Genomic DNA, 55,887 nt, shown 5'->3' with positions numbered 1-55,887 from the left:
GAGGGTGCGCCGGGGCATCACGGTGACCTCGGCGGGGCCCGTCGGGTCGACCATGCGGTGGGCCGCGGTCCGGTCGGCGCGTGCGCCGAGGGGCCGGGGGGCGCTGAGCGGGACCAGGCCGAGCAGGGGCTCCCAGCGGCTGTGGGGGGCCCGGCGCGCCGCCGGACGCGCGGCGCTCGCGACCTGCTGGGCGCGAGCGTACCGATCAGCGATCCACAAGACGGACATATCGGTACCAACTCTAGAACACCCCCTGTGCGCCTGCCTGAGGGGAGAGTCCGGGCGGCCCCGCCCGGCCCGGGCGGTCCGGGCCACGGGCGGGCGGGCGCCGGGCCTTGCCCCGGCCTGGCTTTCCCCGGCCGGATAGGCTCACCATCGTGGAGTCGCAGGAGATGAAGAGTCGTCGGCCCTGGGTGGTGGGGGTCTCGGGGGCGTCGGGTACGCCGTACGCCGCCGCCGTGCTGAGGGGGCTGCTCGACGCCGGGGAGAGCGTCGATCTCGTGGTGTCGCGGGCCTCGCGGCTCACGCTGCTCGACGAGACGGGGATCGCCTTCCGGGACGCCCACTGGCGCGAGGACCTGGCGGCCTGGCTGGCGCGCGGCGCCGACGGGAAGCCGGACGCCTTCGACGTCTCGGGCGCGCTCGGTGACGTGCGGTACTGGGCGGCCGGCGACCTGGCCGCGGGGCCGTCCTCGGGTTCGTACCCGGCGAAGGGGATGCTGGTGGTCCCGGCCTCGACCGCCGCGGTGGCGGGTGTGGCGCTCGGGCTCTCGAAGGACCTGCTCCAGCGGGTGGCGAGCGTGACGCTGAAGGAGCGGCGGCCGCTGGTCGTCGCCGTGCGGGAGACCCCGCTGAACGGTCAGACGCTCAAGCACATGGTGGCGCTGGACGAGGCGGGCGCCGTGGTGCTGCCCGCCTCTCCGGCGTTCTACGCGGGGGCGACGCACATCCAGGATCTGGTGGACTTCGTCGCCGGGCGGGTGCTGGACGCGGCAGGGGTGCCGCACCGGCTGTACCGCCGTTGGGAGGGAGAGCTCGGCCGTGGGGGCGCTGCTGCTGCCCGGCGGGACGAGGGGGACTCCCGGTCGTGATCAGCGCTTCTTGGCGCGCTTCTTCGCGGCGCGCTGCGAGGCGGCGGACGGCTGGTGGGCACGCGAGCGGTTGGCCAGGTCCTGAAGCTCGCGCATGCGTGCGTAGGCCATCTCGATCGTGTACACGGTGAACACCACTCCTGAAAGATCGTCTTTGATCTGCTGAAAGATTCACAGGGCGTCTTCCCTGTGTACCTTAGATTCTATACCTAAACTCGCGGTATCGCTGGACAATGGAAGGTTCTTCCCTATGGACGCCGTGGACAGGCAGCTCATCCAGGCCCTGCGTGAGAACGGCCGTGCCTCGTACGCCGAGCTCGGCCGCCTCGTGGGGCTCTCCGGCCCCTCGGTCACCGACCGCATCAACCGCCTCGAAGCGGCGGGTGTCATCACCGGCTATCGCGCCACCGTCGACGCCGCCTCGCTCGGCCTCGGCGTCACGGCGCTGATCGGCATCTCCCTCTCCGACGCCGCCGACCACGAGGACGTGGCCCGCCGGCTCAAGGACCTGGCCGAGATCGAGGACTGCTGGTTCATCGCCGGCGACGACTCGTTCATGCTCAAGGTCCGCGCCAACGACGTCGACGGCCTGGAGAAGACGATCCGCCGGCTCTCCGGCACCAAGGGCGTCTCCCGCACCCGCACCACGATCGTCCTCTCCACGAAGTGGGAGAACCGGGTCGGGGAGCTGCCCGAGGAGGAGTGACGCGGACCGGCGACGGGGGTACCTCCCGCCCCGAAGGCGGGGGAGTACGGTGGTCACGCCTGAATTCGGAGATAAAAGGAGGCGGCCGTACATGGACGCGGGACTCAAGCGCGAACTTGAGCAGAAGGTCCGGGACGGTGAGCGGCTGAGCCGCGAGGACGGCATCGCGCTCTACGCGTCCGACGACCTCGCCTGGCTCGGCGGTCTGGCCCACGAGGTCCGGACCCGCAAGAACGGCGACGTGGTGCACTTCAATGTCAACCGGCATCTGAACATGACCAACGTCTGCACCGCCTCCTGCGCCTACTGCTCCTTCCAGCGCAAGCCGGGCGAGAAGGACGCGTACACCATGCGCATCGAGGAGGCCGTGCGCCTCGCGAAGGCGATGGAGAACGAGAACCTCACCGAGCTCCACATCGTCAACGGGCTCCACCCCAACCTGCCCTGGCGCTACTACCCCCGCTCCCTCTCCGAGCTCAAGAAGGCGCTGCCGAACGTCTCCCTCAAGGCGTTCACGGCCACCGAGATCCACCACTTCGAGACGATCTCCGGGATGTCCGCCTCCGACATCCTCGACGAGCTCATCGAGGCCGGTCTGGAGTCCCTGACCGGCGGCGGCGCCGAGATCTTCGACTGGGAGGTCCGCCAGCACATCGTGGACCACCGCACCCACTGGGAGGACTGGTCCCGGATCCACCGCCTCGCGCACGCGAAGGGGCTCAAGACCCCCTCGACCATGCTGTACGGGCACATCGAGGAGCCGCGCCACCGCGTGGACCACGTGCTGCGGCTGCGCGAGCTCCAGGACGAGACCGGCGGCTTCCAGGTCTTCATCCCGCTGCGCTACCAGCACGACTTCGTCGACATGCAGGACGGCAAGGTCCGCAACAAGCTCCAGGCCCGCACCACGATGGCGACCGGCGCCGAGGCGCTGAAGACCTTCGCGGTCTCCCGGCTGCTCTTCGACAACGTCCCGCACGTCAAGGTCTTCTGGGTCATGCACGGCGTGCAGACGGCGCAGCTCGCGCTCCAGCACGGCGCCGACGACATGGACGGCTCGGTCGTCGAGTACAAGATCACTCACGACGCCGACAACTACGGCACCCCGAACAAGCTCGGCCGCGAGGACCTGCTGGAACTGATCCGCGACGCCGGCTTCCGCCCCGTCGAGCGGAACACCCGCTACGAGATCATCCGCGAGTACCCGGGCCCCGACCCGGAGCGGCGCGAGTCGCCGCAGCTCATGCGGTTCTGAGGCGTACGGCGAAGGGGGGGGGGGGGGAAGAACCCCCCCCCCCCCCCCCCCCCCCCCCCCCCCCTCCCCCGTGTCCGCCCCCGGGACGGTCCTCAGGACTCCCTGCGCTCCACCGGGATCCACAGCTCCGCCCGCGCCGTCGTCCAGTCCGCCGAGGGCCGGACGCCCAGCAGCTCGGGGCCCGGCCGGCTCGCGTACGGGTTGGACGGGAACCACTGGGTGAAGACGTCGCGCCAGAGGTACTGGAGCGACTGCGGGAACGGCCCGTCGTCCTCGAAGACGGCCCAGGTGCCGGCCGGCACCTCCAGCGCGTCGAACTCCGCGGGGACCGGGGCGGTGCTGACGGCCCCGTGCCAGTAGTCCAGCTCGGCCCCCTCCTCCCGGCTCTCCGTGAGGTGGGTGACGGCCGAGATCACACCGGCCGGACTGCCGTCCGAGAGGAGGGCGAGCCGGTCCAGGGCCTCCTGGCCGATGGACCTGATGTGCGCCGCGATCGCCGGGTTCTCCCCCTCGTGGACCAGGGGGACCCTGGCCCCGCGCCCGATGATCCTGAAGGCGCCGTTCTCCACGACCCTGTACCGCATGGTGCTGTTCCCTTCGACGACGAGGCGGAAGGACATCCGCGGCTGGGAGCGCAGCGCCGCGCCGGTACGGCGGGCCTCCCCGGGGCCGACGCCGTGCACCGCGCGGAACGCGCGGGCGAACGACTCCCCGGAGCCGTAGCCGTAGCGGACCGCGATCTCCAGCAGCGTCCGCTCCCCGGCGAGCACCTCGGCGCCCGCGACGGTCAGCCGCCGGCGCCGGACGTACTCCGACAGGGGCATCCCGGCCAGCGCCGAGAACAGCCGCCGGAAGTGGTACTCCGAGGTGGCCGCGATCCGGGCGAGCACGGCCGGGTCGAGTGTGCCGCGGAGGTGCTCCTCGATGTGGTCGAGTGCCTCGTTCAGCCGGTCCAGCACGTGGTCCGTCCTTCCTGTTCCGTGTCCTCACCGTAGGAAGGCCGGGGCGTCGCGGACCCGGCAATCCGTGCCCGGTCCTGTCGGGTCAGCGCAGGGGCAGCAGCATGATGATGTCGTCACGGTCGTCGCCGGGGGCGACGCGGATGGCGTCGGGGACGCGGCCGACCTCCTTGTAGCCGCACTTGGCGTAGAAGGCGTCGACGCCGGTGCCGCCGCGGCAGGTGAGCCGGACGGCCTCGATCCCGGAGAAGCCCTCGGCGGTGCGGGCGGTGTGCTCGACGGCGGCCATCAGGTCGGTGCCGTACCCCTTGCCCTGGTGGGAGGGGTGGACCATGACGGTGTAGAGCCACACCCAGTGCGTCATGAGGGGGTGGCCGTTGAAGGTGAAGAACGCGGTGGCGGCGACCGCGCCCTCCTCGTCGCGGCCGACCAGGAGGCGGGTCTCGCCCCGCTCCATCGCGACGAGGTGCCTGAGCAGCGCGGGGCGGATCTGGTCCGCGGTGACGGGAGGGACGAAGCCGACGGCGCCGTCGGCGTTGGAGACGTCGGCCCACAGGGCGAGCACGCCGTCGCGCAGGGCGGTGTCGACGGCGGGGTCCACCTCGAAGGTAAGGGTCATAAATGCATCGTATCTATTACCCTGCGGGCTCCTCAAGGGTTCCCGGACCCCGGTCGCGCGGACCGCGGGGACGGGTGGCAACCCCGCTCCCGGCGGAGGTTCCCACCCGTGCTTCACTGGAGGGACTCGTCCTGTATGGGATCTTTCGGAACGGAAGAGTGGACTGACATGCTGCGCTACACCCTGCTGCGGCTCGGGATCTTCGCCGGGTGCTTCCTCGCCCTGTGGGGCCTCGTCTACGCCGGCGTGCTGCCGCGCGGCCTCGGCGACTCGAACCTGCTCTGGGTCCTCGTCCTCTCCCTCGTCATCTCCGCCCCGCTGAGCTTCGTCCTCCTGCGCGGCGCGCGCGACCGGGCGAGCGCCGAGGTCGTGGCGAAGGTCGACCGGGCCAAGGACCGGCTCGCCGCGAACCGCTCGCAGGAGGACGCGCTCTGACCGCGCCCGAACCGTGCGGAAGTCGTGTAAAGGCTACGTAAGGTTCATCACAGACCGCACCACCCCGGACACCCCGGCCGGAGCTTCCAAGGCTCCCGCCTGGGGTGTTCTGCGTTTCGGAGGCGGGGAACGGGTCTCGCGCCCCAAAGAATGGCTTTGAGGTTCTCAAAGTTCAAGTGTTAACGTGTTCGGCATGACGACCGCAGTGCGCCCCTCTCCTGCCGCGAGCACCCCGCTCGTGGCGCGCCTGCACGTCGATCTCTGCCGCTGTATGTCCGCGGTCTGTTGCCGCGAGCTCTGACCTCCCCGGCATCATGCAGCGGCCCGCGCCCGAGCGCGTGCGCGCCGCACCCCCGTCCCCGTAGTGCCCCCATACGCACCTGTGGAGTGTGTCTGTGTCCGCGTCCGCGACGCCCGAGGCGAAGTCCCCGGCCTCCTCCCGCATACCGAAGGTCCCCTTCTGGGTCCAGATCATCGCCGGTCTGGTCCTCGGCGCCCTCCTCGGCTGGATCGCCCGCAGCCAGGACGTCTCCTGGCTGAAGGAGACCCTCGGCCAGGTCGGCGACATCTTCGTCCAGCTGCTCAAGCTGGCCGTCGCCCCGCTCGTCTTCTTCGCGATCCTGGTCTCGATCACCAACCTGCGGAAGGTGAACAACGCCGCCCGGCTCGCCACCCGCACCCTGCTCTGGTTCATGATCACCTCCCTGATCGCGGTCGGCATCGGCCTCGCGATCGGCCTGATCACCAACCCGGGCGCCGGCACCGGCCTCACCCCGCAGGACGGCAAGCTGCCGAAGCGCGAGGGCTCCTGGATCGACTTCCTCACCGGCATCATCCCGACGGACGTCATCACGCCCTTCACCGAGCTGAACGTCCTCCAGATCGTTTTCATGGCCGCCGTCGCCGGCATCGCCGCCCTCAAGCTCGGCGACCGCGCCAAGCCGATCCTCACCCTCTCCGAGTCGGTCCTGGAACTCCTCCAGAAGGCCCTGTGGTGGGTCATCCGCCTCGCCCCGCTCGGCACCGTCGGCCTCATCGGCTTCGCCATCGCCGACTACGGCTGGGACCTGATCGGCAAGTACGCGACCTTCACCGCCGACATCTACGTCGGCTGCGCCCTGGTCCTCTTCGGCGTCTACCCGCTGCTGCTCGCCACGGTCGCCAAGGTCAACCCGCTCCACTTCTACAAGGGCGCCTGGCCGGCCATCCAGCTGGCCTTCGTCTCCCGCTCCTCGGTCGGCACCATGCCGGTCACCCAGAAGGTCACCGAGCGCCTCGGCGTCCCGAAGGAGTACGCCTCCTTCGCCGTCCCGTTCGGCGCCACCACCAAGATGGACGGCTGCGCCGCGATCTACCCGGCGCTCGCCGCGATCTTCATCGCGCAGATCTTCGACGTGCAGCTCGGCATCGGCGACTACCTCCTCATCGCCTTCGTCTCGGTGATCGGCTCCGCCGCCACCGCCGGTCTCACCGGCGCGACGGTCATGCTCACCCTGACCCTCTCCACCCTCGGCCTCCCGCTGGAGGGCGTCGGCCTCCTCATGGCGATCGACCCGATCCTCGACATGATGCGGACCGCCACCAACGTGGCGGGCCAAGCCCTGGTCCCGGTGATCGTCTCCGCCCGCGAGAAGATCCTCGACCACACCGCGTACGAGAACGCCTCGGCCTCCCCGATCGACGACCTGGTCGAGATCGGCGAGACCGACCAGAAGGTCGCGGTCACGGCCGCCGCCTGACCGGAACGACGCGTACGGCTCCGTACGCCCGCGTGCCCCCTGCCCCCGTCCGGGCAGGGGGCACGTACGCTTTCGCGGGGCATCCAGAGGATCTTGGAGACGGGTGGGCGCCATGGCCGGTGGGGCGAAGGCGCGGCGGTTGCCGCGGGCCGTGCGGGAGCGGCAGATGATGGACGCGGCGGTGCGCTGCTTCGCGCGGCACGGATACCAGACGGCGTCCATGGACGAGATCGCGGAGCTGGCGGGGGTGTCGAAGCCGCTGGTCTACCTCTATCTGCACTCCAAGGAGGAGCTGTTCACCGCCTGCATCCGGCGGGAGGCCGGGGCGCTGCTCGCGGCCGTCGCCGCGGGTGTGGAGGACCGGAGCGTGTCGGTCGACGAGCGCTTGTGGGCGGGGCTGCTGGCGTTCTTCACGTACGCGGCCCGGAACCCGGACTCGTGGGTGGTGCTGAGCCGGCAGGCGCGGACCCAGGGCGAGCCGTTCGCGACGGAGGCGGCGCGGATGCGGGACGAGATCGCGGACTTCGTGGCGGGGCTGATCGGGGAGGCGGCCCGGGACGCGGAGGGGGGCGCGGAGATCACCGGCCGGGACGTGGCCGCGCTCGCGCAGGCGCTGGTCGGGTCGGCCGAGTCGCTGGCGAGCTGGGCGAACGAGACGCCGGGGGTGACGGCCCGGGAGGCCGCCGCGACGCTGATGAACTTCGCCTGGTCCGGTCTCGGAAACCTCATGAAAAGCGAGCGCTGGTCTCCCCGTTGAGCCTTACCGCGCAGTAAGGTTACCGGCTAGTCAGGGCCTCTCAGGGCGCAACGCACCGACGCACGACCTCAGTTCATCGCGATAACCGAGGAGCCGCACGTGTCCGTCGTCACCGCCGCATCCGGGACCGAACCGGTCGAACCGCGCAAGACACGGGTGGACGGAAGGGTGCGGGAGGTCTCCGCGGTCCCCCTCGTGCCCCCGGTGCGCCGCGGCTCCCTCGCCGACCTGCCGTACGACAACGCCCGCCAGGAGCCGGACACCCCGCTCTTCTCCCGCAAGGGGCCCGACGGCGCGTGGCACGACGTGACCGCCTCCGCGTTCGCCGCCGAGGTCCACTCCGTCGCCAAGGGGCTGATCGCCCACGGCCTGCAGCCCGGCGACCGGCTCGCCCTCATGGCCAGGACCACCTACGAGTGGACCCTGCTGGACTTCGCCGCCTGGGCCGCCGGACTGGTCACGGTCCCCGTCTACCCGACCTCCTCCGCCTTCCAGGCCCGCTGGATCCTCCAGGACTCCGGCGCCGCCGCCTGCGTCGTGGAGGACCCCGGACAGGCCCGGCTCGTCTCCGCGGAACGGCTCCGGCTGCCGGGCCTCGCCCACCTCTGGGTGCTGGACGCGGGCGCCGTCGACCAGCTCCGCCGGGCCGGCGCGCGGGTCGCCGACGAGGCCGTCACCGCCCGGCGGGGCCTGCTCACCCCACAGACCCTGGCCACCCTCATCTACACCTCGGGCACCACCGGCCGGCCCAAGGGGTGTGCCCTCACCCACGCCAACTTCTTCGCCGAGGTCGACAACGCCGTCCGGCTGCTCCACCCCGTCTTCGTCTCGGAGAGCAAGGAGCCCGCCTCCACCCTGCTCTTCCTGCCGCTCTCCCACGTCTTCGGACGGATGGTGTCGGTCGGCTGCGTCCGCGCCCGGGTCCGGGTCGGACACGCCCCCTCGGTCGAGGGCGACGAGCTCCTCGCCGACCTGGCGGGCTTCCGGCCGACGTTCCTCCTGGCCATCCCGTACGTCCTGGAGAAGGTCTTCAACTCCGCCCGCGCCACCGCCGAGCGCGGCGGGAAGGGCGCCGCCTTCGACCGGGCCGCCCGGATCGCCCGCCGGTACGGGCGGACGGCCGCGCCCTCCCTCGGCGTGCGGGCCGCCCGGGCGCTGTACGACCCGCTGGTCTACCGGCGGATACGGAACGCGCTCGGCGGCCGGGTGCGGTACGTGATCTGCGGCGGCTCCCCGCTCGGCGCCCCGCTCGCGGAGTTCTTCGCGGGGGCCGGCGTCGAGGTCTTCGAGGGGTACGGCCTGACGGAGACCACGGCCGCCTCCACGGTCACCCCGCCGCGGCGGCCGCGCACCGGCACCGTCGGCTGGCCGCTGCCCGGCACGTCCGTCCGGATCGCCGACGACGGCGAGGTGTGGCTGAAGGGCGGCCACGTCTTCGCCGGGTACTGGGACGCCCAGCGAGGGGTGGCCCTGCCGTACACCGACGACGGCTGGTTCCCCACCGGCGACCTCGGCTCCCTGGACGACGACGGCTATCTGCGGATCACCGGCCGCAAGAAGGACATCGTCATCACCTCGGCCGGGAAGAACGTGGCCCCGGCCCCGCTGGAGGACTGGCTGCGCGCCCATCCGCTGGTCGCCCAGTGCATCGTCCTCGGCGACAACCGGCCCTTCGTCTCCGCCCTCGTCACGCTGGACCACGAGGGGCTGACGCACTGGCGGCGGATGCGCCGCAAGGAGCACCTGGCGCTCTGGGAGCTGACCCGGGACGAGGAACTGCTCGCCGCGCTCCAGCGGGCGGTCGACGACGCCAACCGGCTGGTGTCGCGCGCCGAGTCGATCCGCGCCTTCCGGGTCCTGACCACCGAGTTCTCCGAGACCTCCGGCCATCTGACCCCCTCGCTGAAGCTCAAACGGCGGGCGGTGCTGCGGGACTTCGCCCGCGAGATCGAGGAGATGTACGCCGCCGGGGACGACTGACCCTCAGGGCCAGAGGAGTTCGCGGGTCCAGCCGCCGGGCGTGCGGCGGTAGCGGAGGCGGAGGTGGCGCCGGCGGGCGTCGCCCTGGAAGAACTCGACCTCGGCGGGGTCGAGGACGTACAGCGTCCAGGTGGGGGCGGCGGCGTCCGGTTCGGTCTCGGCGCGGTGCCAGGCCGCCTCGCTCGCGGCGGCGAGGGTCCCGGGGGAGTCCAGGACCTCGCTCTGGCGGCCGACGAGGGCGGCGGCGAGGGCTCCGGTGGTGCGGGCGTGGAGGTCCGCGTACGCCTCCTCGGGGGTGCCGGCGGTGACGTGGCCGCGGACCCGGACCTGGCGGCCGCGGTCCGGCCAGTAGAAGCCGATCGCGGCCTCGGGGCGGGCGGCGAGCTGGCGGCCCTTGGCGCTGGTGGCGTGTGAGGCGAAGTGCCAGCCGCGCTCGTCGGCGTCGTGCAGCATCACCGTGCGCACGTCGGGCCTGCCGTCCTCGTCCACGGTGGCCAGGGAGAGGGTGTGCGGCTCGTTCTGGCCGGCCGCGACCGCCTCGGTGAACCAGTCGTGGAAGAGGGCGAGGGGGGCGGCCGGGGCGTCCGCCGGGTCGAAGGAGGGCAGCTCGGTGTCCCAGACCCGCAGGGAGCGGAGGGCGGCGTGGAAGTCGGTCATGCGGCCACGGTAGGGCGCGGGGCGGCGGAGCCGGCGGCCGGCGGGGCGTAGTCCTCGATCGGGACGGCGTTCGCGGCCGCCTGGATGCCGTCGCGGATCTTCTTGGCGATGAGGTTCTTCCAGGGGGTCTTCGGCAGGGTCCGCACCATGAACATGCGCAGGGCGATCTTCCAGCGGGTGTCGACGGTCATCTCCTTGACGAAGCCCTCGGCCATCCGCTGGTTCTGCTCGACGCCGGGCCGCATGCGCTCCTCGTAGCGGGCGAAAGCCACGGTGTGGTCGCCCTGCGCCCGGGCCAGTTCGCCGGCGAGGACGTACGCGCCGGTCAGGGCGAGACCGGTGCCCTGGCCGGAGGCGGGGGAGGAGCAGTGGGCGGCGTCGCCGAGGAGGACGACGCGCCCCTTCGACCAGCGGTCCATCTCGACCAGGGACATGGAGTCGAGGTAGAAGTCGTCGGCGTCCGCCGCGTGCCCGAGGAGCCGGGGGATCTCCCAGCCGTCGCCCGTGAACCGCTCGGCGAGGGCGCGCTTCTGTGCGGTGACGTCCCGGGGGTCGTGGGGGAGTTCCCCGGGCGCGGAGAAGACGAAGAGGTTCTTCGCGTCGGCCTCGCCGGCCGAGCTGTAGACGCAGACCAGCTTCCCGGGGAGCGCGTGGTAGGTCTCCCAGCGGTCCAGGCCGAGGTGGTTGGGGGCGGTGAAGATGGAGATGTAGGCGCCGAGGTGGCGCTTGTACCGCTCCTCGGGGCCGAAGGCGAGCCTCCGGGTGTGGGAGTGCAGTCCGTCGGCGCCGACGACCAGGTCGAAGCGGCGGACGGTGCCGCTCTCGAAGGTGACGGTGACGCCGTCCGCGTCCTCCGCGAGGGAGGCGATCGAGTCGCCGAAGACGTACTCGACGTCGTCGCGGGTCCGGTCGTGGAGGATCCGGGCGAGTTCGCCGCGCATGATCTCGTCGTCCTCCTCGACGCGGCCGCCGAAGATGTCCGCGGGCAGTTCGCCGATGGTGCGGCCGGCGTCGTCGACGTACGAACCGCCGCGCATGTCCGTGGACCTGGCGCGGATCTCGTCGAGGACGCCCATCCGGCGGCAGACCTCGATCGCGGTGCCGCGGATGTCCACCTTGTAGCCGCCGGTGCGGAGTTCGGGGGCGCGCTCGACGACGGTGGGCACGAAGCCGTAGCGGTGGAGCCAGAGGGCGAGGGCGGGGCCGGCGATCGAGGCGCCGGAGATCAGGACGGTCTTGGCGGCGGTCGTGGTGGTGTTCACGGCAGGACTCCTTGTCGGGTGTCTGCGGGCCGTTTCCTGCCCGCGGACATGACTATACGGATGTCCTACACGCTTGTCTATGACGGATGTATAGATCCGTGGGGGTGCTCAGTCGCGCCCCAGCACCACCGTCCCCGAGGAGCAGAACCAGCCGCCCGTCCCCGACGCCACCGCCAGCTCCGGCAGCGAGCCGTCCGGCCGTCGCACCTGGAGTCCCGGGGCCTCGCCGCGCAGCTGGCGGACCGCCTCCACGAGCAGGAACAGCCCGCGCATCCCGGGATGGCAGGCCGAGAGGCCGCCGCCGTCCGTGTTCACCGGCAGCCGGTCCTTCTGCGCGAAGAACGCCCCGCCCTCGCCCTTCGCGCAGAACCCCAGGTCCTCCAGGGTCACCAGGGTCATGTAGGTGAAGGCGTCGTAGACCTCCGCGACGTCGATGTCCGCCGGCGTCACCCCGGCCCGCTCGAACGCCAGCCGGCCGCTGACCGCCGCGGGGGAGACCGTGAAGTCCTCCCACTCCGACATCGTGGTGTGCGAGACGTGCTCGCCCGCGCCCAGCACCCAGACCGGGGGCGTCCGGCAGTCCTGGACGTACTCCTCGGCGACCAGCAGCACCGCGCAGCCGCCGTCGCTGCGCAGGCAGCAGTGCAGCTTGGTGAAGGGGTCCGCGATCATCGGGCCGCCGAGCACCTCGTCCACGGTGACCGGGTCCCGGAACATCGCCTCCGGGTTGAGCGCCGCGTTCGCCCGGGCCTGGACGGCGACCTCGGCGAGCTGTTCCAGGGTGGTCCCGTGGTCGTGCATGTGGCGGCGGGCCGCCATCGCGTACTTCGCGATCAGCGTGTGCCCGTACGGGACCTCGAACTGGAGCGGGCCGCGCGCGCCGAACGAGAGGTTCGCGGTGCGGCGCCGGGCCCGGATGTCGGCGCGTGCGGTGGAGCCGTAGACGAGCAGGACCGCGTTGGCCCGGCCCGCGGCGATCGCGTCGACGGCGTGCGCCGCCATCACCTCCCAGGTGGCGCCGCCGACGGCGGTCGAGTCCACCCAGCGGGGGCGCAGCCCCAGGTACTCGGCGACCTCCACCGGGGCGAGGGTGCCGAGCCCCGCGGAGGCCAGGCCGTCGATCAGCGAGCGGTCGAGGCCGCTGTCCGCGAGGGCGCGGCGGGCGGCCTGGGCGTGCAGGGCGTAGGGGGTGGCCTCGTCGACGCGGCCGCAGTCGGAGAGGGAGACCCCGGCGACGGCGACGCGGCGCGGGCCGCGGGGGGTGCGGGAGGCGGTGGACATAAATCTGACGGTACATCAGATAAAGCGAATCCGGACCCGCGTCGCTCTGGGCAACCCGCCCCGTACGCCCCTAGCATGACGCACCGTCAGATACGGAGGGAGTCCCATGGACGCGCCCGGCACCACCCCGTCCGACAGCGGCCCGCCCGCGGCCGGCCCGCCCGCCGGCGGCCCGCTCGCCGCGATGCCCGCCGCCCCGCTCGCGGCCCCGCTCACCGAGGAGCAGCAGGAGATCCGCCGCACCCTGCGCGACCTCCTCGCCGAACGCGCCGGACCGCACGAGAACCGCGCCGCCGCCGCCACCCCCGAGGGATACGACACCGCCCTGTGGGACCGGATGTCCGGCACCCTCGGCCTCGCCGGCCTCGCCCTCCCCGAGGAGTACGGCGGCGTCGGCTGCGGCCCCGCCGAACTCGCCCTCGCCTGCGAGGAGACCGGCCGCGCCCTCGCCCCCTCCCCGCTCCTCGCCACCGCCGTCCTCGCCGCCCCGCTCCTCGCCGCCCTCGGCACCCCCGACCAGCGCGCCGCGCTCCTCCCGTCCCTCGCCGACGGCAGCCTGACCTGCGCACTCGCCGTCCCCGGCGGTTCTCTCGCCCTCGCCCTCGGACTGACCGGCGACAACACCGCGGAGGGCTGGTCGGGCGGCGGCCGGGCCGGGGGCATCCAGGCCCGCCCCGCCGACGACGGCTGGCGGCTGTACGGCGAGGCCGCCCAGGTCGTCGACGGCCACAGCGCCGGGCTCCTCCTCGTCGCCGCCCACACCGGCGGCTTCGCCCGCAGCCGCACCCTGCTCTTCCTCGTCCGGGCCGAGCCCGGCACCCCCGGACTGGTCCGCACCCGGCAGCCCACCCTGGACACCACCCGCACCCAGGCCACCGTCCAGTTCCGGGACACCGCCGCCGAACTCCTCGGCACGGAACCGGCCGACGTCCTCGGCGCCCTCGCCACCGCCGGCCGCGGCGCCGCCGTCATGCTGGCCGCCGAGGCGGTCGGCTCGGCCCGGGAGACCCTGGACCGGACGGTCGCCCACGTCGGCTCCCGCGAGCAGTTCGGCCGGCCCGTCGGCTCCTTCCAGGCGGTCAAGCACCGCCTCGCCGACCTCTACGTCCAGGTCGAGGCGGCCCGCTCGCTGACCCACTGCGCGGCGCGCGAACCGGGGCCCGGGCCGGAGAGCGGACCCCTCGCCCTCGCCCACGCCCTGGAGGCGCTGCGCGCGACCGCGGGGGAGGGCATCCAGCTCCACGGCGGCATCGGCTTCACCTGGGAGCACGAGGCGCACCTGTACTTCAAGCGGGCCGCCTCCGACGAACTGCTCTTCGGGCCGGTCCGGCGCCTGCGCGCCCGGGCCGCGGAACGGACCGGACTCTTCGGAGAGGTGGCGGCGTAGATGCCCGTCGGAGTGAAGCTCGTGCAGAAGGTCTCCTCGACCCGGGCCTTCGCCCGGGTCGCCCCCCACGTCATCCCGGCCATGGACCGGACCGTGCACCGGCTGACCCGGGGAAGGGTGCTGCTCAGCGCGCGGATGCTGCCCGGGGTGATCCTCACCGCCCGGGGCGCGAGGACGGGGCTGCCCCGGGCGACCCCGCTGGCCTGCATGCCCGAGTCGGACGGCGGCTGGCTGCTGATCGGCTCCAACTTCGGCCGTCCCGGCCATCCGGCCTGGACGGCGAACCTCCTCGCCCACCCGGAGGCGCAGGTCAACTGGCACGGCGAGGACGTCCCCGTCCGCGCGGAGCTGCTCGGCGGGGAGGCGCGGGCGGCCGCCTGGCGGTCGGCGCTGGAGTTCTGGCCGCCGTACGCCGCCTACCAGGCGCGGGTGGAGCGCGAGATCCGGCTCTTCCGGCTGACCCGGAGGTGAGGCCCCGGGGGCCCGCCGGTTCCGGACACGGCGACGCCGGCGGCGGTCCGAGGGGGCGGGCCGCCGCCGGCGTCGACGACAGGACGGGTGAAGGGAGGGACGGGGCTATCTGGTCGGCTTCTTGCCGGTGATGCCCAGATGCACCAACAGGGCGAGGTTGGGCTTGAGTTCGGCCTGCTTGACGCCCCAGGTCTGGAAGCCCTTCTGGTGGCCTGCGACCGAGGCCAGCATCGCCACCAGGGAGCCGGCCATCGCGGCGGGGCTGACGTCCTTGTCGACCTTGCCCTTGGCCTGGAGCTCCTTCACCGCGTCCGTGAGGGAGTTGGTGACCGAGTTCAGGATCTTCATGCGGATCTTGTAGAACCGCTTGTCCCCCTCGGCGGCGCCGAGGTCCACGACCCGCAGGATCGCGTCGTGCTTCCGCCAGAAGTCCAGGAAGCCTTCGACGAGTTCCTCGGAGGTCTGCCAGCCGGCCTTGCCGACCCAGGAGCGGCCGGAGACCAGTTCGGTCAACCCGGCGCCCTCCTTGGCCATTTCCTCCGCGATCTCGAGGACCGCTCCCTCGACGTCCGGGAAGTACTGATAGAACGTCGCGGGTGAAGTACCCGCCTTCCGGGCCACATCGATGACCTTGACGTCCCGGTAGGGCGAGGAGCTGAGCATCTCACCGAGGCAGTCGAGCAGCTTCTGCCGCGTCGCCTGACCGCGTCGTCCGGCCACGCGGCCGTCGACGGTGCGTACTTGTCCTGTCATGCCGTCAGCTTACCGAGGGGCGATCCACGCGCGATTCGGCCGAGTGCAAATGGGTCGCGGGCCCGTTCCGGGGGCGTTCTGCGAGGTCGGCGCGGGTCCGTGGGCCGAGGGGGAGGGGCGGGTTCAAGCCAGTTTGTCGGCCTCCGGGTGCGGGCCGGGGCCGGCCCGCACCCGAATAGGCTTATGAACAGCCTGTGGACAACTTCGGTGGACAACCCAGGTATCCCAAGGGTCGTACGGGTGTAAAGGGCGCATAAATCGTCACTTTGTTCGCACCCTGCGGGTGCGCGGACCGTGCGGGGGTGCCCCCGCCGTCCTAGCGTGGAGGAATGGCCGTACGCATTGAGGGCACCCCGTGCTGGGTGGACGCACAGCTCCCCGACCTGGAAGCCGGCAAGCGCTTCTACGGCGAGCTCTTCGGCTGGACCTTCGACGCCGACCGCGACGAGGCCCTCCTCGACGGCCGCCGCGCCGCCGGACTCGTCCCCAAGCGGGACGGCCGCATGCCCACCACCTGGACCCTCTACCTCGCCACCGAGGACGCCGGCACCCTCGCCGCCCGGATCAGGGCGGCCGGCGGGCAGATGGTCATGGACCCCTACCCCGTCGGGCCGTTCGGCGTCCTCGCGCTCGCCGCCGACCCCGGCGGCGCCGTCTTCGGCCTCCGCCAGGCCGGCGACGACGACGGCTTCGCCGTCACCGGCGAGCCGGGGGCCTTCTGCTGGATGGAGGTGTACACGCGCAGGCCGGACGCCGTGGACACCTTCTACGCCACCGTCTTCGGCTACCTCGGCCGCCAGGCCGACGCCGCAGAGGAGGGCAGGGACGCCTCCTTCGACTACCGCGTCTGGTCGCCCCCCGGCTCCCGCCCCGGAGACGACAGCGCCTTCGGCGGCCGCGCCGTGATCACCGACGACTTCCCCGCCGAGATGCCCGGCCACGTCCTCGTGTACTTCGCCGTCCAGGACTGCGACGAGGCGTGCGCCGTCACCGAGCGCCTCGGCGGCCGGGTCGCCACCCCGCCGTTCGACACCCCCCACGGCCGCATCGCCGTCCTCCACGACAACCAGGGCGCCCGTTTCGCGGTGCTCGCCGAGCCGAGGACCCCCGCGGAACCCCCTCGCGGGAGCTGACCGCCCGCTGCCGATATGACCTGTGACACCCCGATCCGCCCCCGGGTTCGCAACCGGGGCCCCGGACAGGAAGAATCAGGGCCACGGGGCCGTACCCTCATGGCCCGTACGGGGAGGTGGCAGGCAAGTGGAACAGCTGACGCAGCACGACCCGAGACGTATCGGGCCCTTCGAGGTGCTGGGCCGGCTCGGCGCGGGCGGAATGGGCCTGGTCTATCTGGCGCGGTCGGCCTCGGGCCGGCGCGTGGCGATCAAGACCGTGCGCACGGAGCTCGCTGAGGACCAGCTGTTCCGGGTCCGCTTCACCCGCGAGGTGGAGGCCGCCCGGGCGGTCTCCGGCTTCTACACGGCGGCCGTCGTCGACGCCGACCCGCGTGCGGCGGTGCCCTGGCTGGCCACCGCGTACGTGCCGGCGCCCTCCCTCGAAGAGATAGTGAACGAGTGCGGGCCGCTGCCGGCCCAGGCGGTGCGCTGGCTCGCGGCCGGCGTGGCCGAGGCCCTCCAGTCCATCCACGGCGCGGGCCTGGTCCACCGCGACCTGAAGCCCTCCAACGTCCTGGTCGTCGAGGACGGCCCCCGGGTGATCGACTTCGGCATCGCGTCGGGCGTCTCCAACACGCGCCTGACCATGACCAACGTCGCCGTCGGCACCCCGGCCTACATGTCGCCCGAGCAGGCCAGGGACTCGCGGAGCGTCACCGGCGCCAGCGACGTCTTCTCGCTCGGCTCGATGCTGGTCTTCGCCGCCACCGGCCACGCGCCGTACCACGGCGCCAACCCGGTCGAGACCGTGTTCATGCTGCTCCGCGAGGGCCCGGACCTGGAAGGACTGCCCGAGGAGCTGCGGCCCCTCATCGAGTCCTGCATGCAGATGGACGTCACCCGACGGCCCACCCCGGCGGACCTCCAGGCGCAGCTGGCCCCGCACCTCTTCGGGCCCGGCAGCGACGACAGCGGTACGGCGTCGGCGTGGCTCCCGCACAGTGCCACGGCGATGATCGAGCGGCGCCGCGGCGGCGGCCGCACCCCGGTCCCGCCGGTACCGGCCGACCCGCCGGACGCGTTCGCCGACCCGCGGTTCCGCGACCGGTCCCCGGGCGGCTCCCGCCCGCCGGCCCCGGTCGGCGGAAGCGGCCGGCCCGAGCCCGTCGGCGGCCGGCACGCGGGTCCCGCCGCGTCCGCGGGCGGCCCCGTGCGGCTCGGCGGGGCGACGGTGCCGATCGGTCCCGGCCCCCGGGTCGCCGACACCCGGGCCGCGCTCGCCGTCGGCCGGGGCGCCGACGCGGGCCCGGCGACCGGCTGGATCCGTCCGCCCGGCGGCGGCCCGCACGGCGCCGAGCCCGGCCCGCCGCCCGGCTCCCGTCCGCTGAACGTGCCCGCGCAGGGCACCGACCAGGGCACCGTCCCGCACCCGCCGGAGCCCGGACCCTGGCGGCCGTGGCGCTTCCGCATGTCGAACGACGTGTGGGGGACGCCGGTGGTCGACGGCGACCTGCTGTACGTGACCTCCTTCGAGGTCCACGCCCTGGACACGGGCAGCGGCCGGCGCCAGTTCAAGACGCGGGACGTGGCCTGGTCGATGGCGGTCGCCGGCGGCCGCATCCACGCCTCCGACGGCCCCACGCTGTACGCGCTGGACGCCACCGACGGCGGCGAGCGGTGGCGGCTGCACACGGACGCCTGGGTGTACTCGCTCCAGGTCGACCGGGGCACGGTCGTCACCGGCACGCGCGGCGGCGGGGTCCAGGGCTGGGAGGCGTCCAACGGCGCCAAGCTGTGGGAGGTCACCGGGGCGCAGACGGACTTCGAGACCCCGGAGGCGGGGCCCGCCGTGCACGGCGACACCGTGTACGTGTGGCGGGAGGCCCGGCTCCAGGCGCTCGACGCCCGGACGGGCGTGGAGCGCTGGTCGTACCCGATCGGCGACGCGGCCTCCTGCGCCAACGTGCCGGTCCGGGTCGCCCCGGCCGAGGACGGCTGCGTGTACGTCTCCGCCGGCACCCGGGTCCTGTCGATCGACATCGCCGCCGGGCACGTGCGCTGGCACTTCGAGGCGCCCGCGGTCTTCCTCTCGCCCCCGGCGTTCGCGCCGGGACCGGCGGTCACGGGCGGCGGGGTGTACCTCTCCGACCACCTCGGGACGGTGTACGCGCTGGACGCCACCACCGGCCAGGACCGCTGGCGGATCGCGACCGAGCCCCGCCAGTCGGCGGAGCCGGTGCTCGTCGCGGACGGCAACGTCCACGTCGGCAGCGGCAGCGCGCTCTACACGCTCGACGCGGTCACCGGCACCCCGCGGTGGCGGTTCGCGGCGGGCGGGGAGCTCGTCGGCTCGCCGGTCGTCGCCGACGGGCGGGTCCACTTCGGGTCGGCCGACCACGTGCTCTACACGCTGGACGCGAACGGCGGCCAGCTCCGCTGGAAGCTCGCCACCGGCGGCGAGATCACCGGCTCACCGGTGGCGAAGGGCGGCGTCGTGTACGCCTGCAGCAAGGACCGCTGCGTGTACGCCCTCGACGCGGTGAAGGGCACGGCGACCGGCCGGGGCTCCGGACGGTAGCGGCGGAGCGGAGGACAGCGGCGAACCCGTCGCCGACGGCCTAGGCCCTCGGCGGCGGGTTCTCGCGTTCCGGGTCCGGGGCCGGCACGTCGAAGGTCCGCGTCGCCGCGTACGGGGCGGAGGGGAGCGTCGGGCCCGCCTGCGCGTCCGGGGCCACGGGGGGCGCGTCCGGGTCGTCGGGGGTGGGCCGGGCCGGCCGGTGCGCGGGGTCGATCCGGTGCCGGCCGTGGCCCCTGCCCGACATGACGAGCGCGCCGACGAGCAGCAGGACGCCGCCGCCCAGGGCGTTCGCGACGCCGTCGCCGAGCCCCCGGCCGTCGCCGGAGATCACGAGGCTGCCCTCGGCCTGACCGACCCGGACCATCCACAGGACGGTGAAGCCGAGCACGAGGACGCCGGCGAGGGCGACGAGCAGCCGGGAGCGGAGCACCACGCCGACGAGGGCGAGGAGGGCCGCGAAGGCGAACGGCAGCAGGATCGAGCCGAGCACGTGGGACGTGGTGCCGGTGATCCCGGTGAACAGCTCGTCGAGGGCGTAGTCGCGCCCGTGACGGCCGTCGTACCAGGCACGGAAGGGGCTCCAGACGGCGGCCGTCGCTCCGGCGAGAGCGAGGACGGAGCCGACGACGTTGCGGATCATCGCTGCGGCCTCCCGTCGCTCCGGCTCTCGCTCCCGACGCTACGCCGGGTGCGGGGGGCCCGCCACGCGGCGCCGGGCCATCCCCTAGGGTGGCGCGGACACGACAGAAGGACGGTGGGGCGGCGATGGTACGGACGCGTCTGAAGCTCGCGGCGACCCTGACGGTGGTGGTGCTCGCGCTGACCGGTTTCCACTCCGGCAAGGGCGGCCACGGCAGCAGCGGCGGCAGCGGCAAGAGCAAGAGCGGCAAGAGCCGGAGCCACTCGGGGTCCGACGACGACTCGGGCGGCGGCTGCTCCAGCGACGAGAAGAGCAACGACGACTACAGCGGCTCGGGCGGCGGCTCCACGCCCACGGCGAGCCCCTCGCCGTCCCGGGCCGAGGCGAAGGTCGAGGTCCTCGACTGCGTGGAGCCGGGCCGCAAGAAGCGCAAGGGCAAGCCGGCCCGCGCGGCGGACACCACCGCGACCCTGCGCATCACGTCGAGGGCCTACGACACGGTGTCGTTCCGGGTCACCCTGGAGTTCAAGGGCGCCTCGGGCTCGGCGGTGGACTCCGCCGAGACCGTCGTCACCGTCGGCGGCGGGGAGACGAAGACCTTCGAGATCGCGATGAAGAACCCGAAGGCCGTCGACCGGGTGAAGAACTGCTGGGTCTACGACGTGCGCCAGGACGCCGCCGCGACCCCTGCCCCTACCGCGTCCGGTGCCCCTTCGCCCTCGTCGTGAACAGGCCGGCCTGCCGGTCCGCCGGCAGGTTCCCGAGACTGACCAGGTGCGGTGCCTGCGCGAGCGCCTGGGCGCGGGTCGCCTCACGGGTGGACCACAGCGCCCGGACCGTCCCCTGCACGGCCTCCGTCGGCTGGGAGGCGATGACGGCGGCCGCGCCGCGCGCCGCGGCCAGGGCCGCGCCGTCCGGGGTGACCTCGCTGACCAGCCCCGTCTCGTAGGCCCGCCGGGCCGAGATCCGCTCCGCGCCGCCCATCAGGACCATCCGGGCGACCTCCCCGAACGGCATCCGCTGCGCCATGTGGACGGTCTCGAAGGCGCTGACCATCCCGTAGGTGGTGTGCGGGTCGAAGAACTCCGCGCTCTCCCCGGCGACCAGGAACTCGGCCTCGCCGAGCAGGTAGAAGGCCCCGCCGCAGGCCATGCCCTCGACGGCGGCGACCACCGGTTTCCACAGGTCGTTCGCCTTGGGGCCGATCGTGAGGAGCGGGTCGTCGATCGTGTAGGGCGACGAGGGCTGCGGCACGTTCCCGGCGTCCGCCCGGTCGATGCCGGTGCAGAAGGCCCGACCGCCGGCGCCGGTGACGACGATCGCGCGGACGTCGTCGTCGTAGCGGAACCCGCGCCAGACGGCGGCGAGCTCGCGGGCCATCCCCAGGGTGAGGGCGTTGTGCCGGGCGGGCCGGTCGAGGGTGACCACCGCGACCCCGGACCCCTCGTCGCGCTCGACCCGGACGCTCATCCGCGCTCCAGGAGCCAGCGCGGGACGGCGACGCCGTCGATCTCGGTGAAGGCCACCCGCACCGCGGCGCCGATCCGCAGCCTGGCCGGGTCGACCGAGTCCAGCGGGGCGTCCGGGGCGGCGACGACGTTGCCGACGAGACGGATGTGCGGGGCCTCGTCGAGCTCCACGAGCACCGCGTTGTACGGGGCCTGGTCGGCGTAGTCGGGCAGCAGCGGCGGGTGCGGGAGCACGTACGACCAGATCCGGCCCCGGCCGGACATCGGCCGCCACTCGCTGTCGAAGGAGCGGCAGTGCGGGCAGCAGGGGCGGGGCGGGAAGCGGAGGGCGCCGCAGTCGGGGGCCGCGCAGGCCTGGACGCGGAGCTCGCCGCGGGCGGTGTACTCCCAGAAGGGAGCGCCGTCCTCGTCGGTGACCGGTGTCAGCATCTGGATCAGCTCCTCAGCAGGATGGCCGATGTGGGGACGCCCTCGCCCGCCGTGACCAGGCAGGTGGCGGCGTCGGGGACCTGGGCGGTGGAGGTGCCGCGGAGCTGCTTCACGCCCTCGTTGATGAGGTTGAAGCCGTGGACGTACGCCTCCGAGAGGCCGCCGCCGCCGGTGTTGAGGGGGAGCCGCCCGCCGATCTCCAGCGCCCCGCCCTCGGTGAAGGCGGCGCCCTCGCCGCGCCCGCAGAAGCCGTAGCCCTCCAAGGAGAGCGGCACCAGGGGGGTGAAGGCGTCGTAGATCTGGGCGACGTCGACGTCCTGGGGGCCGAAGTCGGCCTGCTTCCACAGGTGGCGGGCGGCGGTCCAGGCGGGCCCGGAGAGCGGGTCGTCGTTCCAGTAGTTGACCATGCCGTGGTGCTGGGCGGGCAGGCCCTGGGCGGCGGAGTGGACGTAGACGGGCTTCTGCCGGCAGTCGCGGGCCCGTTCGGCGGAGACGATGACGCAGGCCAGGGCCCCATCGGTCTCCAGGCAGTTGTCGAAGAGGCAGAGGGGCTCGCTGATCCAGCGGGCGGTCATGTACATCTCGCGGGTCAGCGGGCGCTCGTACATGATCGCGGCGGGGTTCTGGTTGGCCCGGTTGCGGCAGGCGAGGGCGACGTTGAAGAGGTGGTCGCGGGTGGCGCCGTACTCGTGCATGTAGCGGCGGGCGAGCATGCCGATCTCGTCGGCGGGCCGCAGCAGCCCGTAGGGGCGGGTCCACTGGCCGGGGGTGGGCAGCTGGACGGCGGTGTTCTTCCAGGGGCGGGGGCCCGAGCCCCGCTTCCGGGACCGCCAGGCGACGCCGACGCTCGCCTGTCCGGTGGCGACGGCGGCGGCGAGGTGGCCGACGGTGGCGCAGGAGCCGCCGCCGCCGTAGCCGACCTTGGAGAAGAACGTGACGTCGCCGGCGCCGATGGACTTGGCGACCTCGACCTCGTCGGTCTCCTCCATCGTGTAGGAGGCGAAGCCGTCGACCTCGCCGGGGTCGATCCCGGCGTCGTCGAGCGCGGCGAGGATGGCCCGGCAGGCGAGGGCCTTCTCGGTCTCGGGCAGGTGTTTGGCGAAGGCGGTCTGTCCTATTCCGACGATCGCTGTGGCGTCCTTGAGCACGTCGACCTCCGCGTACGACAGCAACGACAGGCAGGGGCGGTACTACTGACAGCGCGTCAGGCTACCTCTAATCTGACGGATAGTCAGCTAAAGGGAGGGTGGGTATGCGCGGCGACCTGGAGTGGGGCACGATCCCCGGTCTCGTACGAGCGGCGGCCGAGCGCTACGGAGCTCGGGAGGCCGTCGTCGACGGCCGCGTCCGCGTCACCTACGCCGAACTCGGGGAGCGCGTCGAACGCGCCGCGGCGGCCTGTCTCGCCACCGGCCTGCGCACCGGCGACCGGGTCGCGATCTGGGCCCCCAACACCCTCGACTGGATCGTCGCCGCCCTCGGCGCCGTCACCGCCGGAGCCGTCCTCGTCCCCCTCAACACCCGCTTCAAGGGCACCGAGGCGGCCTACGTCCTCCAGCGCTCCCGGGCCCGCCTGCTCTTCGTCACCGGCACCTTCCTCGGCACCTCCTACGTGGCCTCCCTGCGCCGCTCCGGCGTCGGCCTGCCCCACCTGGAGAAGGCCGTCGTCCTCGGCGACACCGCCCCCGACGCCCCGGAGTGGACCACCTGGAAGGCGTTCCTCGCCGAAGGCGACCGCGTCCCGGCCGCCCGGGTCCGCGCCCGCGCCGACGCCCTCGACCCCGACGCCCCCTCCGACATCGTCTATACCTCGGGCACCACCGGCCGCCCCAAGGGCGCCGTCATCAGCCACGCCCAGAGCCTGCGCTGCTACGAGGTCTGGTCCGACCTCGCCGGCCTCCGCGAGGGCGACCGCTACCTCGTCGTCAACCCGTTCTTCCACACCTTCGGCTACAAGGCCGGCATCCTCGCCTGCCTCATGCGCGGCGCCGTGATCGTCCCCCAGTCCGTCTTCACCGTCGACACCGTCCTCGCCCACATCGCCGCCGAACGCATCACCGTCCTGCCCGGACCGCCCACCCTCCACCAGTCGCTCCTCGACCACCCCGCCCGCACCGCCCACGACCTCACCTCGCTCCGGCTCGTCGTCACCGGTGCGGCCGTCGTCCCCCTCCGGCTCGTCGAACGCCTGCGCACCGACCTCGGCGTCGGCACCGTCCTCACCGCGTACGGCCTCTCCGAGGCCAGCGGCATCGTCTCCATGTGCCGCCGCGACGACCCGGACGCCACCGTCGCCACCACCTCCGGCCGCCCCATCCCCGACACCGAGGTCCGGCTCTCCCCGAGCGGCGAGATCCTCGTCCGCGGCCACCACGTGACGCGCGGCTACTTCGAGGACGACGAGGCGACCGCCGCCGCGGTCGACGCCGACGGCTGGCTCCACACCGGCGACGTCGGCGTCCTCGACGAGGCCGGCAACCTGCGCATCACCGACCGCCTCAAGGACATGTTCATCGTCGGCGGCTTCAACGCCTACCCGGCCGAGATAGAACAGCTCCTCGGCCTCCACCCCGACATCGCCGACGTCGCCGTCATCGGCGTCCCCGACCCGCGCCTCGGCGAGGTCGGCAAGGCCTTCGCCGTCCGCCGCCCCGGCTCCAGGGTCACCGCCGACGACCTCATCGCCTGGTCGCGGCGCGAGATGGCCAACTACAAGGTGCCCCGCGAGGTCGAGTTCGTCGCCGAACTCCCCAGGAACGCCGGCGGCAAGGTCGTCAAGGGCGAACTGCGGGCCCGCGCCACCCGCTGAACCCCGGGCACACGGGAGGAGGGGCCGGGCAGATGCCCGGCCCCTCCTCGTGCGGTGGTCCGACCGCGTCGCGCACGGGCCCTGCCCGGACGGATCCCCCCTGGTTCCGCCGGACGTCCCCCGAGCCCGTGTGCTTCCCCCGTCGGCCGGACCTCCCCGGTCGGCCCCGGCGGCTCCCCCGATGGCGCCGCCGCGGCCTCTCCCCGTCGGGAATGGCTTAGCTGGCCGGCTCGGACGTGGCGTGCAGGTCGTCCGTGGTGGCCACCGGCGGCTTCTGCTCGCGGGTGAGGATCTTGTCCGCGATCGCGTTCGCGGGCTCGGACGTGGCGTGCAGGTCCTTGGTGACGATCTGCTCGCCGCCGCCCGTGGCGTGCAGGTCCTGCGGCTTGATGATCGGGTCCTTGGCGTCGAAGTCGCCCATGGCGGTCCCCTCCTGAATCGTGGCTTCGCGTGCTGGTGGGTGGAGCCCGCCCGGCTGTTCCCCCGAGGACGGTCGGGCGGGCTCCGCTGGGCCGCTCACCCTAGTGCCCCTGGGTGATGACCTCACCGGCGACCCGCCTGCCCCCCGACGCGACGGATCGATGAGGAGAACTCTGCCGGGGCGCGATAAACGAATGATGAACGACCCCCGGAGGGAACCGGGTTCAGGCCGCCGCCCGCGCCGCCAGCAGCGCCCTGACCTCGGACGCCTCCGGAACGGCCAGCTCCTCGTAGATGTCCAGCGCCTCCTGCCAGCACACCTGGGCGCGGCCCGACTGCCCGATGCCCGCGAGCGCCCGGCCGAGCACCGTGAGCACCTGGCCCCGCCGCCAGTCGCCGCCGATGCCCCGCAGCACCGTCAGCGCCTTCTCGGCGCACGCCGCCGCGGCCCCGTAGCGCCGGGCCGCGATGTCGACCTCGGCGATCCGGAAGAGGCTCATGCCCTCCCACAGCCGCTGGCGGCAGTCCATGAAGACGGCGAGCGCCTCGCGCAGCCGCTCGCCCGCCGCCGCGAGCTGCCCGCTCTGGGTGAGCGCGAGCCCCAGGGCGTACCGCCCGTTCGCACCCCGCAGGGCGTGGCCCATCTCGTCGTACATGTCGACGCCCTGCTGCGCCATCCGCGCGGCGTCCTCCTGCCGGCCCGTGGCCAGCCGGATGCGGGAGAGGTTGCAGAGGGCCGCGGCCTCGCCCGCGCGGTCGCCGGCCCGGCGGAACTCCTCTATGGCCAGGGTGAGGTGCCGGTCCCCGTCCTCGTAGCGGGTCTGGTAGAGCGCGATGGCGCCCCGGGCGTTCGAGGCCCAGCACGTGGGCAGCGGGTCGTCGACGGACCGGGCCATCCGGACGACCTCCTCGGCCTCCCGCTCGGCCTGGTCGAAGCGGCCCTGGTGGTGGTGGACGTAGGCCAGGGTCAGCGCCGCGCGGCCCTCCGCGCGGACGTCGCCGGCCGTGCCCGCCGCCGCCCGCAGCGCCCGCGCGACCGCCTCGTACTCCCGGGAGTTGGCGCCCGACTCCGCCAGGTCGAGGGAGGCCCACAGCAGGTCCACGCCGCGGCGCAGGGTGGCCGGGGACGAGGCGGACTGGCGGACGGCGGCCAGGAGGCAGTTCGCCTCGGCGTACAGCCAGTCCTCGGCCGTGTGGCGGTCGGTGAAGGCGAGCCCCTGGTAGGCGGTGGGGGCGAGGTGGTCGACGAGACGGTCGCCGGGGCGCTCGATGGCGTACACCCGGGCGGCCGTCGAGAGGTAGAAGTCGAGGAGCCGGGAGAGCGCGGCCTCCTTCTCCGAGGGCGGCTGCTCGTCGCGGTCCGCGCACGCACGCGCGTAGAGGCGGACGAGGTCGTGGTAGCGGTAGCGGCCGGGGGCGGCGGACTCCACGAGGGAGGTGTCGACGAGGGCCTCCAGGAGGTCCTCGGTGTCCCGGAGGGGCAGGTCGAGGACGGCGGCCGCGGCGGCGAGGGAGATGTCGGGGCCGTCGGCCAGGCCCAGCAGGCGGAAGGCGCGCGCCTGCGCCGGTTCGAGCTGCCCGTAGCCGAGCTCGAAGGTGGCCTTGACGGCGAGGTCGCCCGCCTGGAGTTCGTCGAGGCGCCGGCGCTCGTCGGCGAGCTTGGCGGCCAGGACGGAGACCGTCCAGGTGCGGCGGGCCGCCAGGCGGGAGGCGGCGATGCGGATGGCGAGGGGGAGGAAGCCGCAGGCGGCGACCACGTCGAGCGCCGCCTCCCGCTCGGAGTGGACCCGCTCCTCGCCAACGATCCGGGTGAAGAGCTGGAGCGCCTCCTCCGGGGACATGACGTCCAGGTCGACCAGGTGGGCGCCCGCCAGGTCGACCATCCGGATGCGGCTGGTGACCAGGGCGGCGCAGCCCGCCGTGCCGGGGAGCAGGGGCCGGATCTGGGCGGCGTCGCGCGCGTTGTCCAGCAGGACGAGGACGCGGCGTCCGTCGAGGGTGGAGCGGTAGAGCGCGGCCCGCTCGTCCAGGGAGGCGGGGATGGCCCCGTCCGGGGTGCCGAGGGCGCGGAGGAAGGAGCCGAGGACCGTCTCGGGCGCGGCGGCGCGGTTGCCGGCGCCCTGGAGGTCGACGTAGAGCTGGCCGTCGGGGAAGTGCGGCCGGGCCTCGTGGGCGACGTGCACGGCGAGCGTGGTCTTGCCGACGCCGCCGATGCCGGCGAGGGCGGAGACCGCCATGACGTGCCCCTCGGCGGTGGCGAGCCGGCTGCCGAGCTCGCGGACGAAGGAGGCGCGACCGGTGAAGTCCGGCACGGTCGCGGGCAGTTGGGCGGGGCGGGCGACGGGCGCGGCGGCCGGAGCGGTCTCCTCGACCGGGCGGGCGAGTTCGGCGTCCGCCTGGAGGATGCGCTGCTGGAGGCGGGAGAGTTCGGGGGTGGGGTCGACGCCGAGCTCGTCGGCGAGGAGCCGGCGCGTGTCGGCGTAGACCGCGAGCGCCTCGGCCTGCCGTCCGCTGCGGTAGAGGGCGAGCATGAGCAGCTCGCGGAGCCGCTCGCGCAGCGGGTGCGCGGCGGTGAGCGCGGTCAGTTCGGCGACGGCCTCGGCGTGGGCGCCGACCTCCAGGTCGATGTCCAGGCGGGTCTCCAGGAGGGTGAGCCGCCACTCCTCCAGGCGGGTGCGCTGGGTGTCGGCGTACGGGCCGGGCACGGAGGCCAGCACCTCGCCGTCCCACAGGTCCAGGGCTTCGGCGAGCCTGGTCCGGGCGCCGGCCCGGTCGCCGCCGGCCCGCAGCTTCTCGGCCTCGGCGGCGAGTTCCTGGGCGGTGGTGACGTCGAGGGCCGCGGCGGGGGTGCGCAGGGCGTAGCCGCCGGACTCGCTGACCAGGACGTCGGGGTCGAGGGCCTTGCGCAGGCGCGAGGCGTAGGTGCGGACGGCCGCGAGCGCCTGGGAGGGGGATTCCTCGCCCCAGAGCGCGTCGATCAGTTCGTGGGCGGTGGCGGTCCGGCCGCCGCGCAGGAGGAGGGCGGCGAGCAGGGCGCGCTGCTGGGGGGATCCGGTGGGCACGGGTTCGCCGTCCCGCCAGGCCCGCACGGGCCCGAGCACGGCGAACCGGAGCCGGCCGGGGGCCGGTTCCGCGGCCGTCGTGGTGTCCGCGGCCGCTGCCTCGCCGGCCGCCGTGGTCGCGCCCCGGGACGCGTCCGCGTCCGCGGTCGCCGCGTCCGTGGCCGCCGGGCCCGTCTTCGGAGCCCGCTGCACCGGAACTCGCGGCCCGTTCTCACGGTCCATCGCTCCCCCTGCCCGTACCGCTGGTTTCGCCCAGGACAGTCTGCCTTGTCCGGAGGGGCTCCGTCAGCATCGGGTCGGCCGCAGTGCGGCCGCCGGGCGAGCCGGGGCCGCCCCAATAGCTGACGGACCGTCAGATCACCGCTACCGTGAAGGGCATGGAGACCTTCCCGAAGATCATCTCGGTGGACGACCACACCGTGGAGCCCCCGCACGTCTGGCGGGACCGGCTCCCGTCCCGGTACCGCGACACCGGCCCCCGGATCGTCCGCGCCCCGCTGAAGGAGATGACGTTCCTGGGCGGCCGGTTCGCCCCCGTCATGGGGGCGAAGGGCGACGACGGGCCCGTCGGCGACTGGTGGGTGTACGAGGACCTGCACCGGCCCCTCACCCGGCTCGACACCGCCGTCGGATACGACCGCGACGAGATACGGCTCGAAGTCATCACCTACGAGCAGATGCGGCCCGGCTCCCACTCCGTGCCGGACCGGCTCGCCGACATGGACGTCAACCACGTCCAGTCCGCGCTCTGCTTCCCGACCTTCCCCCGCTTCTGCGGGCAGACCTTCACCGAGGCGTCCGACCGCGAGCTCGGCCTGCTGTGCGTCCGCGCCTACAACGACTGGATGGTCGACGAGTGGTGCGGCCCCGAGGCGGACGGCCGGCTGATCCCGCTCACCCTCATCCCGCTCTGGGACCCCGAGCTCGCCGCCGCCGAGGTGCGGCGCAACGCCGCGCGCGGCGTCCGGGCCGTCGCCTTCTCGGAGATCCCGCCCCACCTCGGCCTGCCCTCGGTCCACACCGACCACTGGGACCCGTTCCTCCGGGCGTGCGACGAGACCGGGACGGTCATCGCCATGCACATCGGCTCCTCCAGCCGCATGCCGTCCACCTCGGCGGACGCCCCGCCGGCGGTCGGCTCCACCATCACCTTCGCGAACTGCTGCTTCTCGATGGTCGACTGGCTGATGAGCGGCAAGTTCGAGCGCTTCCCGAACCTCCGGATCATGTACGCGGAGGGCCAGATCGGCTGGATCCCGTACATCCTGGAGCGCGCCGACGTCGTCTGGGAGGAGAACCGGGGCTGGGGCGGGGTCGCCGAGAAGGTCCTGCGCCCACCGTCCGAGCTGTTCGCCGGCCACGTCTTCGGCTGCTTCTTCGACGACGCCTTCGGCCTGCGCAACCTCGACGCCATCGGCGCCGCCAACGTCCTCTACGAGACCGACTACCCCCACTCCGACTCCACCTGGCCCAAGTCCCGCGAGGTCGGCGAGGCCCAGATGGGCCACCTCGCCCCGGACGTCGTCGAGCGGATCGTCCGCGGCAACGCCATCGACCTGCTGGGCCTGACACCCGAAGGGCTGTGGCGTCCCTAGGGCGACTTCCGGGCGGTCCCGCCCGGTCCGCGACCACGGCCGGGCTCCCCCCTGCGGCGGGGGAGCCCGGCCGTTCCGTCGCCCGGATGGCCCAGTGCGAGGCTCCCCTGATGGCGGAGGGTGATCCAGTGCGCGCAAATGGTAATCAAGTGTGCGCTTCTTGCACATCACGAGACAGCCAGTGGGCGTCCTCCGGGGCGGCCACGAACGGAGCCTGTGACATGACCCCCCACCCCCTCCCGCACCTTCACTCCGCGGACGACGACATGGAACCCGACGGCATAGAACCGACCGCAGAGCCCCGAACGGCTCCGACCCGCGAGCCGGTTGTCTCCCCGCCCCCGACGCGCGACGCACCTCCCCTCCCCGACCGGCCGACGGCGTTCCCGCCGGAACCGAAGTCCCTCGCGGGGAAGGCGTTCCCGACGGAGCCGAAGCCCCCGGCCGGCACAGTCTCCGCGGCCGCACCGGCGTCCCCGGCCGGCACGGCCTCCGCGGCCGCACCGACGTCCCCGGCCGCCGTGGCGGCGGCGGTCCGGCCCGTGACCGGGTCGCCGTCCGCCCCGGCAGCACACCTCGCCGGAAGCGCGCCCACTGCCTCCGGGGTCACCACCCCGGCGGCCCCGAAGGCGGCGGAAGCCCCCATGGCGACGGCGGCGCCCAAGGCGACGGAGGCCCCGGAGACGACGCAGGCCCCCAAGGCGACGCAGGCCCCGCAGGCGGCAGAGGCGTCGGACGCCGGGCCGTCCCTTCCCGGTGACGAGGAGTCCGGCGACGAGGCGGTCCACACGCTCCTGCGGACCGCGGCGACCGAGCGGCCGGTGGAGGAGGTCGCCGCCCTGGTGGCCCGCCTCCAGGAGAGCGGCGAGCTCGCCAGCCCCGCCGACGTGGCGCTCCGCGCGGCGGCCGTCAGCCGTCCGCTGGACGAGGTGCGCCAGCTGCTCGCGCTGCTGAACGCGTCCGGATACGACCTCCACGAGGCCGAGACCACGCTGCGCGCCGCGGCGGTGGGCCGGCCGATCGAGGACGTGGTCCGGCTGGTCGGCATCCTCGGTGCCGACGGCGGTGACCAGAGGCCCGCCGGGGGCGGGGGTGCCGGGGCACGGCGGAACGCCGCCCCCGGGACACCGGGGCACGCGGGCGTCGGAGGGGCGGCCGCCCCGGCCGCGACCGCCGCGACCACCACGAAGAAGGCGGGCCGGGAGGCCGCCAAGGGGAGGAGGTCCGCCCTGGACGGCGCCCTGGCGGCGAGCCCCAGCCATGTCGCCTCTCCCGCGCTGGGGTCGGTGCTGCGCTGGCCCGCCGCGCTGGCGCTGTTCGCCTGCGGCCTGATCCATCTGCCGACCGATCTCGCGGGCCTGCGCTCGGGCGGCGACGCCCAGGCGCTCTCCGTGGTCGTCACGGTGCTCTGCATGGCGTGCGCGGTCTGGCTCGCGGCCCGGGACACCCTGATCGCCTGGGCCGCCGCGGCGGGGACCGCCGTCTTCGTCATCGCGGTCCACGGAGTCGCGGGCGCGCGCACCGTCGAGCTGCTGAGCGACAGCCTCGGCACCACGTTCGCCTGGGCGAAGGCGCTGGCGCTCCTGAGCGCCGTGGGCGTCGTCTGCCTGGCCGCCTCGGCGCTGGTGCGCCACGCGAGGGCGTCCGGCGCGGCCGACGGCGCCTGACGGCGCTCCCGGCGCCCCGGGAATCCAGGACGGACATCCGCCCCCGCCCGGGCAGCTCCCGCTGCCCGGGCGGGGGCGCCGTCGTGTCCCCGGGGCCTCCCACCCCTTGCCTGATGGGGCGTCAGGTACGAGCATGGCCCTGCGCGCTTAATTGACGGTGCGTCAGATCAGGGTCGTGTGCCCGGGTTCGAGGGGGTTCTCCGTGGTGGTCTACGGGATGCAGCTGCCGGTCCAGTCGCAGAGCGTGATCTACGCCGAGCCCTGGGAGGCGGGCGCCGGGCCCGCCGATCTCCTCGCCGTCGCCCGCGCCGCCGAGGACCACGGATTCGACTACCTCGCGAGCTGTGACCACGTCGCCATCCCGAGGCGGCTCGCCGGGGCCATGAGCACCGTCTGGTACGACCCGGTCGCCACGCTCTCCTACCTCGCCGCCGCCACCGAACGGGTCCGGCTGCTCTCGCACGTCGCGGTCGTCGGGCTGCGCCACCCGCTGGTCACGGCCAAGGCGTACGCCACGCTCGACCACCTCTCCGGCGGCCGGCTGGTCCTCGGGGTCGGCGCCGGGCACGTCCAGGAGGAGTTCGAGGCGCTCGGCGTCGACTTCGCCCGCCGGGGCGCCGTGCTCGACGAGACCGTCGACGCGCTGCGGGCGGCGCTCGGACCGGAGGAGTACCCCGAGCACCTGGGGGAGCGGTTCGCCTTCAAGGACCTGGGGCAGCTGCCCCGGCCCGCGCAGGAGCGCGTCCCGCTCTGGGTGGGCGGCTCCTCGCCGGCCGCCGTGCGCCGGGCCGCGCTCAGGGGCGACGGCTGGCTGCCGCAGGGCGACCCGCGCGACCGGCTCGCCGAGCAGATCCGAAAGCTGCTGCGGCTGCGGGCCGAGGCCGGGGTCGGCGCGCCCTTCACCGTCGGCGCGATCGCCGAGCCGCTCTACGTCGGCACGCCCGGCTGGTCCGTCGGGCGGCGCACCCTGACCGGCCCGCCGGAGGAGCTCGCCGCCTCCCTGCGGGCGTACGGGGAGATGGGCGTGCACCAGATCCAGGTCCGGTTCCGGTCCCGGAGCCGCAGCGAGCTGATCGACCAGATGGCGGCCTTCGGCACGGAGGTCGCCCCCCATCTGAACTGAGGAGCGTGGCAGGCATGGGCAAGCTCGACGGGCGGGTCGTCCTCGTCACCGGCGCGGCGCGCGGACAGGGCGAGCAGGAGGCCCGGCTCTTCGCCGCGGAGGGGGCGCGGGTCGTCCTCGGCGACGTCCTCGACGACGCCGGCGAGGCGCTCGCCAAGGAGCTGGGCGAGGACCGGGCGGCCTACGTCCATCTGGACGTGACCCGGGAGGAGGAGTGGACGGCTGCGGTCGCCGTCGCCACGGGACGGTTCGGGAAGATCGACGGACTGGTGAACAACGCCGGCATCCTCCGCTTCAACGAACTGCTCTCCACCCCGCTGGAGGAGTTCCAGGCGATCGTGTCGGTCAACCAGACCGGCTGCTTCCTCGGCATCCGCACCGTCGCGCCGGAGATCGCGGCGGCCGGCGGCGGGACCATCGTCAACACCGCCTCGTACACCGGGCTGACCGGCATGGCCGGCGTCGGGGCGTACGCGGCCTCCAAGCACGCCGTCCTCGGCCTCACCCGGGTCGCCGCCCTGGAGCTGGCCGCACGGAACATCCGGGTGAACGCGGTCTGCCCGGGGGCGATCGACACCGCGATGAGCAACCCGGAGGGCGTGGACCCGGCGGCCACGGCCGCGCTCTACCGCACGCTCGTGCCGCTCGGACGGATCGGGCGCCCGGAGGAGGTCGCGGCCCTGGCGCTCTTCCTCACGGGTGAGGAGTCGGCGTACATCACCGGGCAGCCGTTCGTGATCGACGGCGGCTGGCTCGCGGGCGTGAGCCTGTTCTGACCACAGCTAGCTGACGAGTCGTCAGGTATTGACGCGTCCACCCCGCGGTGCGACAGTCGGGCACATCACAGATCTGACGGATCGTCAGAAACAATGAGGACGGTGAACCCCCTTGGAATTCGGGATCTTCGTACAGGGATACGTCGGCAAGCGCGCCGAGACCGATCCCGAAGCCGAGCACAAGGCGCTCATGGAGGAGACCGAGTACGTCATCCAGGCGGACAAGTCCGGGTTCAAGTACGCCTGGGCCTCCGAGCACCACTTCCTGGAGGAGTACTCCCACCTCTCCGCCAACGACGTCTACCTCGGCTACCTCGCCCACGCCACCGAGCGCATCCACCTCGGCTCCGGCATCTTCAACCCCCTCGCCCCGGTCAACCACCCGGTCAAGGTCGCCGAGAAGGTCGCCATGCTCGACCACCTCTCCGGCGGCCGCTTCGAGTTCGGCTCCGGCCGCGGCGCGGGCTCCCACGAGATCCTCGGGTTCATGCCGGGCATCACCGACATGAACCACACCAAGGAGCTGTGGGAGGAGACCATCGCCGAGTTCCCCAAGATGTGGCTCCAGGACGAGTACGTCGGCTTCCAGGGCAAGCACTGGTCGCTCCCGCCCCGCAAGGTGCTCCCCAAGCCGTACGGCAAGTCCCACCCCGCCATGTGGTACGCCGCCGGCTCCCCGCCCTCCTACGCCATGGCCGGCAAGAAGGGCCTCGGCGTCCTCGGCTTCAGCGTGCAGAAGGTCTCCGACATGGAGTGGGTCCTCGACTCGTACAAGACGGCCATCAAGGAGGCCAAGGCCGTCGGCGACTTCGTCAACGACAACGTCATGGTCACCTCCACCGCCATCTGTGCCGAGACCCACGACAAGGCCGTCGAGATCGCCGTCGGCGGCGGCCTCAACTACCTCCAGTCCCTGCTCTTCCGCTACCACGACACCTTCCCCCGGCCCGAAGGCGTCCCCGAGTGGCCCGAGCTCCTCCCCGAGTACTCCGCCGAGATCATCGAACTCCTCATCCAGGAGGAGCTCATGATCTGCGGCGACCCCTCCGAGGTCCTCGCCCAGTGCAAGCGCTGGGAACAGGCCGGTGCCGACCAGCTCTCCTTCGGCCTCCCCATCGGCGTCTCCTACGAGGACACGATGACCTCCATCCGCCTCATCGGCGAACACGTCATCCCCAAGATCGACACCGACCCCGTCCACCGCACCACCCGCTTCCGCCAGTCCGCCGGCGACTGACCCGGGCCCCGGCCCGGACCGGCCGTTCCGCCCAGGACGAGCCGGCACCGCGGGTTCGCAGGAGATGAGCGCGGGGGGTGTCTTCCCGGACCACCGCCCCGTAGGCCCCGGCCGGAGGCCGTTCCGCGGCGGCCCCGGTCCGGGGCACACCCGCGTCCAGGGACGGCCGGACGGCCGGGCAGCCGGGCAGGCGGACGGCCGGGCGGACGGACAGCCGGGCAGCCGGACAGTACGGACAGAGAGGGACCGTGATGCTCGACCATCTGATCAAGGGCGCCACCGTCGTGGACGGCACCGGCGCCCCCGCCTTCACGGCCGACGTGGGGATCCGGGACGGACGGATCGCCGTCGTCGCGGAGCCGGGCGCGGTGGGGGAGGAGGCGCGGACGTCCGAGGACGCGACGGGTCTCGTCCTGGCCCCCGGTTTCGTGGATCCGCACACGCACTACGACGCCCAGCTGTTCTGGGACCCGTACGCGACGCCGTCGATGAACCACGGCGTGACCACGGTCGCCGGCGGCAACTGCGGCTTCACGCTCGCGCCGCTGCATCCGGACCGGCCGGAGGACGCCGACTACACCCGCCGCATGATGTCGAAGGTGGAGGGCATGGCGCTGGCGGCCCTGGAGGAGGGCGTCGACTGGAGCTGGTCGTCCTTCGCGGAGTACCTGGACGCGCTGGAGGGCCGGATCGCGGTCAACGCGGGTTTCATGGTCGGTCACTGCGCCCTGCGCCGGTACGTGATGGGGGCGGACGCGGTGGGCGGGCAGCCGTCGCCGGAGCAGCTGGACCGGATGGTCGCACTCCTGAAGGAGGCGATGGAGGCGGGGGCCTGGGGGCTGTCCACCACGCAGTCCTCGACGCACTCGGACGGCGACGGCGCTCCGGTGGCGTCCCGGCACGCGGGGCCCGAGGAGCTGATCGCGCTGTCGCGGGCGGTCGGCGAGCACGAGGGCACCCAGCTGGAGGCCATCCTGGCGGGCTGCCTCGACCAGTTCTCCGACGCCGAGATCGACCTCTTCGTGGAGATGACCGCCGCCGCGGGCCGGCCCCTCAACTGGAACGTCCTCACCATCGACGCGGCCGTCCCCGAGCGGGTCCCGCGCCAGCTGACCGCCTCCGAACGGGCCCGGAAGTCGGGCGGGCGGATCGTGGCCCTCACGATGCCGATCCTCACCCCGATGAACATGTCCCTCGGCACCTTCTGCGCGCTCAACCTCATCCCCGGCTGGGGCGAGGTGCTGGCCCTGCCGGTCCCGGAGCGGATCGCGAGGCTCCGTGACCCCGAGGTGCGGGCGGAGATGCTGCGGCGCGCCGGGTCGAAGGAGGCGGGGGTGTTCCGGCGGCTGGCGGACTTCGGCCGGTACGTCGTCGGCGACACGTACAGCCGGGAGAACCGGGGCCTGACCGGCCGGGTGGTGCGGGACATCGCCGCCGAGCGCGGCCAGGACGCCTTCCAGTGCCTCGTGGAGATCTGCGCCAACGACGACCTGAGGACCGTGCTGTGGCCGATGCCCCGTGACAACGACCCGGCCTCCTGGGCGCTGCGCCGGGAGACGTGGGACCACGAGGACGTCCTGCTGGGCGGTTCGGACGCGGGCGCGCACCTGGACCGGATGTGCGGCGCCCCTTACACGACCCGTTTCCTGGGCGACTGCCTGCGCGGCCGGAAGCTGGTCCCGCTGGAGCGCGCGGTGCGGATGCTCAGTGACGATCCGGCGCGTCTCTTCGGGCTGCGCGAGCGCGGCCGGATCGAGGAGGGCTTCCACGCGGACCTGGTCCTGTTCGACCCGGAGCGGATCGACGCGGGCCCGGCGACCCTCGTGCACGACCTGCCGGGGGACAGTCCGCGGCTGGACTCGCGCGCGGTGGGGATCGTGTCGGTGCGGGTCAACGGCGTGGAGACGGTGCGGGACGACGAGGTGACCGGCGCGGTCCCGGGGAAGGTGCTGCGCTCCGGCCGTGACACGAGGACGGTGGCGACGCGATGACGCGCACGGAGAGGCTCTTCGTCGGCGGCGAGTGGGTGGAGCCGGCCGGTGGGTACTACGAGGTGATCGACCCGGCCACGGAGGAGGTCGTCGGCCTCGCGCCGGAGGCGTCCCGGGCCCAGGTGCACGAGGCGGCGGCCGCGGCCCGGGAGGCGTTCGGGTCCTGGTCGCGCACCCGGCCGGAGGAGCGGGCGGCGATCCTGGACCGGGCGGCGGACCTGATGGCCCGCGACGCCGAGGCGCACACGCTGCTGGCCCGTGCCGAGACCGGCGCCACCACGGGCACGGCCCGCGGGATGCAGGTCGCGGTCGGCGCCTCCCGCTTCCGGCGGTACGCGCGGGGGGCGATGGAGCCGGTCGAGCAGGCGCTGCCGCCGCAGATCAACGAGGCCGGGCCGATGGGACGGGCCGGGGTGTTCGGGGCGGTGGCCGTCCGGCGCCCGGTCGGCGTGGTCACCTGCATCACCTCGTACAACAACCCGTGGGCCAACCCGGCGGGCAAGATCGCCCCGGCGCTGGCGATGGGGAACACGGTCCTGGTGAAGCCGGCCCCGCAGGACCCGCTCTCGGTGTACGCGATGACGCGGGCGCTGGAGGAGGCGGGGGTCCCGGCGGGGGTGGTGAACGTCGTCACGGGCTCGGCGCGGGAGGTCGGCGAGGCGGCGGTGGACTCCCCGGACGTCGACATGGTCTCGTTCACCGGCTCCACGGCCGTGGGGCAGGCGATCGGTGAGGTGTGCGGCCGTGCGCTGAAGCGGCAGCTGATGGAGCTGGGCGGGAAGGGTGCCGCGCTGGTCTTCGACGACGCGGACCTGGACGCGGCGGTGACGGGGATCGGGACGACCTTCGCCTTCTACAGCGGGCAGATCTGCACCGCCCCGACCCGGGTGCTGGCCCAGCGCGGGGTCTACGAGCGGCTGATCGAGAAGCTGACCGGCTATCTGGCCTTCATGAAGGTGGGGGACCCGAGGGAGAAGGGGACGGTGGTCGGCCCGGTGATCTCGGCGGCCCACCGCGACCGGGTGGAGGCGTACGTCGAGCTGGGGCGGAAGGAGGGGGCCCGGGTGGTCGCGGGCGGTGAGCGTCCGGACTTCGCGAAGGGTTTCTACGTGGCCCCGACGCTCCTCGCCGACTGCACCAACGAGATGCGGGTGGTGCGGGAGGAGATCTTCGGCCCGGTCGTCGTGGTGGTCCCCTTCGACGACGAGGAGGAGGGCGTCGCGCTGGCCAACGACAGCGACTACGGCCTGATCGACTACGTCTGGTCGGGGGACGTGGCCCGTGCCTTCCGGGTGGCGGCCCGGCTGCGGGCCGGCGGGGTGGGCGTGAACACCATCGGCCGGAACATGGAGGCGCCGTTCGGCGGCTTCAAGAAGAGCGGTGTGGGGCGGGACGTGGGCTCGTACGCGCTGCACGCCTACAGCGAGCTGCAGGCGGTGGTCTGGCCCGGGTGACGGCCGCGGACCGCGCCGGGGCGCGGACGTCCGGAAAGTTTCTCGGGAAATTTTCGAATCGGACAATTGGGGCGCGGCTGCGGTTCCCGCATATCGGACACTCGCCACCGGACCTGTCGGTTGATCGGTCGTTCCGGTTGGTCGATCTTTCAATCATTGGTGAGCCTCCGGTTCCACCCCCGTAATGCAAGGCGGTGATCGATCAAGTGAGCGGAGTCCGATCCTCCGGATGTGGAAACCGCAGCATTTAACGTCGAGTTCATGACTCAGGTGGACGTGCGGCCGCAGGCCGGAGACACGGTGAGGGGACCGGGCGCCCCCGACGGCGCCCCCGGTGTACGCACCAAGGGCCTCGGGGGGAACTCCGTCGGCCTCCTCGGCAGCGCCGTCATCGGCATCTCGACCGTCGCGCCCGTCTACTGCCTGACGTCCACGCTCGGCTCCACCGCCGGCGAGGTCGGCCTGCAGATGCCGGCCGTCTTCCTGGCGGGCTTCCTCCCGATGCTGCTGGTCGCCTTCGCGTACCGGGAGCTCAACAAGGTCATGCCGGACTGCGGTACCTCCTTCACCTGGACCGTGAAGGCCTTCGGGCCGAGGATCGGCTGGATGTGCGGCTGGGGCCTGGTGATCGCGACGATCATCGTGCTGTCCAACCTGGCGGGCGTCGCCACCTCGTACTTCTGGCTCCTCGCGGGCGAGGTCAGCGGGTCGCCGTCCGTCGCGGCCCTGGACGACCACAAGGCCGTCCACATCCTCACCTGTCTGGCGCTCATCGCCGTCGCCACCGCGATCAGCTACCGCGGCATGACCGCCACCAAGGGCCTCCAGTACACCCTCGTCGGCCTCCAGCTCGTCGTCCTCGCCGTCTTCGTCGGGATGGCCCTGTCGAAGGCCGGCTCCTTCGAGACCTCGGTCGACTTCTCCTGGTCCTGGATGAACCCCTTCGCGGTGCAGTCCTTCGCGGCCTTCACCGCCGGACTCTCGCTCTCGATCTTCATGTACTGGGGCTGGGACGCCTGCATGGCGACCAACGAGGAGACCACCGGCAGCGCGAAGACCCCCGGCCGGGCCGCGCTCATCGCGATGGTCGTCCTGGTCGGCTCCTACCTCGCCACCGGCGTCGCCGCCCAGATGGTCGTCGGCTCCGGCGACCAGGGCCTCGGCCTGGCGAACCCGGAGACCTCCGACAACGTCTTCGCCGCCCTCGCCGGCCCCGTCATGGGCCCCGGCCTCGGCATCCTGCTCTTCGTCGCCGTCCTCGCCTCGGCGGCCGCGAGCCTCCAGACGACCTTCATCCCGGTCGCCCGCACGGTCCTCGCGATGTCCACGTACGAGGCGCTGCCGAAGTCCTTCACCACGGTCCACCCGGTCTTCAAGACCCCCGGCAAGGCCACGGTCGTCGCGGGCGTCGCCACCGGCGCCTTCTACACCGTGATGACCCTGGTCAGCGAGCACGTCCTGGTCGACACCATCTACGCGCTCGGCCTGATGATCTGCTTCTACTACGCCCTGACGGCCTTCGCCTGCGTCTGGTACTTCCGCGGCGAGCTGTTCCGCTCCGCCCGCGACCTCGCCTTCAAGGGCGTCCTGCCGGCCCTCGGCGGCCTCATGCTGACCGCCGTCTTCGGCAAGACGCTCTACGACATGTGGGACCCGGCCTACGGCTCCGGCTCCGCCGTCCTCGGCGTCGGCTCGGTCTTCGTGATCGGCGTCGGCCTGCTGCTCCTCGGCGTGGTGGTCATGCTGGTCATGCAGCGCAGGAGCCCGGCGTTCTTCCGGGGCGAGGTCCTGACGAAGGAGACCCCGTCGCTGGTCGTCGCCGACTGACGACGCGGACGCGGACGCGTCCCCCGAAACGCGAAGGTGGCGGGCCCGTGGGGGGTCCCGCCACCTTCGTGTTCCCGCGGTGCCGCTCAGTGGTGGCCGGGCAGCAGCCGCTCCACCGCCGCGTTGGCCGGCGGCAGGTCGGGGGCGCCGGCCGGCTTCGCCTTGGGGGTCAGGACGCCGCTCAGCGGCACGACGGACGGCAGGTTCATGCCTCCGGTGTCGGCCGTGGCGGTGCCGGCGGCGCCGATGCCGCCGGCCGCGGCGAGACAGGTCAGGGCTGCTGCGGTGAGGATCCTCTTCATGCCCGCACCAACGCGGACGCCCCCGGTCCGGTTACTGCCTCCGCCCACCGCCTCCGCCCACCGCCTCCGCCGGCTACCAGGACTGGCCGGCCGGCTGGCGGGTCGTCGCGTTGAGCCGGTTGAAGAGGTTCGTGACCCCGAGCCACGCCACGATCTGGGCGAGCTGCTGCTCGTTGTAGTGGCGCGCGGCCTCCTCCCACACCGCGTCCGGCACGGCGTCCGGACGGTCCGCCAGCCGCGTCGCGTGCTCGGCGAGGTCCAGCGCCGCCCGCTCCGCGTCGGTGAAGTAGGGGGCCTCCCGCCAGGCCGCCACGGCGTGCAGCCGCTCGGCGGTCTCGCCGTCCTTCTGCGCCTTCTGCGCCCCGCCGACCACGCAGAACCCGCAGTTGTTGATCTGGCTGGCCCGCAGGTGGATCAGGTCCAGCGTGCTGGAGGGCACGTCGCTGCCGGACTGGACGGCCTTGATCAGCTGGAAGATCGCGGGGCCGACATCGGACAGGACGACGGCGGGGTTCGGGATGCGAGCGGTCATGGGGAGCTCCTTAGGATGCGTGCATGTACGGGGAAACGAACTGGTCGCTCCGCCCGGTCCGGACGGCGGACGTGGAGGTCATCGCCGAACTGCGGGCGGAGGTGATGCGGGAGGATCTGGAGCGGCTCGGCCGCTACGACGAGCACCGGGTGCGGCAGCGGTTCCGGGACGGCTTCTCGCCCGAGCACACCTCGGTCGTCGAGGTGGACGGCGCCTTCGCCGGGTGCGTGACCGTGCGCCCGTACGAGAGCGGCGAGGGGCTGTACCTGGAGCACTTCTACCTGGCCCCCGGGGCCCAGGGACGCGGCCTCGGGACGGCGGTGCTGCGCACCCTGCTCGACCGGGCGGACGGGACGGAGGAGCCCGTCAGCCTCGTGGTCCTGCAGGGCAGCGCCGCCCGCCGGTTCTACGAACGGGAGGGCTTCGCCCTCGCGTCCGAGGACCCGGTCGACGTGCTGATGGTGCGGCCGGCGCGCGGGGGCGCGCCGGCTACACCGCCACGCCCGCGGGCTGCCGGACGGTGACGTTCAGACGGTTGAAGAGGTTGGTGATGCCGACCATCAGGACGATCGAGGCGAGCTGCTTCTCGTCGTAGTGGTCGGCGGCCGCGTCCCAGACGTCGTCCGGCACCGCGTCCGTGGCGTCCGCGAGCCGGGTCGCGGCCTCGGCCAGCGCGAGGGCCGCGCGCTCCTCGTCGGAGAAGAACGGCGCCTCGCGCCAGGCGGCGACGGCGAACAGCTTCTCGTCGCTCACGCCCGCCTTCCTGGCGCTCTTCGCGCCGAAGTCGACGCAGAAGCCGCAGTTGTTGATCTGGCTGGCCCGCAGGTGCACGAGCTCCAGCGTCGACTCCTCCACGCCTCCCTGGCGGGCGGCCTTCACCAGGTTCATGATCGCCGGCGCGGCGTCGGGAAGGACGTAGGCGGGGTTCGTCATGCGGGCCTTGGGCTCGTGCAGCGCCATGGTGATCGCTCCTCAGCGTCTCGCGTTCTTCGCTTTCACTGCACTGACGGAGCGGACGGGGACGATGTGACAGCTCGCGCGAACTTTTTCCGAGGAATTTTTCGGACCGCGCCTGACCTGCGGTTACGCCTCCTCAGGCTCGGCGATGAGGGCCGTCGCGACCGTCCGGAAGCCCAGCCGGCCGTACAGCCGGGCCACGTCCGCGTCCGAGGCCGACAGGAACACCAGCTCCACCCCCCGGGCCCGGGCGTCCGCGGCCAGGGCCGCCGTCACCGCCAGACCGAGGCCCCTCCGCCGGGCCGCGGGCACGGTACCGACGCCCACGACCTCCGACACCGCCCCGACCGGCTGGTGCTGGCCGGCCGAGAGGGCCCGGTCGCCGTCGAGGGCCGCGGCGAGCCGGGTCAGTCCCGCGTCGATCCGCTCCGCGACCCGCTCCGCCGTACCCGGCGGCGGGTCCATGCCGAAGGCGGCGAACGGGGCGGCGACGGCCGTCTCCAGCGCGGGGTCGTCCGCGCCCACCATCCGCACGGTCACGCCGTCCGGCTCCGGCACCGCGAGCCCGCCGCCCTCCAGGACCATCAGCGGATGCTCGTGGACGGTGAGCCCGCTCGCCTCCACGGCCGCCCGCAGCCCCGGCGTCGTCTCCGCCACCCACTCGAACGCCTCGGGCGCCCCCAGCTCCCGCTGGCGCGCCCGTACGGCCTCCACCGCCTCCACGTCCACCGCGCCCTCGTGTCCGAGGGCCGGGCGCGCGTAGTACGGCCAGCCCCGGCCCTCCTGGACGAAGAGGGTCAGCGGCCCGAACTCCTCGGCGCGCGCGGAGGAACGGGGGACGGCGTCGTAGTACGTCTCGATTCGCTTCAGCACCCGGCCACGGTAGGGGGAGGCCGGGGGCGGCGCAGGCGGTTTTCGGGACCCCGGCACCACGCACGGCGGAGCCCGCGTCACACGCCGCCGCCACCGCGCCGGGTCCGGGGCGCACCGCCGGCCGGGCGGCCCGGCGGTGCGGCGGCCGGGCGGCGTGTCCCGGGCCCGGCGCGCTCCTGACGGTCCGTCCGTCCCGCCTCTCGGAAATCGCGCCCCCACGCCCTACCGTGCCCCTATGCGGATCTCGACCACGATCTTCCTGACCGACGAGACCATCACCCCGGTACGGCTGGCGCGCGAGCTCGAAGAGCGCGGGTTCGCCGGGCTCTACCTTCCCGAGCACACCCACATCCCCGTCGAGCGGACCACGCCCTGGCCGGCCGGCGGGGAACTGCCCCGGGAGTACGGCCGCACCCTCGACCCCTTCGTCGCCCTCGGCCAGGCCGCCGCCGTCACCGAACGGCTCGGACTCGGCACCGGCGTCACCCTGCTCGCCCAGCACGACCCCATCGCGCTCGCCAAGCAGATCGCCACCCTCGACCACCTCTCCGGCGGCCGTCTCACCCTCGGCGTCGGCTACGGCTGGAACCGGGAGGAGGCCGCCGACCACGGCGTCGAGTGGTCCACCCGCCGCGCCCTCAGCAGCGACCGGCTGGAGCTGATGCGCGCCCTGTGGGCCCCCGAACCCACGGCGTACACGGGCGGGACCGGCGACTCGGTGCGGGCCTCGCACGCCTGGCCCAAGCCCGCGGGCGGCGCCCCCCGGATCCTCCTCGGCGGCGCCGCCGGCCCCCGGCTCTTCGACCGGATCGCCGCGCAGACCGACGGCTGGATGCCGATCGGCGGCCACGGCCTCGGCGAGTCCCTGCCCGTCCTGCGCGAGGTCTGGGAGCGGGCCGGCCGCGACCCCAAGTCCCTCCAGCTCGTCCCGTACGCCGTCCTCCCCAGCCCCGGCAAGCTCGCGCACTACGCGGAGCTCGGCTGCGAGGAGGTCGTTCTCCAGCTCCCGCCGGGCGACGAGACCGAGGTCCTGGGCGTCCTGGACGCCTACGCGCGCTACCTGTGAGCGCGGGCGGGGAGACCTTCCTGCGGAGACTCGAACACTCCCCGCCCCACCCGCTCGTATGCTCGGTTCATGACTGATCACCAGGGGGCCCGGCCCACCGAGAACGCCATGCGACGCGCCCTCCGGCGGGCCAGGGACGGGGTCGCGCTCGACGTCGCCGAGGCGGCGGTGCTGCTGCGGGCGCGCGGCGAGGACCTGACGGATCTGGTGGCGTCCGCGGGCCGGGTCCGCGACGCGGGCCTGGAGGCCGCGGGCCGGCCGGGGGTCATCACGTACTCGAAGAGCGTGTTCATACCGCTCACCCGGCTCTGCCGGGACAAGTGCCACTACTGCACCTTCGTGACCGTCCCCGGCAAGCTCCGCCGGGACGGGCACGGGATGTTCATGTCCCCGGACGAGGTCCTCGACATCGCGCGCCGCGGTGCCGCGCTCGGCTGCAAGGAAGCCCTGATCACCCTCGGCGACAAGCCCGAGGACCGCTGGCCCGAGGCCCGCGAGTGGCTCGACGCGCACGGGTACGACGACACCATCGCGTACGTCCGGGCGATGGCGATCCGCATCCTGGAGGAGACGGGGCTGCTGCCCCACCTCAACCCCGGGGTGCTCTCCTGGACCGACTTCCAGCGCCTCAAGCCGGTCGCGCCGTCCATGGGGATGATGCTGGAGACCACCGCGACCCGCCTGTGGTCGGAGCCCGGCGGCCCCCACTACGGCTCCCCCGACAAGGAGCCGGCGGTGCGGCTGCGGGTCCTGGAGGACGCCGGCCGTTCCTCCGTCCCCTTCACCTCGGGGCTGCTCCTCGGCATCGGCGAGACCCTGGAGGAGCGGGCCGAGTCCCTGTTCGCGCTGCGGCGGGTGGCGCGGGCCTACCACTCGGTGCAGGAGTTGATCATCCAGAACTTCCGCGCCAAGCCCGACACGGCGATGCGCGGGATGCCCGACGCCGAGCTGGACGACCTCGTCGCCACCGTCGCCGTCGCCCGCCTCATCATGGGGCCCTCCGCCTGCCTCCAGGCGCCGCCCAACCTGGTCGACTCCGAGTACGAGCGGCTGATCGCCGCCGGCATCGACGACTGGGGCGGCGTCTCGCCCCTCACCATCGACCACGTCAACCCCGAGCGGCCCTGGCCCCGGATCGAGGAGCTGGCCTCCCGGTCCGCCGCCGCCGGCTTCGAGCTGCGCGAACGCCTCTGCGTCTACCCCGAGTTCGTCACCCGCGGCGAGCCCTGGCTCGACCCCCGGCTCCTGCCGCACGTGCGGGCCCTCGCCGACCCCGAGACCGGCCTCGCCGACCCCGACGCGCCCGTGCGCGGCCTGCCCTGGCAGGAGCCCGACGAGGCGTTCACCGCCGCCGGCCGCACCGATCTCCACCGCACCATCGACACCACGGGCCGCACGCACGACCGCCGCGACGACTTCGACGAGGTCTACGGCGACTGGGAGTCGCTGCGCGAGGCCGCCGCGCCCGGCATGGTCCCGGAGCGGGTCGACGCCGACGTCCGCGAGGCGCTCTCCGTCGCCGCCGACGACCCGACGCGGCTCACCGACGCGCAGGCGCTCGCCCTGCTGCACGCGGACGGGCCCGCGCTCGACGCGCTCACCCGGATCGCGGACGACGTCCGCCGCTCCGCCGTCGGCGACGAGGTGACGTACATCGTCACGCGGAACATCAACTTCACCAACGTCTGCTACACCGGCTGCCGCTTCTGCGCCTTCGCGCAGCGTCGCACCGACGCCGACGCGTACACCCTCTCCCTCGACCAGGTCGCCGACCGCGCCGAGCAGGCGTGGGACGTCGGCGCGGTCGAGGTCTGCATGCAGGGCGGCATCCACCCCGACCTGCCGGGCACCGCCTACTTCGACATCGCGCGGGCGGTGAAGAAGCGCGTCCCCGACCTGCACGTGCACGCCTTCTCGCCGATGGAGGTCGTCAACGGCGCCACCCGCACCGGCCTGTCCATCCGCGAGTGGCTCACCGCCGCCAAGGAGGCCGGACTCGACTCCATCCCGGGCACGGCCGCCGAGATCCTCGACGACGAGGTCCGCTGGGTCCTCACCAAGGGCAAGCTGCCCACCGCCACCTGGATCGAGGTCGTCACCACCGCCCATGAGCTGGGCATCCGGTCCTCCTCGACCATGATGTACGGGCACGTGGACCAGCCCCGGCACTGGCTCGGCCACTTCCGCACCCTCTCGCGCATCCAGCAGGAGACGGGCGGCTTCACCGAGTTCGTGACGCTCCCCTTCATCCACACGAACGCGCCGGTCTACCTCGCCGGCATCGCCCGCCCGGGCCCGACCGCCCGCGACAACCGCGCGGTCATCGCGATGGCCCGCCTCCTCCTCCACCCGCACATCCCGAACATCCAGACCAGCTGGGTGAAGCTCGGCACCGAGGGCGCCGCCGAGATGCTCCGCTCGGGCGCCAACGACCTCGGCGGCACCCTCATGGAGGAGACGATCTCCCGGATGGCCGGGTCGAGTTACGGCTCCTACCGCTCGATCCGCGACCTGGAGGCGATCGCGGAGGCGGCCGGCCGGCCGGCCCGGCCCCGTACGACGCTCTACGGCGAGGTCCCCGAGGAGCGGCGCCGCACGGCGATCGCCTCCGACGGCCACCTGCCCGAACTCCTGCCGCTGGTGCAGGAGTAGGGGAGAGCCGGCACGAGACGGGGCGGGGATCGGCCGGCGAGGCAGTCGGCCATGACCGTCTGCCCGGGGACGCCGAGGGCGGTCGGCAGCGCCGCGTTCGACCAGCCGGTGCGGTCCTTGCCTGTGTCACGGGGTGCATGCGGCCGGTCGTTCGAGGCGCGCTCGAACCCTGGGTGAACTGCGGTCAAAACCGGTCTGAAGGGAGTCGGATCACATAACGTTCCGCCCCCTGGCCGGGCGTACCCGGTCGATTACAGTGCGGCGAGGGAACCGTCAGCGAACCGCCGACCGGGGGAGGGCACGTCGTGGCCACGACAGCCGCAGCCGTGTGGGGCCGTGCCGAGCAGCAGGACTTCCGGTCGCGGGTGCGGGGCTGTCTGCTGGGCGGGGCGCTCGGCGACGCGCTGGGCGCCGGGGCGGACGGACGGTCGCTCGCGGAGCTGCGCGAGGCCCACGGACCTGACGGACTCGGCGATCCGGTGCCCGCGTTCGGCCGCCGGGGCGCCGTCACCGCCGCCACCCAGATGACCCTCTTCACCGTGGACGGCCTCGTCCGCGCCCAGGTCCGCCGCGACACCGGCGCCTGGCACCCGCCCACCGACGTCCACCGGGCCCATCTGCGATGGGCCGCCACCCAGCGCGACTGGGGCCCCGACGAGCGACGCAAGGACAACGGCTGGCTCGCGTGCGAGGAGTGGCTCTACACCCGCCGCAACCCGCCCCGGTCCTGCCTCACCGGCTTCGGCGACGAGCGGCTCGGCACCCTCGGCAGCCCCAAGAACCCCGGGGCGGCCGACTCCGGCGCCCTCGTCCGCTCGGCCCCCTTCGGCCTGCTCGTCGGCTGGGAGCCGCAGCTCGTCTGCCAGCTCGCCGTCGAGTGCGCCGCCCAGACGCACGGCGCCCCCGCGGCCACCCTCGCGGCGGGCGCCTTCGCCGTCGTCGTCCACGGCCTCGCCCGCGGCGGCACCGTCGAGGCGGCCGTCGCCCGCGCCCGGGAGCAGCTCGCCGCCCGTTCCGGCCACGAGCCCGTCACCGAGGCCCTGGGGCGCGCCCTCGCGGCCGTGCGGGAGGGCGCCCCGGACGCGGACCGGGTCGCCGCCCTCGGGGCCGCCGAGGACCGGGCCGAGGGGCAGCTGGCGGCGGCCGTCTACTGCGCCCTGGTCGGCGAGGACGTACGGCACGGGCTGCGGCTGGCGGTGAACCACGACGGGCCCTCCGCGGCGACCGGGGCGCTCACCGGCGCGCTGCTCGGGGCCCTGCACGGCGAGACGGCCCTCCCGCCGGCCTGGCTGGCCGAACTGGAGGGCCGTGCGACGGTGCTGGAACTGGCCGACGACTTCTCGATGGAGATGACGCAGGGCGCCGCCCTCCACTCCGCCGCCGAGTCCTCCCCGGGCTGGCTGGCCCGCTACCCCAGGGGCTGATCGGTCCGCTCGCCGGCCTGCGCGGGGACGGCGGCGCTCCCGTCCCCGTCCGACCCGATCCGGTCCAGCAGGGCGTCCCGCTCGGGGGTGTCCTCCGGCTTCACCAGACCGATCAGGACGTACAGCACCAGCGAGGTCGCCAGCGGGGAGACGATCTGGATCTGGAGCTCGACGCCGTCCAGGCCGTAGTTGGTGAGCCAGAAGGCGAAGAGGCCGGCCGCCCAGGAGACGAGGGCCGCCGTGGGGCCCGACTTCCGGAAGGTCCGCAGCAGGCCGAGCATGAAGGGGATGGCGATCGGCCCCATCAGACCGGCCACCCACTTGATGACGACGGTGATGATGTCCTTGAAGGTGGGGGAGTTGACCTGGGTGGCCACCGCCATCGACAGCCCGAGGAAGGCGATCGTCGACCAGCGCGCGGCCAGCAGCCCGGCCCGCTGCCCCCAGCCGCGCGCCGCCTTGCTGAGGACGGGGGCGATGTCCCGGGTGAAGACGGCCGCGATGGCGTTGGCGTCGGAGGAGCACATGGCCATGGTGTGCGAGAAGAAGCCGACGACGACCAGCCCGAGGAGGCCGTGCGGCAGCAGCTGCTCGGTCATCAGGGCGTAGGCGTCGGAGCCGTCGGGCTTCTGCGGGTCGACGAGCAGCGGCGCGCACCACATGGGGAAGAAGAGGACGAGCGGCCAGACGAACCAGAGCACCGCGGAGAGCCGGCCGGAGCGGGTGGCCTCGCGGGCGGACGGGGTGGCCATGTAGCGCTGGGCCTGGTTCCACATGCCGCCGCTGTACTCGAAGGTCTTGATGAAGAGGTACGCGAGGAGGAACGTCAGCGTGTACGGACCGGCCGTGGGCGCGGTGTGACCCTGGAGCTCCGGCCGGTCCCACACCGTCCACAGCGCGCTGAACCCGCCCAGCTCGCCGAGGACGGCCACGAGCATCGCGACACCGGCGAGGAGCTGGATGACGAACTGGCCGAGTTCGGTCAGGGCGTCGGCCCACAGCCCGCCGACCGTGCAGTACACGCCGGTGACGACGCCGGTGATGAGGATGCCCTGGTTGAGGGAGATGCCGGTGAAGACGGAGAGCAGGGTGGCGATGGCGGCCCACTTGGCGCCGACGTCGACGATCTTCAGCAGGACGCCCGACCAGGCCAGGGCCTGCTGGGTCGGCAGGTCGTAGCGGTCCTTGAGGTACTCCAGCGGGGAGGCGACCGCCAGCCGGGAGCGCAGCCGGTTGAGGCGGGGCGCGAAGAGGTGGGCGCCGACGGCGATGCCGATCGCGATGGGGAAGGACCAGGTGACGTAGGAGGTGACGCCGTAGGTGTAGGCGATCCCCGCGTACCCGGTGAACATCACCGCGCTGTAGCCCGACATGTGGTGGGAGATGCCGGAGAGCCACCAGGGCATCCGGCCGCCGGCGGTGAAGAAGTCGGCGACCGTGTCCACGCGCCGGTGCGACCAGACGCCGATCGCGACCATCACGCCGAAGTAGCCGATGAGCACGGCCCAGTCGAGACTGTTCACTGCGCCCCCTCCATGAGATCCGGTCCGTCATGTGAACGCGGTTCATCGTGTGGGGAGTTGGGAGGCAGGGACAATGTGAGGGAAGGTCAAGGGAAGGTAAAATCGTTCTCCTAGCTGACCCTCGTTCAGGGATGTGAATGACGTGTGGCGGCCGGCCGACGGTCAGCGCATCAGCTCCCCCGCGTTGACCAGCAGCGACTGTCCCGTGATCGCGCGCGCCCGGTCCGAGGCGAGGAAGGCCGCCGCCTCCGCCACGTCCCCGTCCGTCGCCAGCTCCGGCAGCGCCATCCGCTCGGTGAGCCGGCCGAGGACCTCCTCCTCCGGCACCCCCTCGGTGTGCGCCGCGAACTGTACGTACGCCTGCACCGGCGGCCCCCACATCCACCCCGGCAGCACGGTGTTGACCCTGATCCGGTGCGGACCCAGCTCGTGCGCGAGCGAGTACATCGCCGAGGTCAGCGCCCCCTTGGAGGCCGCGTACGCCGCCTGCCGGACCTGTGTGGGCGCCGCCACCGCCGACTGCGTCCCGATCAGGACCACCGAACCGCCGCCCGCCTTCAGGGCCGGCAGGCACGCCCGGGTCATCCGCAGCGTGCCGAGCAGGTTGACGTCGAGCACCCCCTGCCAGGTCGCGAAGTCCGCGTCCTCCAGGCCGCCGAAGTAGGAGTCCCAGGCGGCGACGTGGACGACCGCGTCGATCCCGCCGAACCGCTCGACGGCCAGCGCCGCCAGCGCCGCGCACTGCTCCTCGTCGGTGATGTCCGTGACCCGGTACGCCGTGCGGCCCCCGTCCGGGTCGATGCCGGCGGCCGACGTGGCCAGATTGGCCTCGGTGCGCGCGCCCAGCACCGCGTTGCCGCCGTCCCGCACCACCGTCTCGGCGATCCGGTGGCCGAGTCCGGCGCCGACCCCCGACACCACGACCGTCTTCCCCTGGAGCAGCATCCGGACCCTCCTCGACCCTGGCCAAGCATCTGACGGTCCGTCAGAGTAGGTGTCCGTCACCGACTTGGGAAGGGGCACGAGAGTGAGCGAGGAGACCCGCAGCGAGACGTACGCGGAACTGGCGTCCGTCGGACCGTACGGCGTCCGGCCCGGCCACGCACTGATCACCATGGTCGAACCGCACCCGGGCCAGGAGTACGCCTACAACCGCTGGTACGAGGACGACCACTACTACGCCGGCGCCATGGCCATGCCCTGGATGTACGCCGGCCGCCGCTGGGTCGCCACCCGCGACCTCCAGGAACTGCGCGTCCCCGAGAAGTCCGCCGTCGCCCAGCCCGTCACCGCCGGCTGCTACCTCTCCACCTACTGGATCACCGACGGCCGCTACGACGACCACATGAAGTGGACCGTCGGCATCAATAAGCGGCTCAACCACGACGGGCGAGTCCACCAGGCCCGCACCCACGTCTTCACGTCGTTCCAGGACCACGCGGCGACGGTCTACCGCGACGGCGCCGCCGGCCCCCGCGACTTCCACGCCCTCGACCACCCCTACGCGGGGCTGATCCTCCAGGTCCTCGACACCGACGGCCCCGAGGCCCGTGCCGCCCTCCTCGACCGCCTCCGCACCCGCGAGCTCCCGCGCCGGCTCGCCGGTTCGCCCGCGGCCATGGTCACCCTCTTCCGGCCGACCCCGCTGCCCGGCGACCGCATGACCTACGTCAAGCAGGTCGAGGGCGTCGACACCCGCCTCACCCTGCTCTGGTTCCTCGAAGAGGACCCCCGCACCTGCTGGCCGGACCACTTCGCCGACCTCGCCGCCCTCGGCGGCGACACCGCCCGCGTCGAACTCGTCGCCCCCTTCATCCCCACGGTCCCCGGCACCGACCGCTACGTCGACGCACTCCGCTGAGCCCGGAGGTGCCGGAAAAACGGCCGAGCCCCCTCGGCCAGGACGGCGGACCGGACGAGAGGGCTCTTCGTGTACTGCCGAGGACTGCTCACGCGCATCGGGGGCTCAGAGCGCCCCGGCGCTCACCTCGCCGACGAACGCGTTCCACGAACCCGGTCCGAAGTTGATGGACGGGCCCTCGGGGGCCTTGGAGTCCCGCACCGCGATCGCCGCGACGACCGGGGACTTCACTTCGACGCAGGCGCCGTTCCCGCCCGAGTAGGAGGACTTGGTCCACGCGTCCGTCGCACCCTGGATGATCGCCATGCTCAACTCCGGTTTCTGCCAGTGAGTGTCGCGCCGACGTTCTCGCCGACGTGATCGACGCTACTCGCCGGTCCCGTCGGACGGGACCGGCGTTCACACGACCGGGTGGCATATTCCAACTGGACTTCCGTGGGAGCGATCACGGGGTGTACGGTGCACGCCCCGCTCGCTCCGGTGTCAGCCCTGTGCGTGCTTCTTGGCCATCTTCGCGATGAACTCGCGGGTCTGGTCCACGTTCAGCGCCTGCGCCCTGAGGTGCTCGTACATGACGCTGTACTTGCTCACGTCGGGCGCCTTCTCCAGGTACAGGTCGCTCGTCACGCCCTCGATGTAGACGACGCTGGAGTCCGAGGTGTCGGGGAACTCCAGGATCGAGTACTGTCCGCTGATCCCCGGGTGCGCGCCCATCTCGAACGGGATCACCTGCACCGTCACGTGCGGGAGGTGCGACTGCTCGATCAGGTGCTCCAGCTGCTGCACCATCAGCTGCCTGCTGCCGACGATCCGGTGCAGCGCGCCCTCGTCGATCACCGCCCACAGCCGCAGCGGGCGCTCCTCGTCCCGGATCCGCTCCTGGCGGCGGGTGCGGACCGTGACCCGCTTCTCGATGTCCGCCGGGGCCGACTCGGGCAGCGCGCCGGAGATCACCGCCTCCGCGTACGCGTGCGTCTGCAGGAGTCCGGGGATGATCTGCGGCTCGTACATCCGCAGGCTCTCCGCGTCCGTCTCCAGGCCGATGTAGACGCTGTACGGGATGTCGCCGAAGGCGTGCCACCAGCCCTGCTGGCGGGAGTCCTTGGCCATCTGCATGAGCGAGTCGACCATGCGCTCGTCCTCGACCTCGTACACCCCGCACAGATCGCGCACGTCGCGCTGGCTGATGGAGCGGCGGCCGTTCTCCAGCCGGCTGATCTTGGACTGGGAGACGAGGAGGCGCTCGGCGACCTGTTCGGCCGTCATGTTCTTCGCCTCGCGGAGCTTGCGCAGCTCCTGGCCCAATCGGCGTCGCCTGACGGTGGGGTTGACGTTGGACGCCACGGAAACTGCACCTCCGGCTGGGGTCTGCTGCGTAGCTGTGCGTATCTGACGCTTGGCAGACTGCCACCTGGGCGCGGTGTGCGCCGGTAAAACCCGACAACGCACATGTGCGGGGCGGCCGTCCAGACCGCCCCGCACAGCTGTGCGGCTCCCGGTGGGGTTCCTGGTGCTCCTCGTGCGGTGGTGTCAGTGCACCGCCGCGCGGGCCATGCTGCCCCGCGGCTGCGCCGGCACACCCGCGGCCGGAGCGCGGCGCGGTTGCGCCGCGGCACCGTTCTGGACGTCCATCACGGCGTGTGCCACGAGGCCGCCCATCGGGTCGTGCCGGATCAGGTCGCGCAGCCGGGACCGCGACGACCTGCCTTCGTTGCCGGGGTAGAGGTGCTTGCCGAGACCGACCGCGTGGGCCAGTGCGGCGAGCGCCGCGGTCCGCGGGTCCGGCGGTACGCCGGTGCGGATCGCACTGTCCAGCCGGGAACGGATCTCCCGACTGATCGCCGTGTCCGTCGCCTGGTAGCGAGTCGTCGGCAACACCCCGCACATCTGGGTCTCCACGGCATGCACCATGCCGCATCGCTCCAGATGCGAGAGATACGTCTGACGGAGCCCCAGTCGGGGTCCGCCGATCCAGTGGACGGCCCGAACCGGGCTGCCGCGCCTGCGCAACAGCTCCAGCGCGGAGTCCAGTGTCGGATCTCCGGTCGGCCGTGGCATCACCACGGCGATACGATCCCCGTCAGGGGCTATCCGGCCTGCCAGCGCCAGCTCCACTAGCTGTGCTCCGGCCAGACCGAGGTCGAGCGACTGCGGCTGCGCTGTGGTACCCGTGGTCGGGTCCAGAGCGAGCAGCAGAAGCTCTTCCGGAATGGTTCTGCGGCTCCTGCCCATCCATGCCTCCCCGCGTGGATGAATGACAGGGTGACCCCTCTCACATTCATCTGTCGAGAGTGCCTGGGTGGTTCATCCGGGAACCAGTAGGTATGTCGTTCTCGTCTAGCACGGGAGCCAAGGGGTTCACACAGGACACTGGTAGACGGTTCGGACGTACGTATGACGCATGGAGGAGGCACGGTGGCGGGCGAGTCCCCCGACAAGGCGGAGCAGCAGGGGTCGTCGCAGGAGACGGTGGCCCCGGGCGGTGGCCGGGATCCGCGGCTTTCCGTCCTCCGCGAGTCAGAGCCCCCGTCATCGTCGGCGCCCGCCCCGCGGGTCGAGGTCGATCAGCCGACCGCCGTCTTCAAGAACCTCGCCCCCCGCACGCCGGAGGACGACGCCCCGAAGCCGGCGGCGGACGACGCGGCGGACGCGGACGCCGGGGGCGCGGCGGAGACGGCCGCCGACCCCGAGCCGGAGAGCGCGCGCCTGAAGGCCGCCGTGGCGGCCTGGGTCGCGACCGCGGACGAGCCGCGCGGCGGCGGGTCCGCCGCGGGCGACGGGACGGGGGAGACCCAGGGGACCCAGGGGACCCAGGAGACCCGGGAGATCCGGGAGACTCAGAAGGCCGACGAGGCCGACGAGGCCGACGAGGCCGACGGGACCGACGCGACCGACGAGGCCCCTGAGGCGGCCGGGGCCGACGAGGACGCCCCCGAGGCCGTCGCGGAGGCGCCCGGGACGCCCCAGGACGCCCCTGAGACCGCCGTGGCCGCGTCCGGAGCCGCGGACGCCTCCCCCGACGCGCCCGGGGCCTCCACGGCCGCGCCCGCCTCCGTGGACGCGCCCGAGGACGACGAGCCGGACGACGCGCCCGAGGACGACGAGGCCGAGGCGGAGCCCGAGGACGACGACGAATCCGGTGACGCGGACGAGCCCGCCGACGACGAGGGCGAGCCCGAGACCGGCGACGAGGGCGACGAGGAGCCCGTCGAGGACCGGGCCGCCGCGGACGCCGCTCCCGCCGGGGCCCCCGCCGGGGACAAGGTCACGTCCTGGTTCGCCGCGCGCAAGCCGTCCGCCGACGCCGAGCCGGCCGGGAAGCCCGCCGCCGGCCCGGGATCGGACGAGCCGTCCGCCGACGCCGAGCCCACCGACGACGCCGAGCCGGCCGCCGAGCCCGCCGCGGACGAGGCCGACGAGAGCCCCGTCGACCAGCCGACGGCCATGTTCAAGATGGTCCGGCCGCCCGTCGTGGACCAGCCGACCACCGCGCTGAAGCTGCCGTCCTCGCTGACCGGGAACCCCGACAGCGAGCGCACCAGCACGTTCCTGCCGCTGCGCCCCGACATCCCCGCCGAGCGCAAGGCGGCGGAGGCCGCCGCGGCGCCCGCGCCCACCGCGCCGAAGACCCCCGCGACGCCGTCGGCGCCCGCCGGGCCCGAGCGGAAGGCGGCCCCCGTGCCGCCGGCCGCCGTCGCCGAGCCGGAGCGGACCCGGCAGCAGCCGCTGCCCCCGCTGCCCCCGCTGGACCTGCTCGCCGAGCTGACCAACACGCCGCCCCCGCCGCCGAACGCCCTGCGGACGACCGTGCGACGGCTGCGGATCTGGACCCCGCTGGTCCTGCTGGTCCTGATCGTCTTTGCGATCGTGCAGATGGTCCGCCCGCTGCCGGCGCCCGCCCTGACCCTCTCCGCCGCGCCCACCTACTCCTTCGCGGGCGGCCCGCTGGCCATGCCGTGGCCGAACGAGGGCCAGGGCGCCGTCGAGGTCGAGGGCGTCGGCTCCATGGGCCTGTACGGACCTCAGAAGCCGGCCCCGATCGCGAGCGTCACCAAGACGATGACGGCGTACGTCATCCTCCGCGACCACCCGATCAAGGGGAAGGCGGGCGGTCCCGAGATCACGGTCGACAAGAAGGCCGCCGACCAGGCGAAGGCCGCGCACGAGTCGACCGCGCACGTCCAGGAGGGCCAGACCTACACGGAGAGGGAGCTCCTGGAGCTCCTCATGATCCCCTCCGCGAACAACGTGGCCCGGCTGCTCGCCCGCTGGGACGCCGGCTCGGAGGCCGCGTTCGTCGCCAAGATGAACGCCGCCGCCAAGGAGCTGGGCATGACCCAGTCCACGTACACCGACCCGTCCGGTCTCCTCGACAGCACCGTCTCGACCCCGCAGGACCAGCTGAGGCTGGCGAAGGCGGTCATGCAGTTCGACGTGTTCCGCGAGATCGTGAACATGCCGAACGTGACGGTCGACGGCATCGCCGGCCGGATCGAGAACAACAACAACATCCTCCTCGAGCCGGGCGTCAGCGGCATCAAGACCGGCTCGTCCACCCCCGCCGGCGGCAACCTGCTCTGGTCGGCGAACACCGTCGTGGACGGCCAGAACCGCCGCATCCTCGGCATCGTCATGGGGGCGAAGGACGCCAAGCAGCTCAGCGACAAGCTGCAGCTCGCCATCGACAACAGCCTCAAGCTGATCCAGCAGGCCCAGAAGGACGTCACCTCCGCCGCCGTCGTCAAGAAGGGGCAGGTCCTCGGCTACGTCGACGACGGCCTCGGCGGCCGGACCCCGGTCGTGGCGACCAAGGAGCTCAAGGCGATCGGCTGGCCGGGCCTCAAGGTGAAGCTGGAGCTCGGCGACGGCGGCAAGGCCGTCCCGCACTCCGGCAAGGCGGGCGACATCGTCGGCCAGGTGTCCATCGGCACCGGCGCCGGCAAGGTCAGCTCCCCGGTCGCGCTCCAGGCCGACCTCGTGGAGCCCGGCTTCGACAAGAAGCTCACCCGGGTGGGCTGACCGGTCCCGGGGGGGGGGGGGGGGGGGGGGGGGGGGGGGGGGGGGGGGGGGGGGGGGGGGGGGGGGGGGGGGGGGGGGGAGGGGGGGGGGGGGTTGGGGGGGGGGGGGGGGGGGGGGGGGGGGGGGGGGGGTTC

General features: G+C 73.3%; 51 protein-coding genes (1 of these 51 only partly in view). 27 read left to right on the top strand and 24 right to left on the bottom strand.

Annotated features, from left to right (window positions below; translation table 11 throughout):
* On the bottom strand, positions 1-228 hold the 5' end (the start) of the coding sequence (locus ACZ60W_RS25615; RefSeq protein WP_469757708.1) for a phosphotransferase family protein. It extends 912 nt beyond the left edge of the window; only the first 228 of its 1,140 coding nucleotides appear in the window; the start codon lies at positions 226-228; its stop codon lies beyond the left edge, outside the window.
* A 164-nt stretch (positions 229-392) separates the two neighbouring features.
* Here ACZ60W_RS25615 and ACZ60W_RS25610 point away from each other — a divergent pair, with 164 nt between their 5' ends.
* Positions 393-1,091, top strand: a complete 699-nt coding sequence (locus tag ACZ60W_RS25610; RefSeq protein ID WP_469757726.1) for a UbiX family flavin prenyltransferase — start codon at positions 393-395, stop codon at positions 1,089-1,091.
* Here the strand turns inward: ACZ60W_RS25610 and ACZ60W_RS25605 are convergent, their stop codons facing one another.
* Positions 1,092-1,229, bottom strand: coding sequence for a hypothetical protein (locus ACZ60W_RS25605; RefSeq protein ID WP_469757707.1), 138 nt, complete (start codon positions 1,227-1,229; stop codon positions 1,092-1,094).
* A gap of 112 nt (positions 1,230-1,341) precedes the next feature.
* On the opposite strand from ACZ60W_RS25605, the gene ACZ60W_RS25600 reads away from it, so the two are divergent.
* Together ACZ60W_RS25600 and mqnE are read left to right on the top strand one after the other, a co-directional pair.
* On the top strand, positions 1,342-1,797 hold the full coding sequence (locus ACZ60W_RS25600; RefSeq protein ID WP_386403834.1) for an Lrp/AsnC family transcriptional regulator: 456 nt from the start codon (positions 1,342-1,344) through the stop codon (positions 1,795-1,797).
* A 91-nt stretch (positions 1,798-1,888) separates the two neighbouring features.
* Positions 1,889-3,052, top strand: coding sequence for an aminofutalosine synthase MqnE (gene mqnE, locus ACZ60W_RS25595; RefSeq protein WP_469757706.1), 1,164 nt, complete (start codon positions 1,889-1,891; stop codon positions 3,050-3,052).
* 92 nt (positions 3,053-3,144) lie between these two features.
* On the opposite strand, the gene ACZ60W_RS25590 is transcribed toward mqnE, so the two are convergent.
* Positions 3,145-4,011, bottom strand: coding sequence for an AraC family transcriptional regulator (locus ACZ60W_RS25590; protein WP_469757705.1), 867 nt, complete (start codon positions 4,009-4,011; stop codon positions 3,145-3,147).
* Between the two features lie 85 nt (positions 4,012-4,096).
* On the bottom strand, positions 4,097-4,630 hold the full coding sequence (locus ACZ60W_RS25585; RefSeq protein ID WP_469757704.1) for a GNAT family N-acetyltransferase: 534 nt from the start codon (positions 4,628-4,630) through the stop codon (positions 4,097-4,099).
* A 168-nt stretch (positions 4,631-4,798) separates the two neighbouring features.
* Here ACZ60W_RS25585 and ACZ60W_RS25580 point away from each other — a divergent pair, with 168 nt between their 5' ends.
* From ACZ60W_RS25580 to ACZ60W_RS25565, 4 genes are all read left to right on the top strand, one after another.
* Positions 4,799-5,065 (top strand): DUF4229 domain-containing protein, encoded by a 267-nt coding sequence (locus tag ACZ60W_RS25580; RefSeq protein ID WP_469757703.1) that lies wholly within the window; start codon positions 4,799-4,801, stop codon positions 5,063-5,065.
* A gap of 395 nt (positions 5,066-5,460) precedes the next feature.
* Positions 5,461-6,804: a dicarboxylate/amino acid:cation symporter gene (locus ACZ60W_RS25575; RefSeq protein ID WP_469757702.1), complete on the top strand. Its 1,344-nt coding sequence runs from the start codon at positions 5,461-5,463 to the stop codon at positions 6,802-6,804.
* A gap of 112 nt (positions 6,805-6,916) precedes the next feature.
* Positions 6,917-7,561: a TetR/AcrR family transcriptional regulator gene (locus tag ACZ60W_RS25570; RefSeq protein WP_469757701.1), complete on the top strand. Its 645-nt coding sequence runs from the start codon at positions 6,917-6,919 to the stop codon at positions 7,559-7,561.
* A gap of 99 nt (positions 7,562-7,660) precedes the next feature.
* Complete coding sequence (locus ACZ60W_RS25565; RefSeq protein WP_469757700.1) at positions 7,661-9,541, top strand: AMP-dependent synthetase/ligase; 1,881 nt, start codon at positions 7,661-7,663, stop codon at positions 9,539-9,541.
* A 3-nt stretch (positions 9,542-9,544) separates the two neighbouring features.
* Here ACZ60W_RS25565 and ACZ60W_RS25560 read toward each other — a convergent pair whose 3' ends face one another.
* From ACZ60W_RS25560 to ACZ60W_RS25550, 3 genes are all read right to left on the bottom strand, one after another.
* A complete protein-coding gene (locus ACZ60W_RS25560) occupies positions 9,545-10,198 on the bottom strand; it encodes a pyridoxine/pyridoxamine 5'-phosphate oxidase (RefSeq protein ID WP_469757699.1) in 654 nt (217 codons plus the stop codon).
* Positions 10,195-11,460, bottom strand: coding sequence for an FAD-dependent monooxygenase (locus ACZ60W_RS25555; RefSeq protein WP_469757698.1), 1,266 nt, complete (start codon positions 11,458-11,460; stop codon positions 10,195-10,197). Before ACZ60W_RS25555 ends, ACZ60W_RS25560 begins: the two co-directional genes overlap by 4 nt.
* Before the next feature lie 108 nt (positions 11,461-11,568).
* Complete coding sequence (locus ACZ60W_RS25550) at positions 11,569-12,741, bottom strand: thiolase C-terminal domain-containing protein (protein WP_469757697.1); 1,173 nt, start codon at positions 12,739-12,741, stop codon at positions 11,569-11,571.
* 184 nt (positions 12,742-12,925) lie between these two features.
* Here ACZ60W_RS25550 and ACZ60W_RS25545 point away from each other — a divergent pair, with 184 nt between their 5' ends.
* Both ACZ60W_RS25545 and ACZ60W_RS25540 read left to right on the top strand, forming a co-directional pair.
* Positions 12,926-14,128, top strand: a complete 1,203-nt coding sequence (locus ACZ60W_RS25545) for an acyl-CoA dehydrogenase family protein (RefSeq protein WP_469757725.1) — start codon at positions 12,926-12,928, stop codon at positions 14,126-14,128.
* On the top strand, positions 14,129-14,599 hold the full coding sequence (locus ACZ60W_RS25540; protein WP_469757696.1) for a nitroreductase family deazaflavin-dependent oxidoreductase: 471 nt from the start codon (positions 14,129-14,131) through the stop codon (positions 14,597-14,599). It abuts the gene before it with no gap.
* A gap of 105 nt (positions 14,600-14,704) precedes the next feature.
* On the opposite strand, the gene ACZ60W_RS25535 is transcribed toward ACZ60W_RS25540, so the two are convergent.
* Positions 14,705-15,352, bottom strand: a complete 648-nt coding sequence (locus ACZ60W_RS25535) for a TetR family transcriptional regulator (RefSeq protein WP_469757695.1) — start codon at positions 15,350-15,352, stop codon at positions 14,705-14,707.
* A 329-nt stretch (positions 15,353-15,681) separates the two neighbouring features.
* Between ACZ60W_RS25535 and ACZ60W_RS25530 the strand changes: the two genes are divergently transcribed.
* Together ACZ60W_RS25530 and afsK are read left to right on the top strand one after the other, a co-directional pair.
* Positions 15,682-16,485 carry a VOC family protein gene (locus ACZ60W_RS25530; RefSeq protein ID WP_469757694.1) on the top strand — a complete coding sequence of 268 codons (804 nt, stop codon included), beginning with the start codon at positions 15,682-15,684 and terminating at the stop codon, positions 16,483-16,485.
* Positions 16,486-16,612: 127 nt separating this feature from the next.
* Positions 16,613-19,045 carry a protein serine/threonine kinase AfsK gene (afsK, locus tag ACZ60W_RS25525; protein ID WP_469757693.1) on the top strand — a complete coding sequence of 811 codons (2,433 nt, stop codon included), beginning with the start codon at positions 16,613-16,615 and terminating at the stop codon, positions 19,043-19,045.
* 40 nt (positions 19,046-19,085) lie between these two features.
* Here the strand turns inward: afsK and ACZ60W_RS25520 are convergent, their stop codons facing one another.
* On the bottom strand, positions 19,086-19,685 hold the full coding sequence (locus ACZ60W_RS25520) for a hypothetical protein (protein WP_469757692.1): 600 nt from the start codon (positions 19,683-19,685) through the stop codon (positions 19,086-19,088).
* A gap of 125 nt (positions 19,686-19,810) precedes the next feature.
* Between ACZ60W_RS25520 and ACZ60W_RS25515 the strand changes: the two genes are divergently transcribed.
* Entirely contained in the window at positions 19,811-20,413 is a 603-nt protein-coding gene (locus tag ACZ60W_RS25515; RefSeq protein WP_469757691.1) for a hypothetical protein, read from the top strand.
* On the opposite strand, the gene ACZ60W_RS25510 is transcribed toward ACZ60W_RS25515, so the two are convergent.
* The 3 genes from ACZ60W_RS25510 to ACZ60W_RS25500 are packed head-to-tail and all read right to left on the bottom strand — an operon-like array spanning position 20,379 to position 22,731.
* On the bottom strand, positions 20,379-21,155 hold the full coding sequence (locus ACZ60W_RS25510; protein WP_469757690.1) for an enoyl-CoA hydratase/isomerase family protein: 777 nt from the start codon (positions 21,153-21,155) through the stop codon (positions 20,379-20,381). The genes ACZ60W_RS25515 and ACZ60W_RS25510 overlap by 35 nt on opposite strands.
* A complete protein-coding gene (locus tag ACZ60W_RS25505; protein WP_469757689.1) occupies positions 21,152-21,583 on the bottom strand; it encodes a Zn-ribbon domain-containing OB-fold protein in 432 nt (143 codons plus the stop codon). Before ACZ60W_RS25505 ends, ACZ60W_RS25510 begins: the two co-directional genes overlap by 4 nt.
* 5 nt (positions 21,584-21,588) lie before the next feature.
* On the bottom strand, positions 21,589-22,731 hold the full coding sequence (locus ACZ60W_RS25500; protein ID WP_469757724.1) for a lipid-transfer protein: 1,143 nt from the start codon (positions 22,729-22,731) through the stop codon (positions 21,589-21,591).
* A 104-nt stretch (positions 22,732-22,835) separates the two neighbouring features.
* Here ACZ60W_RS25500 and ACZ60W_RS25495 point away from each other — a divergent pair, with 104 nt between their 5' ends.
* Positions 22,836-24,392, top strand: a complete 1,557-nt coding sequence (locus tag ACZ60W_RS25495; RefSeq protein ID WP_469757688.1) for a FadD3 family acyl-CoA ligase — start codon at positions 22,836-22,838, stop codon at positions 24,390-24,392.
* A gap of 217 nt (positions 24,393-24,609) precedes the next feature.
* On the opposite strand, the gene ACZ60W_RS25490 is transcribed toward ACZ60W_RS25495, so the two are convergent.
* Both ACZ60W_RS25490 and afsR read right to left on the bottom strand, forming a co-directional pair.
* Entirely contained in the window at positions 24,610-24,813 is a 204-nt protein-coding gene (locus ACZ60W_RS25490) for a hypothetical protein (protein WP_469757687.1), read from the bottom strand.
* Between the two features lie 223 nt (positions 24,814-25,036).
* The gene (afsR, locus tag ACZ60W_RS25485; protein WP_469757686.1) at positions 25,037-28,096 is read right to left on the bottom strand and encodes an SARP-family global regulator AfsR; all 3,060 of its coding nucleotides are present in this window, start codon (positions 28,094-28,096) and stop codon (positions 25,037-25,039) included.
* Positions 28,097-28,251: 155 nt separating this feature from the next.
* Here afsR and ACZ60W_RS25480 point away from each other — a divergent pair, with 155 nt between their 5' ends.
* The 8 genes from ACZ60W_RS25480 (at position 28,252) to ACZ60W_RS25445 (ending at position 39,544) form a co-directional block, all read left to right on the top strand.
* Positions 28,252-29,469, top strand: coding sequence for an amidohydrolase family protein (locus ACZ60W_RS25480; protein ID WP_469757685.1), 1,218 nt, complete (start codon positions 28,252-28,254; stop codon positions 29,467-29,469).
* Between the two features lie 644 nt (positions 29,470-30,113).
* Positions 30,114-31,136 carry a hypothetical protein gene (locus tag ACZ60W_RS25475; protein WP_469757684.1) on the top strand — a complete coding sequence of 341 codons (1,023 nt, stop codon included), beginning with the start codon at positions 30,114-30,116 and terminating at the stop codon, positions 31,134-31,136.
* Positions 31,137-31,338: 202 nt separating this feature from the next.
* Positions 31,339-32,259 carry an LLM class F420-dependent oxidoreductase gene (locus ACZ60W_RS25470; RefSeq protein WP_469757683.1) on the top strand — a complete coding sequence of 307 codons (921 nt, stop codon included), beginning with the start codon at positions 31,339-31,341 and terminating at the stop codon, positions 32,257-32,259.
* 14 nt (positions 32,260-32,273) lie between these two features.
* A complete protein-coding gene (locus ACZ60W_RS25465) occupies positions 32,274-33,035 on the top strand; it encodes an SDR family NAD(P)-dependent oxidoreductase (RefSeq protein WP_469757682.1) in 762 nt (253 codons plus the stop codon).
* A 112-nt stretch (positions 33,036-33,147) separates the two neighbouring features.
* Entirely contained in the window at positions 33,148-34,272 is a 1,125-nt protein-coding gene (locus ACZ60W_RS25460; protein WP_469757681.1) for an LLM class flavin-dependent oxidoreductase, read from the top strand.
* A 251-nt stretch (positions 34,273-34,523) separates the two neighbouring features.
* Positions 34,524-36,263, top strand: coding sequence for an N-acyl-D-amino-acid deacylase family protein (locus ACZ60W_RS25455; protein WP_469757680.1), 1,740 nt, complete (start codon positions 34,524-34,526; stop codon positions 36,261-36,263).
* Positions 36,260-37,717: an aldehyde dehydrogenase family protein gene (locus ACZ60W_RS25450; RefSeq protein WP_469757679.1), complete on the top strand. Its 1,458-nt coding sequence runs from the start codon at positions 36,260-36,262 to the stop codon at positions 37,715-37,717. The genes ACZ60W_RS25455 and ACZ60W_RS25450 overlap by 4 nt, the downstream gene beginning before the upstream one ends.
* 261 nt (positions 37,718-37,978) lie before the next feature.
* On the top strand, positions 37,979-39,544 hold the full coding sequence (locus tag ACZ60W_RS25445; RefSeq protein WP_469757678.1) for an APC family permease: 1,566 nt from the start codon (positions 37,979-37,981) through the stop codon (positions 39,542-39,544).
* Between the two features lie 86 nt (positions 39,545-39,630).
* Here the strand turns inward: ACZ60W_RS25445 and ACZ60W_RS25440 are convergent, their stop codons facing one another.
* Together ACZ60W_RS25440 and ACZ60W_RS25435 are read right to left on the bottom strand one after the other, a co-directional pair.
* Complete coding sequence (locus ACZ60W_RS25440) at positions 39,631-39,846, bottom strand: hypothetical protein (protein ID WP_469757677.1); 216 nt, start codon at positions 39,844-39,846, stop codon at positions 39,631-39,633.
* Between the two features lie 73 nt (positions 39,847-39,919).
* Complete coding sequence (locus ACZ60W_RS25435; protein ID WP_469757676.1) at positions 39,920-40,378, bottom strand: carboxymuconolactone decarboxylase family protein; 459 nt, start codon at positions 40,376-40,378, stop codon at positions 39,920-39,922.
* A 23-nt stretch (positions 40,379-40,401) separates the two neighbouring features.
* On the opposite strand from ACZ60W_RS25435, the gene ACZ60W_RS25430 reads away from it, so the two are divergent.
* A complete protein-coding gene (locus ACZ60W_RS25430; protein WP_469757675.1) occupies positions 40,402-40,902 on the top strand; it encodes a GNAT family N-acetyltransferase in 501 nt (166 codons plus the stop codon).
* On the opposite strand, the gene ACZ60W_RS25425 is transcribed toward ACZ60W_RS25430, so the two are convergent.
* Together ACZ60W_RS25425 and ACZ60W_RS25420 are read right to left on the bottom strand one after the other, a co-directional pair.
* Positions 40,868-41,338 (bottom strand): carboxymuconolactone decarboxylase family protein, encoded by a 471-nt coding sequence (locus ACZ60W_RS25425; RefSeq protein ID WP_469757674.1) that lies wholly within the window; start codon positions 41,336-41,338, stop codon positions 40,868-40,870. The genes ACZ60W_RS25430 and ACZ60W_RS25425 overlap by 35 nt on opposite strands.
* A 123-nt stretch (positions 41,339-41,461) precedes the next feature.
* Entirely contained in the window at positions 41,462-42,208 is a 747-nt protein-coding gene (locus ACZ60W_RS25420; RefSeq protein ID WP_469757673.1) for a GNAT family N-acetyltransferase, read from the bottom strand.
* Between the two features lie 235 nt (positions 42,209-42,443).
* Between ACZ60W_RS25420 and ACZ60W_RS25415 the strand changes: the two genes are divergently transcribed.
* Positions 42,444-43,274, top strand: coding sequence for an LLM class F420-dependent oxidoreductase (locus tag ACZ60W_RS25415; RefSeq protein WP_469757672.1), 831 nt, complete (start codon positions 42,444-42,446; stop codon positions 43,272-43,274).
* Positions 43,275-43,343: 69 nt separating this feature from the next.
* Positions 43,344-45,926 carry a bifunctional FO biosynthesis protein CofGH gene (locus tag ACZ60W_RS25410; RefSeq protein WP_469757671.1) on the top strand — a complete coding sequence of 861 codons (2,583 nt, stop codon included), beginning with the start codon at positions 43,344-43,346 and terminating at the stop codon, positions 45,924-45,926.
* On the opposite strand, the gene ACZ60W_RS25405 is transcribed toward ACZ60W_RS25410, so the two are convergent.
* On the bottom strand, positions 45,839-46,114 hold the full coding sequence (locus ACZ60W_RS25405) for a tyrosine-protein phosphatase (RefSeq protein ID WP_469757670.1): 276 nt from the start codon (positions 46,112-46,114) through the stop codon (positions 45,839-45,841). The genes ACZ60W_RS25410 and ACZ60W_RS25405 overlap by 88 nt on opposite strands.
* Before the next feature lie 117 nt (positions 46,115-46,231).
* Between ACZ60W_RS25405 and ACZ60W_RS25400 the strand changes: the two genes are divergently transcribed.
* Positions 46,232-47,350, top strand: coding sequence for an ADP-ribosylglycohydrolase family protein (locus tag ACZ60W_RS25400; RefSeq protein WP_469757669.1), 1,119 nt, complete (start codon positions 46,232-46,234; stop codon positions 47,348-47,350).
* Here the strand turns inward: ACZ60W_RS25400 and ACZ60W_RS25395 are convergent.
* Together ACZ60W_RS25395 and ACZ60W_RS25390 are read right to left on the bottom strand one after the other, a co-directional pair.
* Positions 47,335-48,873: a sodium:solute symporter family protein gene (locus ACZ60W_RS25395; RefSeq protein ID WP_469757668.1), complete on the bottom strand. Its 1,539-nt coding sequence runs from the start codon at positions 48,871-48,873 to the stop codon at positions 47,335-47,337. The genes ACZ60W_RS25400 and ACZ60W_RS25395 overlap by 16 nt on opposite strands.
* 162 nt (positions 48,874-49,035) lie before the next feature.
* The gene (locus ACZ60W_RS25390; RefSeq protein ID WP_469757667.1) at positions 49,036-49,818 is read right to left on the bottom strand and encodes an SDR family oxidoreductase; all 783 of its coding nucleotides are present in this window, start codon (positions 49,816-49,818) and stop codon (positions 49,036-49,038) included.
* Between the two features lie 82 nt (positions 49,819-49,900).
* Here ACZ60W_RS25390 and ACZ60W_RS25385 point away from each other — a divergent pair, with 82 nt between their 5' ends.
* Positions 49,901-50,734, top strand: a complete 834-nt coding sequence (locus ACZ60W_RS25385; RefSeq protein ID WP_469757666.1) for a hypothetical protein — start codon at positions 49,901-49,903, stop codon at positions 50,732-50,734.
* A gap of 105 nt (positions 50,735-50,839) precedes the next feature.
* Here the strand turns inward: ACZ60W_RS25385 and ACZ60W_RS25380 are convergent, their stop codons facing one another.
* The 3 genes from ACZ60W_RS25380 to ACZ60W_RS25370 all read right to left on the bottom strand — a co-directional run bounded on the left by ACZ60W_RS25380 (position 50,840) and on the right by ACZ60W_RS25370 (position 52,966).
* Positions 50,840-51,040, bottom strand: coding sequence for a DUF397 domain-containing protein (locus ACZ60W_RS25380; protein WP_469757665.1), 201 nt, complete (start codon positions 51,038-51,040; stop codon positions 50,840-50,842).
* 177 nt (positions 51,041-51,217) lie between these two features.
* Complete coding sequence (locus tag ACZ60W_RS25375) at positions 51,218-52,078, bottom strand: helix-turn-helix domain-containing protein (RefSeq protein WP_366308705.1); 861 nt, start codon at positions 52,076-52,078, stop codon at positions 51,218-51,220.
* Positions 52,079-52,264: 186 nt separating this feature from the next.
* Positions 52,265-52,966 carry a GOLPH3/VPS74 family protein gene (locus tag ACZ60W_RS25370; protein ID WP_376488103.1) on the bottom strand — a complete coding sequence of 234 codons (702 nt, stop codon included), beginning with the start codon at positions 52,964-52,966 and terminating at the stop codon, positions 52,265-52,267.
* 183 nt (positions 52,967-53,149) lie between these two features.
* Here ACZ60W_RS25370 and ACZ60W_RS25365 point away from each other — a divergent pair, with 183 nt between their 5' ends.
* Complete coding sequence (locus ACZ60W_RS25365; protein WP_469757664.1) at positions 53,150-55,753, top strand: D-alanyl-D-alanine carboxypeptidase family protein; 2,604 nt, start codon at positions 53,150-53,152, stop codon at positions 55,751-55,753.
* Positions 55,754-55,887 lie beyond the last annotated feature (134 nt).

The sequence above is a fragment of the Streptomyces sp. NPDC104202 genome (assembly GCF_055584185.1).
The sequence above is the reverse complement of the archived record's forward strand: the minus strand, read 5'-3'. Positions and strand labels throughout refer to the sequence as shown.

What these genes read in the sequence shown, in the direction of transcription:
- ACZ60W_RS25610 (WP_469757726.1), top strand. Translation starts at nt 393, where the DNA reads ATGAAGAGTCGTCGGCCCTGGGTGGTGGGGGTCTCGGGGGCGTCGGGT.
- ACZ60W_RS25600 (WP_386403834.1), top strand. Translation starts at nt 1,342, where the DNA reads ATGGACGCCGTGGACAGGCAGCTCATCCAGGCCCTGCGTGAGAACGGC.
- mqnE (WP_469757706.1), top strand. Translation starts at nt 1,889, where the DNA reads ATGGACGCGGGACTCAAGCGCGAACTTGAGCAGAAGGTCCGGGACGGT.
- ACZ60W_RS25585 (WP_469757704.1), bottom strand. Translation starts at nt 4,630, where the DNA reads ATGACCCTTACCTTCGAGGTGGACCCCGCCGTCGACACCGCCCTGCGC.
- ACZ60W_RS25580 (WP_469757703.1), top strand. Translation starts at nt 4,799, where the DNA reads ATGCTGCGCTACACCCTGCTGCGGCTCGGGATCTTCGCCGGGTGCTTC.
- ACZ60W_RS25570 (WP_469757701.1), top strand. Translation starts at nt 6,917, where the DNA reads ATGGCCGGTGGGGCGAAGGCGCGGCGGTTGCCGCGGGCCGTGCGGGAG.
- ACZ60W_RS25560 (WP_469757699.1), bottom strand. Translation starts at nt 10,198, where the DNA reads ATGACCGACTTCCACGCCGCCCTCCGCTCCCTGCGGGTCTGGGACACC.
- ACZ60W_RS25550 (WP_469757697.1), bottom strand. Translation starts at nt 12,741, where the DNA reads ATGTCCACCGCCTCCCGCACCCCCCGCGGCCCGCGCCGCGTCGCCGTC.
- ACZ60W_RS25545 (WP_469757725.1), top strand. Translation starts at nt 12,926, where the DNA reads ATGCCCGCCGCCCCGCTCGCGGCCCCGCTCACCGAGGAGCAGCAGGAG.
- ACZ60W_RS25540 (WP_469757696.1), top strand. Translation starts at nt 14,129, where the DNA reads ATGCCCGTCGGAGTGAAGCTCGTGCAGAAGGTCTCCTCGACCCGGGCC.
- ACZ60W_RS25535 (WP_469757695.1), bottom strand. Translation starts at nt 15,352, where the DNA reads ATGACAGGACAAGTACGCACCGTCGACGGCCGCGTGGCCGGACGACGC.
- ACZ60W_RS25530 (WP_469757694.1), top strand. Translation starts at nt 15,682, where the DNA reads ATGGCCGTACGCATTGAGGGCACCCCGTGCTGGGTGGACGCACAGCTC.
- ACZ60W_RS25520 (WP_469757692.1), bottom strand. Translation starts at nt 19,685, where the DNA reads ATGATCCGCAACGTCGTCGGCTCCGTCCTCGCTCTCGCCGGAGCGACG.
- ACZ60W_RS25515 (WP_469757691.1), top strand. Translation starts at nt 19,811, where the DNA reads ATGGTACGGACGCGTCTGAAGCTCGCGGCGACCCTGACGGTGGTGGTG.
- ACZ60W_RS25510 (WP_469757690.1), bottom strand. Translation starts at nt 21,155, where the DNA reads ATGAGCGTCCGGGTCGAGCGCGACGAGGGGTCCGGGGTCGCGGTGGTC.
- ACZ60W_RS25505 (WP_469757689.1), bottom strand. Translation starts at nt 21,583, where the DNA reads ATGCTGACACCGGTCACCGACGAGGACGGCGCTCCCTTCTGGGAGTAC.
- ACZ60W_RS25495 (WP_469757688.1), top strand. Translation starts at nt 22,836, where the DNA reads ATGCGCGGCGACCTGGAGTGGGGCACGATCCCCGGTCTCGTACGAGCG.
- ACZ60W_RS25490 (WP_469757687.1), bottom strand. Translation starts at nt 24,813, where the DNA reads ATGGGCGACTTCGACGCCAAGGACCCGATCATCAAGCCGCAGGACCTG.
- afsR (WP_469757686.1), bottom strand. Translation starts at nt 28,096, where the DNA reads ATGGACCGTGAGAACGGGCCGCGAGTTCCGGTGCAGCGGGCTCCGAAG.
- ACZ60W_RS25480 (WP_469757685.1), top strand. Translation starts at nt 28,252, where the DNA reads ATGGAGACCTTCCCGAAGATCATCTCGGTGGACGACCACACCGTGGAG.
- ACZ60W_RS25475 (WP_469757684.1), top strand. Translation starts at nt 30,114, where the DNA reads ATGGCGACGGCGGCGCCCAAGGCGACGGAGGCCCCGGAGACGACGCAG.
- ACZ60W_RS25465 (WP_469757682.1), top strand. Translation starts at nt 32,274, where the DNA reads ATGGGCAAGCTCGACGGGCGGGTCGTCCTCGTCACCGGCGCGGCGCGC.
- ACZ60W_RS25455 (WP_469757680.1), top strand. Translation starts at nt 34,524, where the DNA reads ATGCTCGACCATCTGATCAAGGGCGCCACCGTCGTGGACGGCACCGGC.
- ACZ60W_RS25450 (WP_469757679.1), top strand. Translation starts at nt 36,260, where the DNA reads ATGACGCGCACGGAGAGGCTCTTCGTCGGCGGCGAGTGGGTGGAGCCG.
- ACZ60W_RS25445 (WP_469757678.1), top strand. Translation starts at nt 37,979, where the DNA reads ATGACTCAGGTGGACGTGCGGCCGCAGGCCGGAGACACGGTGAGGGGA.
- ACZ60W_RS25440 (WP_469757677.1), bottom strand. Translation starts at nt 39,846, where the DNA reads ATGAAGAGGATCCTCACCGCAGCAGCCCTGACCTGTCTCGCCGCGGCC.
- ACZ60W_RS25435 (WP_469757676.1), bottom strand. Translation starts at nt 40,378, where the DNA reads ATGACCGCTCGCATCCCGAACCCCGCCGTCGTCCTGTCCGATGTCGGC.
- ACZ60W_RS25430 (WP_469757675.1), top strand. Translation starts at nt 40,402, where the DNA reads ATGTACGGGGAAACGAACTGGTCGCTCCGCCCGGTCCGGACGGCGGAC.
- ACZ60W_RS25425 (WP_469757674.1), bottom strand. Translation starts at nt 41,338, where the DNA reads ATGGCGCTGCACGAGCCCAAGGCCCGCATGACGAACCCCGCCTACGTC.
- ACZ60W_RS25415 (WP_469757672.1), top strand. Translation starts at nt 42,444, where the DNA reads ATGCGGATCTCGACCACGATCTTCCTGACCGACGAGACCATCACCCCG.
- ACZ60W_RS25410 (WP_469757671.1), top strand. Translation starts at nt 43,344, where the DNA reads ATGACTGATCACCAGGGGGCCCGGCCCACCGAGAACGCCATGCGACGC.
- ACZ60W_RS25390 (WP_469757667.1), bottom strand. Translation starts at nt 49,818, where the DNA reads ATGCTGCTCCAGGGGAAGACGGTCGTGGTGTCGGGGGTCGGCGCCGGA.
- ACZ60W_RS25380 (WP_469757665.1), bottom strand. Translation starts at nt 51,040, where the DNA reads ATGGCGATCATCCAGGGTGCGACGGACGCGTGGACCAAGTCCTCCTAC.
- ACZ60W_RS25370 (WP_376488103.1), bottom strand. Translation starts at nt 52,966, where the DNA reads ATGGGCAGGAGCCGCAGAACCATTCCGGAAGAGCTTCTGCTGCTCGCT.